Origin of the sequence: Dickeya sp. ws52 (assembly GCF_007210685.1) — a bacterium.
Taxonomy (GTDB): domain Bacteria; phylum Pseudomonadota; class Gammaproteobacteria; order Enterobacterales; family Enterobacteriaceae; genus Dickeya; species Dickeya chrysanthemi.
Window position 1 is genome coordinate 57,672 of the sequence record NZ_SZVX01000006.1, and the last position, 57,671, is coordinate 115,342.

General features: G+C 52.7%; 49 protein-coding genes and 1 pseudogene (1 of these 50 only partly in view). 34 read left to right on the top strand and 16 right to left on the bottom strand.

Features of this window, described 5'->3' with window-relative positions; all coding sequences use genetic code 11:
- Positions 1 to 364 precede the first annotated feature (364 nt).
- Positions 365 to 748: an autonomous glycyl radical cofactor GrcA gene (gene grcA, locus FDP13_RS07360; protein WP_012768808.1), complete on the top strand. Its 384-nt coding sequence runs from the start codon at positions 365 to 367 to the stop codon at positions 746 to 748.
- A 219-nt stretch (positions 749 to 967) separates the two neighbouring features.
- Here grcA and srmB read toward each other — a convergent pair whose 3' ends face one another.
- The gene (srmB, locus tag FDP13_RS07365; protein WP_033576835.1) at positions 968 to 2,320 is read right to left on the bottom strand and encodes an ATP-dependent RNA helicase SrmB; all 1,353 of its coding nucleotides are present in this window, start codon (positions 2,318 to 2,320) and stop codon (positions 968 to 970) included.
- Positions 2,321 to 2,455: 135 nt separating this feature from the next.
- On the opposite strand from srmB, the gene FDP13_RS07370 reads away from it, so the two are divergent.
- Positions 2,456 to 3,217: a tRNA1(Val) (adenine(37)-N6)-methyltransferase gene (locus tag FDP13_RS07370; protein WP_033576836.1), complete on the top strand. Its 762-nt coding sequence runs from the start codon at positions 2,456 to 2,458 to the stop codon at positions 3,215 to 3,217.
- Positions 3,218 to 3,311: 94 nt separating this feature from the next.
- Here FDP13_RS07370 and nadB read toward each other — a convergent pair whose 3' ends face one another.
- Positions 3,312 to 4,916, bottom strand: a complete 1,605-nt coding sequence (nadB, locus tag FDP13_RS07375) for an L-aspartate oxidase (RefSeq protein ID WP_012768811.1) — start codon at positions 4,914 to 4,916, stop codon at positions 3,312 to 3,314.
- Positions 4,917 to 5,268: 352 nt separating this feature from the next.
- Here nadB and rpoE point away from each other — a divergent pair, with 352 nt between their 5' ends.
- The 11 genes from rpoE (at position 5,269) to acpS (ending at position 14,714) form a co-directional block, all read left to right on the top strand.
- A complete protein-coding gene (rpoE, locus tag FDP13_RS07380) occupies positions 5,269 to 5,844 on the top strand; it encodes an RNA polymerase sigma factor RpoE (RefSeq protein WP_012768812.1) in 576 nt (191 codons plus the stop codon).
- A 49-nt stretch (positions 5,845 to 5,893) separates the two neighbouring features.
- Positions 5,894 to 6,559 carry an anti-sigma-E factor RseA gene (gene rseA, locus FDP13_RS07385; protein ID WP_012768813.1) on the top strand — a complete coding sequence of 222 codons (666 nt, stop codon included), beginning with the start codon at positions 5,894 to 5,896 and terminating at the stop codon, positions 6,557 to 6,559.
- Positions 6,559 to 7,509, top strand: coding sequence for a sigma-E factor regulatory protein RseB (rseB, locus tag FDP13_RS07390; protein WP_012768814.1), 951 nt, complete (start codon positions 6,559 to 6,561; stop codon positions 7,507 to 7,509). Before rseA ends, rseB begins: the two co-directional genes overlap by 1 nt.
- Entirely contained in the window at positions 7,506 to 7,976 is a 471-nt protein-coding gene (rseC, locus tag FDP13_RS07395; protein ID WP_143839122.1) for a SoxR-reducing system protein RseC, read from the top strand. Before rseB ends, rseC begins: the two co-directional genes overlap by 4 nt.
- Before the next feature lie 260 nt (positions 7,977 to 8,236).
- Positions 8,237 to 10,036, top strand: a complete 1,800-nt coding sequence (gene lepA, locus FDP13_RS07400; protein WP_012768816.1) for a translation elongation factor 4 — start codon at positions 8,237 to 8,239, stop codon at positions 10,034 to 10,036.
- A gap of 15 nt (positions 10,037 to 10,051) precedes the next feature.
- On the top strand, positions 10,052 to 11,020 hold the full coding sequence (gene lepB / locus FDP13_RS07405; protein ID WP_012768817.1) for a signal peptidase I: 969 nt from the start codon (positions 10,052 to 10,054) through the stop codon (positions 11,018 to 11,020).
- Positions 11,021 to 11,202: 182 nt separating this feature from the next.
- On the top strand, positions 11,203 to 11,883 hold the full coding sequence (rnc, locus tag FDP13_RS07410; protein WP_012768818.1) for a ribonuclease III: 681 nt from the start codon (positions 11,203 to 11,205) through the stop codon (positions 11,881 to 11,883).
- Positions 11,880 to 12,785 (top strand): GTPase Era, encoded by a 906-nt coding sequence (gene era / locus FDP13_RS07415; protein ID WP_027711277.1) that lies wholly within the window; start codon positions 11,880 to 11,882, stop codon positions 12,783 to 12,785. The genes rnc and era overlap by 4 nt, the downstream gene beginning before the upstream one ends.
- Before the next feature lie 11 nt (positions 12,786 to 12,796).
- Positions 12,797 to 13,531 carry a DNA repair protein RecO gene (gene recO, locus FDP13_RS07420; RefSeq protein ID WP_012768820.1) on the top strand — a complete coding sequence of 245 codons (735 nt, stop codon included), beginning with the start codon at positions 12,797 to 12,799 and terminating at the stop codon, positions 13,529 to 13,531.
- A 71-nt stretch (positions 13,532 to 13,602) separates the two neighbouring features.
- Entirely contained in the window at positions 13,603 to 14,334 is a 732-nt protein-coding gene (gene pdxJ / locus FDP13_RS07425) for a pyridoxine 5'-phosphate synthase (RefSeq protein WP_143839123.1), read from the top strand.
- Positions 14,334 to 14,714, top strand: coding sequence for a holo-ACP synthase (acpS, locus tag FDP13_RS07430; RefSeq protein ID WP_033576840.1), 381 nt, complete (start codon positions 14,334 to 14,336; stop codon positions 14,712 to 14,714). The genes pdxJ and acpS overlap by 1 nt, the downstream gene beginning before the upstream one ends.
- A 24-nt stretch (positions 14,715 to 14,738) precedes the next feature.
- Here acpS and FDP13_RS07435 read toward each other — a convergent pair whose 3' ends face one another.
- Entirely contained in the window at positions 14,739 to 15,002 is a 264-nt protein-coding gene (locus FDP13_RS07435; RefSeq protein WP_012768823.1) for a YfhL family 4Fe-4S dicluster ferredoxin, read from the bottom strand.
- Positions 15,003 to 15,347: 345 nt separating this feature from the next.
- Between FDP13_RS07435 and pdeH the strand changes: the two genes are divergently transcribed.
- The gene (gene pdeH, locus FDP13_RS07440) at positions 15,348 to 16,139 is read left to right on the top strand and encodes a cyclic-guanylate-specific phosphodiesterase (protein WP_071603136.1); all 792 of its coding nucleotides are present in this window, start codon (positions 15,348 to 15,350) and stop codon (positions 16,137 to 16,139) included.
- A gap of 779 nt (positions 16,140 to 16,918) precedes the next feature.
- Positions 16,919 to 18,436 carry a bifunctional diguanylate cyclase/phosphodiesterase gene (locus FDP13_RS07445; RefSeq protein WP_012768825.1) on the top strand — a complete coding sequence of 506 codons (1,518 nt, stop codon included), beginning with the start codon at positions 16,919 to 16,921 and terminating at the stop codon, positions 18,434 to 18,436.
- A gap of 18 nt (positions 18,437 to 18,454) precedes the next feature.
- Here FDP13_RS07445 and FDP13_RS07450 read toward each other — a convergent pair whose 3' ends face one another.
- The gene (locus FDP13_RS07450) at positions 18,455 to 19,279 is read right to left on the bottom strand and encodes an HlyD family efflux transporter periplasmic adaptor subunit (RefSeq protein WP_143839124.1); all 825 of its coding nucleotides are present in this window, start codon (positions 19,277 to 19,279) and stop codon (positions 18,455 to 18,457) included.
- Positions 19,266 to 21,446 carry a type I secretion system permease/ATPase gene (locus FDP13_RS07455; protein WP_033576842.1) on the bottom strand — a complete coding sequence of 727 codons (2,181 nt, stop codon included), beginning with the start codon at positions 21,444 to 21,446 and terminating at the stop codon, positions 19,266 to 19,268. The genes FDP13_RS07450 and FDP13_RS07455 overlap by 14 nt, the downstream gene beginning before the upstream one ends.
- Positions 21,447 to 22,025: 579 nt before the next feature.
- Between FDP13_RS07455 and FDP13_RS07460 the strand changes: the two genes are divergently transcribed.
- From FDP13_RS07460 to tadA, 3 genes are all read left to right on the top strand, one after another.
- Positions 22,026 to 22,367, top strand: a complete 342-nt coding sequence (locus tag FDP13_RS07460; RefSeq protein WP_027711284.1) for a hypothetical protein — start codon at positions 22,026 to 22,028, stop codon at positions 22,365 to 22,367.
- 149 nt (positions 22,368 to 22,516) lie between these two features.
- Entirely contained in the window at positions 22,517 to 23,434 is a 918-nt protein-coding gene (murQ, locus tag FDP13_RS07465) for an N-acetylmuramic acid 6-phosphate etherase (RefSeq protein WP_033576879.1), read from the top strand.
- Entirely contained in the window at positions 23,434 to 23,940 is a 507-nt protein-coding gene (gene tadA / locus FDP13_RS07470) for a tRNA adenosine(34) deaminase TadA (RefSeq protein ID WP_012768830.1), read from the top strand. Before murQ ends, tadA begins: the two co-directional genes overlap by 1 nt.
- A gap of 10 nt (positions 23,941 to 23,950) precedes the next feature.
- Here tadA and mltF read toward each other — a convergent pair whose 3' ends face one another.
- The gene (mltF, locus tag FDP13_RS07475) at positions 23,951 to 25,408 is read right to left on the bottom strand and encodes a membrane-bound lytic murein transglycosylase MltF (protein ID WP_012768831.1); all 1,458 of its coding nucleotides are present in this window, start codon (positions 25,406 to 25,408) and stop codon (positions 23,951 to 23,953) included.
- A 277-nt stretch (positions 25,409 to 25,685) separates the two neighbouring features.
- On the opposite strand from mltF, the gene purL reads away from it, so the two are divergent.
- The 5 genes from purL (at position 25,686) to glnB (ending at position 34,251) form a co-directional block, all read left to right on the top strand.
- Positions 25,686 to 29,570 (top strand): phosphoribosylformylglycinamidine synthase, encoded by a 3,885-nt coding sequence (gene purL, locus FDP13_RS07480; protein WP_143839182.1) that lies wholly within the window; start codon positions 25,686 to 25,688, stop codon positions 29,568 to 29,570.
- A gap of 701 nt (positions 29,571 to 30,271) precedes the next feature.
- A complete protein-coding gene (locus FDP13_RS07485) occupies positions 30,272 to 31,705 on the top strand; it encodes a HAMP domain-containing sensor histidine kinase (protein WP_012768833.1) in 1,434 nt (477 codons plus the stop codon).
- Between the two features lie 2 nt (positions 31,706 to 31,707).
- A complete protein-coding gene (qseG, locus tag FDP13_RS07490) occupies positions 31,708 to 32,493 on the top strand; it encodes a two-component system QseEF-associated lipoprotein QseG (RefSeq protein ID WP_027711289.1) in 786 nt (261 codons plus the stop codon).
- Complete coding sequence (gene glrR / locus FDP13_RS07495) at positions 32,490 to 33,827, top strand: two-component system response regulator GlrR (RefSeq protein WP_033576843.1); 1,338 nt, start codon at positions 32,490 to 32,492, stop codon at positions 33,825 to 33,827. Before qseG ends, glrR begins: the two co-directional genes overlap by 4 nt.
- Before the next feature lie 85 nt (positions 33,828 to 33,912).
- Positions 33,913 to 34,251 (top strand): nitrogen regulatory protein P-II, encoded by a 339-nt coding sequence (gene glnB, locus FDP13_RS07500; RefSeq protein WP_012768836.1) that lies wholly within the window; start codon positions 33,913 to 33,915, stop codon positions 34,249 to 34,251.
- A gap of 68 nt (positions 34,252 to 34,319) precedes the next feature.
- Here glnB and pemA read toward each other — a convergent pair whose 3' ends face one another.
- The 6 genes and pseudogenes from pemA to hmpA all read right to left on the bottom strand — a co-directional run bounded on the left by pemA (position 34,320) and on the right by hmpA (position 43,401).
- Positions 34,320 to 35,420 carry a pectinesterase PemA gene (gene pemA, locus FDP13_RS07505; RefSeq protein ID WP_012768837.1) on the bottom strand — a complete coding sequence of 367 codons (1,101 nt, stop codon included), beginning with the start codon at positions 35,418 to 35,420 and terminating at the stop codon, positions 34,320 to 34,322.
- A gap of 82 nt (positions 35,421 to 35,502) precedes the next feature.
- Positions 35,503 to 37,158: a pectin acetylesterase PaeY gene (gene paeY / locus FDP13_RS07510; RefSeq protein ID WP_033576844.1), complete on the bottom strand. Its 1,656-nt coding sequence runs from the start codon at positions 37,156 to 37,158 to the stop codon at positions 35,503 to 35,505.
- Positions 37,159 to 37,235: 77 nt separating this feature from the next.
- The gene (gene pelE1 / locus FDP13_RS07515; protein WP_012768839.1) at positions 37,236 to 38,393 is read right to left on the bottom strand and encodes a pectate lyase PelE1; all 1,158 of its coding nucleotides are present in this window, start codon (positions 38,391 to 38,393) and stop codon (positions 37,236 to 37,238) included.
- A gap of 475 nt (positions 38,394 to 38,868) precedes the next feature.
- Entirely contained in the window at positions 38,869 to 40,086 is a 1,218-nt protein-coding gene (pelE2, locus tag FDP13_RS07520; RefSeq protein ID WP_143839126.1) for a pectate lyase PelE2, read from the bottom strand.
- Positions 40,087 to 40,551: 465 nt separating this feature from the next.
- On the bottom strand, positions 40,552 to 41,730 hold the full coding sequence (gene pelA, locus FDP13_RS07525; RefSeq protein ID WP_304506130.1) for a pectate lyase PelA: 1,179 nt from the start codon (positions 41,728 to 41,730) through the stop codon (positions 40,552 to 40,554).
- 482 nt (positions 41,731 to 42,212) lie between these two features.
- A pseudogene (gene hmpA, locus FDP13_RS07530) lies at positions 42,213 to 43,401 on the bottom strand (NO-inducible flavohemoprotein).
- Between the two features lie 334 nt (positions 43,402 to 43,735).
- Here hmpA and glyA point away from each other — a divergent pair.
- The 5 genes from glyA (at position 43,736) to FDP13_RS07555 (ending at position 49,457) form a co-directional block, all read left to right on the top strand.
- Complete coding sequence (gene glyA, locus FDP13_RS07535) at positions 43,736 to 44,989, top strand: serine hydroxymethyltransferase (RefSeq protein WP_012768843.1); 1,254 nt, start codon at positions 43,736 to 43,738, stop codon at positions 44,987 to 44,989.
- 135 nt (positions 44,990 to 45,124) lie between these two features.
- Positions 45,125 to 46,318: a 3-phenylpropionate MFS transporter gene (locus tag FDP13_RS07540; RefSeq protein WP_033576849.1), complete on the top strand. Its 1,194-nt coding sequence runs from the start codon at positions 45,125 to 45,127 to the stop codon at positions 46,316 to 46,318.
- Positions 46,318 to 46,980 (top strand): DUF1007 family protein, encoded by a 663-nt coding sequence (locus FDP13_RS07545; protein WP_033576850.1) that lies wholly within the window; start codon positions 46,318 to 46,320, stop codon positions 46,978 to 46,980. The genes FDP13_RS07540 and FDP13_RS07545 overlap by 1 nt, the downstream gene beginning before the upstream one ends.
- Positions 46,971 to 48,008 (top strand): nickel/cobalt transporter, encoded by a 1,038-nt coding sequence (locus tag FDP13_RS07550; RefSeq protein ID WP_143839127.1) that lies wholly within the window; start codon positions 46,971 to 46,973, stop codon positions 48,006 to 48,008. The genes FDP13_RS07545 and FDP13_RS07550 overlap by 10 nt, the downstream gene beginning before the upstream one ends.
- Positions 48,009 to 48,335: 327 nt before the next feature.
- A complete protein-coding gene (locus FDP13_RS07555; RefSeq protein WP_012768847.1) occupies positions 48,336 to 49,457 on the top strand; it encodes an ABC transporter substrate-binding protein in 1,122 nt (373 codons plus the stop codon).
- Positions 49,458 to 49,566: 109 nt separating this feature from the next.
- On the opposite strand, the gene FDP13_RS07560 is transcribed toward FDP13_RS07555, so the two are convergent.
- The 4 genes from FDP13_RS07560 to suhB all read right to left on the bottom strand — a co-directional run bounded on the left by FDP13_RS07560 (position 49,567) and on the right by suhB (position 53,528).
- A complete protein-coding gene (locus FDP13_RS07560) occupies positions 49,567 to 50,358 on the bottom strand; it encodes an ABC transporter ATP-binding protein (RefSeq protein ID WP_143839128.1) in 792 nt (263 codons plus the stop codon).
- Positions 50,355 to 51,338, bottom strand: coding sequence for an iron ABC transporter permease (locus FDP13_RS07565; protein ID WP_226051536.1), 984 nt, complete (start codon positions 51,336 to 51,338; stop codon positions 50,355 to 50,357). Before FDP13_RS07565 ends, FDP13_RS07560 begins: the two co-directional genes overlap by 4 nt.
- Positions 51,339 to 51,440: 102 nt before the next feature.
- Positions 51,441 to 52,565, bottom strand: a complete 1,125-nt coding sequence (locus FDP13_RS07570) for an ABC transporter substrate-binding protein (RefSeq protein WP_143839129.1) — start codon at positions 52,563 to 52,565, stop codon at positions 51,441 to 51,443.
- Positions 52,566 to 52,724: 159 nt separating this feature from the next.
- The gene (suhB, locus tag FDP13_RS07575; protein WP_012768851.1) at positions 52,725 to 53,528 is read right to left on the bottom strand and encodes an inositol-1-monophosphatase; all 804 of its coding nucleotides are present in this window, start codon (positions 53,526 to 53,528) and stop codon (positions 52,725 to 52,727) included.
- 127 nt (positions 53,529 to 53,655) lie between these two features.
- Here suhB and trmJ point away from each other — a divergent pair, with 127 nt between their 5' ends.
- The 6 genes from trmJ to hscB all read left to right on the top strand — a co-directional run.
- Positions 53,656 to 54,405, top strand: a complete 750-nt coding sequence (gene trmJ / locus FDP13_RS07580; protein ID WP_012768852.1) for a tRNA (cytosine(32)/uridine(32)-2'-O)-methyltransferase TrmJ — start codon at positions 53,656 to 53,658, stop codon at positions 54,403 to 54,405.
- A 125-nt stretch (positions 54,406 to 54,530) separates the two neighbouring features.
- The gene (gene iscR, locus FDP13_RS07585) at positions 54,531 to 55,025 is read left to right on the top strand and encodes a Fe-S cluster assembly transcriptional regulator IscR (protein ID WP_012768853.1); all 495 of its coding nucleotides are present in this window, start codon (positions 54,531 to 54,533) and stop codon (positions 55,023 to 55,025) included.
- A gap of 58 nt (positions 55,026 to 55,083) precedes the next feature.
- Complete coding sequence (gene iscS, locus FDP13_RS07590; RefSeq protein WP_143839130.1) at positions 55,084 to 56,298, top strand: cysteine desulfurase; 1,215 nt, start codon at positions 55,084 to 55,086, stop codon at positions 56,296 to 56,298.
- Positions 56,299 to 56,322: 24 nt separating this feature from the next.
- Positions 56,323 to 56,709: a Fe-S cluster assembly scaffold IscU gene (iscU, locus tag FDP13_RS07595; RefSeq protein WP_012768855.1), complete on the top strand. Its 387-nt coding sequence runs from the start codon at positions 56,323 to 56,325 to the stop codon at positions 56,707 to 56,709.
- Positions 56,710 to 56,737: 28 nt separating this feature from the next.
- Complete coding sequence (gene iscA, locus FDP13_RS07600) at positions 56,738 to 57,061, top strand: iron-sulfur cluster assembly protein IscA (RefSeq protein WP_012768856.1); 324 nt, start codon at positions 56,738 to 56,740, stop codon at positions 57,059 to 57,061.
- 97 nt (positions 57,062 to 57,158) lie between these two features.
- Positions 57,159 to 57,671: the 5' portion of a co-chaperone HscB gene (hscB, locus tag FDP13_RS07605; RefSeq protein WP_012768857.1), read on the top strand. Its footprint extends 6 nt past the window's final position; the window shows 513 of its 519 coding nt (coding positions 1–513); its start codon is at positions 57,159 to 57,161; the stop codon falls past the right edge of the window.

Sequence of the window (57,671 nt, forward strand, 5' to 3'; positions counted from 1 at the left end):
GGAATCGAGTCTGGCCTGATTGATCAATGCTGAGGGCTAAGCTTACCGTCAAACGCGCCGGAGGGAAAACTTTTCGCCGTTTGCTGTTGCCTTTGGGAGATTTTTTGTTGGTTTTTTTTAAATTTTACAAAAAAAGTTTTATCACTGGGTTCGGTGTAAATTGATATAAAACAATTAATTATAAAATCCATGTCGGATTGTGCCTGATTTAAATTGATTTGAATCAAAGTATGCCCTGTGCGGGGCTGGTATACAGGTAGCCAGATTCGGTTGATTGGGTACTGGCGTTAATACTGCTGGCGACTTGTTATCAACCGTGGAATTTTGTATTCGGTTCAATAGACGCCGCTTTACGGAGGCAATAATGGTTACAGGTATTCAGATCACCAAAGCAAATAACAATGCCCTGGTTAACTCTTTCTGGTTGCTGGATGAAGAGAAATCTCAGGCGCGTTGTGTCTGTGCCAAATCGGATTTCAATGAAGATCAAATCGTTGCTATCAGCGAGCTGGGGCAATTCGAATATCGTGAAGTACCGCTGGAAATCAAACCGGAAGTACGTGTCGAAGGTGGCCAGCATCTGAATGTTAACGTATTGCGTCGTGAAACGCTGGAAGATGCGGTTAAAAATCCGGAAAAATATCCGCAGTTGACCATTCGTGTATCGGGTTATGCCGTGCGTTTCAACTCGCTGACGCCTGAACAGCAACGTGATGTGATCGCTCGTACATTTACCGAAAGCCTGTAAGTGCGCCGATAAAATAGCGATTTACTTGAGTCATGCCGGTCACGTAATGTGGCCGGCATTGTTTTTTGGGGCTACATGCCAGGCCCGTAAGTGTGCGTCAGATATACACAGACGTTGTCCAAATGCCGCTCCGTTGTCTCCCTCTGTTGTCCTGAAAAGCAACAGGGAGCCATGCGGCTCCCTGTCAGGCTTAGATCTAGATCTGCGCAACAGACTTTGTCAGCTGTTATCCACCGGCTTTTCTTTCGTCTGTTCAGCCGGGGTTTTGGCTTTGGGTTGACGGCGTTTGCCGATATTTTTGCTGTCGCGGTGACGCACTTTGACCTTTGCCTTCTGCTTTTCTTTCTCTTTTTCTTTCTGCTCTTTGCGCTTGGCCAGCACTTTTTTCGATGGCTTACCGTTAGATTTGGGACTTGGCGCGCGGGTACTCGGGCGTAATTCATCGATGACGCGCGCTTTCAACGGCTCGTTGAGATAACGGCCGACCTTTTCAAGCAGCAGATAGTCATGCGCTTCGACCAGCGAGATAGCGCAGCCTTTACGGCCCGCCCGCCCGGTGCGCCCGATGCGATGCAGATAAACGTCGGAAGTACGAGGTAAATCGAAGTTGAACACGTGGCTGACGTCCTGAATATCCAGCCCGCGTGCGGCGACATCTGTAGCAACCAGCACTTTCACCCGGCCTTCGCTCAACCGTTTGATGGCTTCGTTACGTTTAGCCTGCACCATTTCCCCTTCCAGATAACAGGATTCGATGCCGGCAGAGCGCAACCAGTCTACCAGTTCATGCACTCGCTCGCGTTTGCGCACGAACACGATCGAACGGGTGACGTCCGGCTGTTTAAGCAGGTGGCTGAGTAGCGCTGTCTTGTGCTGAATGTCGTCAGCGCGATAGTACCATTGCAGAATTTTTTTACGCTCACGCCGCGACGGCTCGGCTTCTACTGTGATCGGGTCATTCAACAGGCGCTCGGCAAAATCCTGAATAGCATCGCCTTCCAGCGTTGCGGAGAACAGCATGGTTTGCTTGCGCCAGCGGGTTTCACCGGCAATATGCTCGATGTCCTGAGCGAACCCCATGTCCAGCATACGGTCGGCTTCATCCAGAATCAGGGTTTCTACTGCGCGACAGTCAAAATTCTCTTCTTTGATGTATTGCAACAGACGGCCGGTAGTGGCGACGACCACATCCTGATTTTCACTAAATACTTCGGCGTGATTCATATAAGCTACGCCGCCGGTGATGGTCGCAATGTCCAGATGGGTATGCGCGGCCATCGCCCGAGCCTGATCCGCTACCTGCATCGCCAGTTCCCGGGTCGGTGTCAGAATCAGAATCCGCGGCGGACCGGATTTTTTACGTGGGAAATCCAGCAGGTGCTGTAAAACCGGCAGCAGATAGGCTGCGGTTTTACCGGTTCCGGTCGGTGCGGAGCCGAGTACATCTCGCCCTTCCATTGCCGGGGGAATGGCCTCGGCCTGAATAGCGGTCGGGCGGCTGAAGCCCATGTCGCGCAAGGCGTCAAGCAGGCTGTCATCAAGATCAAACTCGGAAAAATTGGTCGCAGTCATGGTCTACCTCTGTTCGGGGCGCTGATTATAGACGCATTGGCGGGGTTGTTCATCTGTTTAAGCGGTATTCGCTACTTTTCCCAGGGGAATGTTTCTCCTATGCTAACCGCAGTTTGGCAACGACACGGCATAGTAATGACCTTTCAGCAGCATACACCGGCTTTGCGTACCGGCGGATTTACTTTTAAACAGTTTTTTGTGGCGCATGACCGCTGCGCGATGAAAGTGGGCACCGACGGCGTGTTGCTGGGCGCATGGGCGCCGTTGCGTGAGGAAACGCGGATACTTGATATCGGTTGCGGTTCCGGTTTGTTGGGCTTGATGCTGGCGCAACGCAGCGGTGGGCGGTTTCCCATTGATGGTGTCGAACTGGACGCCGCCGCCAGCACTCAGGCGGCGGACAATGCGGCGGCGTCGCCCTGGGCTGACTGTATTCGGATCTATCCGGCGGATATTGTTGGTTATGCCCAGACCGCAACACGGCGTTACTCTCTTATCGTGAGTAATCCACCGTATTTTTCCCCTGGTGTTGATTGCGCTTCTGCGCAGCGCGCGCAGGCGCGTTACACCACGACCCTGACGCACGACGCGTTATTGGATTGCGCCGGTCGGTTACTTGAACCTGATGGGCGATTTTGCGTGGTATTGCCGGCGGTGTCGGCGGAGGATTTTTTGGCGCTGGCGCAACGGTCGGCATGGCGTGCTGATATCCGAGTCGATGTAGCGGACAGTGCGAGTCGGCCGGTCAATCGGGTGCTGCTGTCACTGCGGCGTGGAGGCGAATCGGAGATAAACGCGATAGCGCTGAGTCGAACGTCGTTAATCATCCGTGATGATGATCGACGATATTCGTCATCTTTTCAGGCGTTGACGCGGGATTTTTACTTGTCGATGTGAAAGGGGATGCAGGAAGGGAAACTTGATCCCGAGAAGCCCGTTTTTGCGCAGTAGGTGGGGTGTGGGGCTGCCGGGGGAAACCCGGCAGGCGTGCTCAGGGGTGAAGAATGGTGGGATGTGCGTTTTCCGAACGTTGTGGATAATCGAGCGTATAGTGCAGGCCGCGGCTTTCTTTACGTTCCAGCGCACAGCGTACAATCAGTTCCGCCACCTGTACCAGATTACGCAACTCCAGCAGATTGTTGGAGAGGCGGAAGTGGGCATAATACTCATGAATTTCCTGCTGAAGTAGCGTGATGCGCCGCAACGCGCGCTCCAGCCTTTTGGTGGTGCGCACAATGCCGACGTAATCCCACATAAATAGCCGCAACTCGTGCCAGTTATGCTGAATCACGACCCGTTCGTCTGAGTTTTCTACCTGGCTTTCATCCCAACGAGGCAGTGATTCGACCCGTGTTTTTTCAGGGAGATGTTGCAGAATGTCCTCGGCGGCGGACCAGCCATACACCAGACACTCCAGCAATGAGTTGGACGCCATGCGGTTTGCGCCGTGTAAGCCGGTGTAACTGACTTCACCAATCGCATACAGGCCATCAAGGTCGGTGCGCCCTTGCTGGTCAACCACCACGCCGCCGCAGGTGTAATGCGCCGCGGGAACGACGGGGATCGGTTCCCGGGTCAGGTCAATCCCCAGCGACAGCAGCTTCTCGTAAATCGTCGGGAAGTGCTGTGTAATAAAATCCGCCGGTTTATGGCTGATATCCAGATACATACAATCAACGCCCAACCGTTTCATTTCGTGATCGATAGCCCGGGCGACAATATCCCGCGGCGCCAGCTCCGCCCGTTTATCAAAGTCAGGCATGAAACGGCTGCCGTCCGGCCGCGTTAACCAGGCCCCTTCGCCGCGCAGCGCTTCCGTCAGCAAAAAATTGCGTGCCTGCGGATGATAAAGGCAAGTGGGATGGAACTGATTGAACTCCATATTGGCTACCCGGCAGCCTGCACGCCAGGCCATGGCGATGCCGTCACCGGAGGAAATGTCGGGGTTGGTGGTGTACTGGTAAACCTTGGCGGCGCCGCCGGTGGCGAGTACAACCGCTTTAGCGCTGCACGATTCGACATGTTCTTTTTCGCGGTTCCAGAGGTATGCGCCGACGACCCGTTTGTGGCCCGGTAAACCGAGCTTGCTGGAGGTGATCAAATCGACGGCGTTGCAGCGTTCCAGCAAAACAATGTTGGGGTGCTGTCTTGCCTGGCTGACCAGCGTGGTTTCCACTGCCTTGCCCGTGGCGTCTGCGGCATGAAGGATGCGACGATGACTGTGACCGCCTTCGCGCGTCAGATGGTAGCGAGGTTCGCCGTGCGGTGCGGTTTCGGTATCAAATAACACACCTTGATCGATCAGCCATTGCACGCAATGACGCGCGTTACGGGCAATAAACGATACCGCTTCCCTATCGCATAACCCATCGCCGGCAATCAGGGTATCGTTGATGTGGGCGTCGATGCTGTCGGTTTCATCGAATACGGCGGCGATGCCGCCCTGAGCGTAAAAGGTTGCGCTTTCAGCGAGCGGCCCTTTGCTCAGCACCATCACCCGGGCATGAGGAGCCAGGCGCAACGCCAGTGATAACCCGGCGGCGCCGCTGCCGATAATCAGCACATCGCAATCGTAGTCTGTAACGGAAGACATCATAGTCGTTGTTTAATTTATAAAACGGTATTTTTGAATCTAGCATATTATTTATCTTAAATGCATTTAAATGTTTAGTAAATTAAACTCCGCGACCGGTGAATGATGGTTCGGGGTGCCAGCGACGGGCTTTTGACGTATGATTTCTCCAGTAGTGAGGGTGCGTGGTGAGAATAAAACCCCACAGAGCGGCACGGCGACATGCAACGCGTATCCAAAAGATGCAAAAAGCGTCATGTAGCGGAACTTTATAACATAAAAAGACTCCAAGCCGGTGCTTGCTCGATTTCAAATATATGGCTGGCAGTACGTGACTTAGGCGTGGTGACACGGTTTTGGGGAGACATGATCTCGGATGAGCGAGCAGTTAGCGGATCAGGTGCTGGTTGAACGGGTCCAGAAAGGCGACAGAAAAGCGTTTAATTTACTGGTCGTTCGTTATCAGCATAAAGTGGCGAGTCTGGTATCGCGTTACGTTCCTGCCGGGGACGTACCCGATGTGGTGCAGGAGTCGTTTATCAAAGCCTATCGCGCGCTGGAATCGTTTCGTGGCGAGAGTGCCTTTTACACCTGGCTATATCGTATTGCCGTGAACACGGCGAAGAATTATCTGGTGGCTCAGGGGCGGCGTCCTCCTTCCAGTGATGTGGACGCCAATGACGCAGAAAATTACGAAAATGCCAGTGCGTTGAAAGAAATATCGAACCCTGAGAATTTAATGTTGTCTGAGGAGTTACGACGGATCGTTTTCCAGACTATCGAGTCATTGCCCGAAGATTTGCGACTGGCGATTACGCTGCGTGAACTGGACGGGCTGAGTTATGAGGAAATTGCCGACATCATGGATTGCCCGGTCGGTACTGTTCGCTCGCGCATATTCCGCGCACGGGAAGCGATTGATAATAAAGTGCAACCGCTTATTCAGCGTTAGCTTGTTCTTAACGTTACTCATGACGGGTTTGACAAGGTAAGGTGAAGTTATGCAGAAAGAAGAACTTTCCGCTTTAATGGACGGTGAAGCAGTAGACAATGCGTTGCTGAGCACCTTGTCCAAAGACGACAAGCTGCAGCAACGCTGGCAGCGTTACCATCTGGTACGTGACGCGCTGCGCGGCGACGTTAGCGAAACGTTGATGCATGTTGATGTCGCTGCACGCGTGGCAGCCGCTCTCGAACAGGAACCCGTGCAGTTCAAGGCGCAGTCGGTGCTGGAGTCTCAGCCACATCCTCGTTCCTGGCAGGCTTTGCCGTTCTGGCATAAAGTTCGTCCGCTCGCCAGCCATCTGACGCAAATTGGTGTGGCCGCGTGCGTTTCGCTGGCAGTGATTGTTGGTGTTCAGCACTACCAGCAAAGCAACGTTGTGAGCGACAATATGGCCGAAGCGACGCCGGCGCTGAGTACTTTGCCGGTGATGGGCGGTTCGGCGTCCCCGGTTAGCCTAAGTGTGCCGGCTGAGAACAGCGCAGCGCACACCGGGCAGCGTCAGATGCAGGCGCAGCATGAACGTATTAATGCGTTGCTGCAGGATTATGAATTGCAGCGCCGCGTGCATTCCGATCAGCTCCAGTTGCAGCCGCAAGGGAGCCAGCAGCAGGCCGCCGTACAGGTGCCCGGTACTCAGTCATTAGGAATTCAACCGCAGTAATGAAGCGCTCCTGGTTTGCCGCATGTGTATTGCTGGGCAGCCTGTCTTATTCCTCTCTCGCCCCGGCAAGCGATTCCGGGGCGTTGTTGCAGCAGATGAGCAGCGCCAGCCGGTCATTGAACTATGAAATTTACTACATCAGTGTTTCCCGGCAGGGCATTGAATCGTTACGTTACCGCCATACGGTGCAAAATGGCGAAACACGGGCTGAACTTATTCATCTGGACGGTCCGAAGCGTGAAGTCATTCAGCGCGGCGGTGATATCAGCTATTTCGAGGCTGATGCCGAACCGTTCACCTTGTCGGGTGATCACATTGTCGATTCGTTGCCTGCGCTGATTTTTGCCAATATCGAACGGCTTTCCTCTTATTACGATTTTATCCCTACCGGTCGTATCCGCCTGGCTGATCGTCAGGGTGATGTGGTGAGAATCGTTTCCCGGGATGGGACGCGTTTTAGCTATATCATTTGCCTTGATGCGGAGTCGCGCTTGCCGTTACGGGTTGATCTGCTCGATCAAAACGGCGAGTTATTGGAGCAGTTCCGGGCTATTTCCGTTACGGTAGATAAAAATGTGCAGTTGGACATGAAGCCGTTGGATAAAGGCAGCCAGCCGCCGTCGCTCAGTATTCCCTCGACTTCTCACGCCGATTTTAACTGGATGCCGGAATGGTTGCCTGTCGGCGTGCAAGAAGTCTCTCGTAGCCAGCGGCAACTGCCGGGAGTGACCGGCCTGGCGGAATCGCGGCTATATAGTGATGGATTGTTTAGTTTTTCCGTCAATATCAGCCCGGTGGGGGAAAATCACCCTGACCAGAATGCCTCGCTGGGTCGCAGGACTATTCATACCGAAGTACGGGATAACCGTGAAATCACCGTGATTGGCGAATTACCGTTGGCAACGGCCAAGCGTATCGCCGATAACGTGCTCTTCAAGGCGCAGCCATGATTAAAGAATGGGCGACGGTGGTATCGTGGCAGGCGGGCATCGCCGTGTTGCATTGCGAACAACGCTCCGGTTGTCAGAGTTGCCAGTCCCGCTCATCATGCGGAACCGGCCTGCTTAACCAAATTGGCGGTGCGGCGACGCATCAACTGACCGTTCCGTATGCGCAACCGCTACTCCCCGGCCAACGGGTGGAAGTCGGCCTGGCGGAATCGAGCCTGTTGCGTTCGGCGATGCTGGTTTACCTGTTGCCGTTACTGGGGCTGATGCTGGGAGCCGCCTTGATGCAATACTGGCTGAACAGCGAACCGGCAACCGTGGCGGGAGCATTTGCTGGTGTGGCGCTGAGTTTCGCCGTAGTGAAGCGTTTATCCGCAAAAATCGGTAATAATCAACGTTATCAGCTGGTCATTCTGCAGGTTTCGTTGCCGGAAAATCTGTTGCGAACCGATATGACGCCCGAGCGTTGAAAGGCAGCCAGCCAGCGGGGAGGCTGCCTGTTATCGGTTTGATTTTTTTCTTTTAATGACTTTTTACCTCTGCTTTCATCTTCTCATCCATAACCTTGCCATAATCAAAAAATTGATTCGATGCGCCATGACTAGGTTTTCCTCCGTATGGCATGTAGAATGCTGCGATTCAGGTATATGACAGTAGCTATGGCTGTCATCACATTGCGCATGCCGTTCGGCAAGAATTTCAGAAATACCAAGGTAGAAAAACTTTTATAATGAAGCATATACGAAATTTCTCCATTATTGCTCACATCGACCACGGTAAGTCGACGCTCTCTGATCGCATCATCCAAATTTGTGGTGGCTTGTCCGAACGTGAAATGGAGGCGCAAGTGCTGGACTCCATGGATCTGGAGCGTGAGCGTGGTATCACCATCAAGGCCCAGAGCGTGACGCTGGATTACAAGGCTTCCGACGGCCAGACTTACCAACTGAACTTTATCGATACCCCCGGACATGTCGACTTCTCCTATGAGGTTTCCCGCTCGCTGGCCGCCTGTGAAGGGGCATTGCTGGTAGTGGATGCCGGGCAAGGGGTTGAAGCGCAAACGCTGGCTAACTGCTACACCGCGCTCGAAATGGATCTGGAAGTAGTGCCGGTCCTGAACAAGATTGACCTGCCGGCTGCCGATCCTGATCGCGTTAGCCAGGAAATCGAAGACATCGTGGGTATTGATGCGACCGACGCCGTGCGCTGCTCCGCGAAAACCGGTGTCGGCGTACCGGATGTGCTGGAACGTCTGGTGCGCGATATTCCGCCGCCGGAAGGCGACCCGGAAGCGCCGTTGCAGGCGCTGATCATCGACTCCTGGTTTGATAACTATCTGGGCGTGGTGTCCTTGATCCGTATTAAAAACGGTACGTTGCGCAAAGGCGATAAAGTCAAAGTCATGAGCACCGGTCAGGTGTATAACGCTGAGCGCCTGGGTATTTTCACCCCCAAACAGGTGGACCGCGATGCATTGCAGTGCGGTGAGGTCGGCTGGTTAGTGTGTGCGATTAAAGATATTTTGGGCGCACCGGTAGGCGATACTCTGACGCTGGCGCGTAAGTCCGCCGAAACGCCGTTGCCGGGCTTTAAAAAGGTCAAACCGCAGGTCTATGCCGGCCTGTTCCCGATCAGCTCCGACGATTATGAAGCCTTCCGCGATGCACTGGGTAAACTCAGTCTGAATGACGCGTCTTTGTTCTACGAACCGGAAAGTTCTACCGCGCTGGGCTTTGGTTTCCGCTGTGGTTTCCTGGGGCTGTTGCACATGGAGATCATTCAGGAGCGTCTGGAGCGTGAATACGATCTTGATCTGATCACCACGGCGCCGACGGTCGTCTACGAGGTGAAAACCACCAGCAACGAAGTCATCTATGTCGACAGCCCGTCCAAACTGCCGCCTGTTAATAACATCGAAGAATTGCGTGAGCCGATTGCCGAATGTCACATGCTGTTGCCGCAGGAATATCTGGGTAATGTGATTACCTTGTGCGTGGAAAAACGCGGCGTGCAGACCAATATGGTTTATCACGGCAATCAGGTGGCGCTGACCTATGACATTCCGATGGCGGAAGTGGTGCTCGACTTCTTCGATCGCCTTAAATCCACCTCGCGCGGTTATGCCTCGTTGGATTACGGTTTCAAACGTTTCCAGGCATCGGACATGGTGCGTGTGGACGTGCTGATCAACGGTGAACGCGTGGATGCGCTGGCATTGATCACCCACCGGGACAACTCGATGTACCGCGGTCGCGAGCTGGTGGAAAAAATGAAAGATCTGATCCCGCGTCAGCAGTTCGATATCGCGATTCAGGCAGCGATCGGCAACCATATTATTGCCCGTTCCACCGTGAAGCAGTTGCGTAAGAACGTACTGGCGAAATGTTATGGCGGCGACGTCAGCCGTAAGAAGAAACTGCTGCAGAAACAGAAGGAAGGGAAGAAACGCATGAAGCAGGTAGGGAATGTCGAGCTGCCGCAGGAAGCGTTTTTGGCCATTCTGCATGTCGGAAAAGAAAGCAAATAACCCTGAGGAGTTGGCATGGCCAATATGTTTGCCCTGATTTTGGCATTGGCGACGCTGGTGACCGGTGTAGTCTGGTGCCTGGAGCGGTTTAAATGGGCGCCGGCGCGGCGTGCCAAGATTTCTGCGTTGAGCCAGCAGATTAATGGTGCTGTCGACGAGAAAATGCTGGCGAACAGCATCAAACAGCCGGGATGGATTGAAACGTTCGCGTCTGTTTTCCCGGTGCTGGCACTGGTGTTTGTCGTGCGTTCATTCATTTTTGAACCGTTTCAGATTCCTTCCGGTTCAATGATGCCGACGTTGCTGATCGGGGATTTCATTCTGGTCGAAAAGTTTGCTTACGGCATCAAAGATCCGATAACGCAAACGACGCTGATTGAAACAGGGCATCCAAAGCGTGGCGATATCGCGGTATTCAAGTACCCGGAGAATCCACGGCTGGATTACATCAAACGTGTTGTGGGGCTGCCGGGCGATCGTGTGAGTTATGACCCTATCGCTAAGCAGGTCACGATTCAGCCGGGGTGCGGCGACAAGCCGAGTTGCAATAGCGCTTTGCCGGTGACTTACAGCAATGTCGAGCCCAGCGATTTTGTGCAGACGTTCAGCGGGAGTGGCCGCGAGATGACCAGTGGTTTTTATCAGATTCCGGTTGGCCAGAAAAGCGAAGGTATTCGCATGGCGATCCGCAAGGAAACACTGGGTGACGTGACGCATAGCATTCTCGCAGTACCCGGTGCGCAGGATCAACTAGGGCTGTACTATCAGCAACCCCGTCAGTCGCTGGGAAGTTGGGTGGTGCCGGCCGGTCATTACTTCATGATGGGGGATAACCGCGATAACAGCGCCGACAGCCGTTATTGGGGATTCGTTCCGGAGCGGAATTTGGTAGGTAAGGCAACGGCCATCTGGATGAGTTTTGAAAAGCAGGAAGGTGAATGGCCTACCGGCGTGCGTTTAAGTCGCATTGGCGGTATTCATTAATCGAATGTAAATAAACTCGCAGCATATTTGCGACTTCCGTTGTAGAATATTTCTGAATAATAAATGCTGGCTCCCGGGCGGGAGCCACTGCAAACGAAACAGTTTTGACTTCATTCACTGGCAAGGCAGGGCTGTTCCGTATGCTGTTGTTTAAAAAGGCATTATAGATCTATTGGTAACACATGAACCCCATCCTGATAAATCGTTTACAAAAAAAGCTGGGCTATACTTTCCAACAATATGACCTTTTATTACAGGCGCTGACTCACCGGAGCGCCAGTAGTAAACATAACGAACGGCTGGAGTTCCTGGGGGATTCCATCTTAAGTTTCGTTATCGCCAATGCGTTGTATCATCGCTTTCCTCGAGTGGATGAGGGCGATATGAGCCGGATGCGTGCAACTCTGGTACGTGGCAATACGCTGGCGGAAATTGCCCGTGAGTTTGAATTGGGCGAATGCCTGCGCCTTGGTCCCGGCGAATTGAAAAGCGGCGGCTTTCGCCGAGAGTCGATTCTGGCGGATACCGTAGAAGCGTTAATCGGCGGTGTCTTTCTGGACAGTAACATCCAGACCGTCGAGCGGTTGATTCTGAGCTGGTATCAGACTCGTTTGGATGAGATAAGCCCAGGCGACAAACAAAAAGATCCGAAAACCCGCCTGCAAGAGTTCCTGCAGGGACGTCACTTACCACTGCCAACCTATCTGGTGGTGCAGGTACGTGGCGAGGCGCACGATCAGGAATTTACCATTCATTGCCAGGTCAGCGGGTTTAGCGAGCCGGTAGTGGGTACTGGGTCAAGTCGTCGCAAGGCCGAGCAGGCTGCGGCGGAGCAGGCCCTGAAAAAGCTGGAGCTTGAATGAGCGAAGAACAGACCTACTGCGGCTTTGTCGCTATTGTTGGCCGGCCAAACGTCGGTAAATCCACGTTGTTGAACCAGTTGCTGGGGCAGAAGATATCCATCACTTCTCGCAAGCCGCAAACAACGCGCCACCGCATTATGGGGATCCACACCGAAGGGCCTTATCAGGCTATTTATGTGGATACGCCTGGGTTGCATATTGAAGAAAAGCGCGCCATCAACCGCCTGATGAACCGTGCCGCCAGCAGTTCGATTGGCGACGTGGAGCTGATTATCTTCGTGGTGGAAGGTACTCACTGGACGGATGATGACGAAATGGTGGTGAACAAGCTACGCGAGCAGAAAGCGCCGGTGCTGTTGGCCATCAATAAAGTGGATAACGTGGCGGATAAGACAAAGTTGCTGCCGCATATTCAGATGCTGAGTGAAAAGATGAATTTTCTCGATGTGGTACCGATCTCTGCAGAGAAAGGCACTCATGTCGATACCATTGCGTCGATTGTGCGCAAGCATTTGCCGCAGGCCATTCACCATTTTCCTGAAGACTATATTACCGACCGTTCACAACGCTTCATGGCATCGGAAATCATTCGCGAAAAACTGATGCGTTTTCTGGGTGAAGAACTGCCGTATTCAGTCACAGTGGAGATTGAGCGTTTTGTGGCTAATGAACGCGGCGGCTATGACATCAACGGCTTGATTCTGGTGGAGCGCGAAGGGCAGAAAAAGATGGTGATCGGCAACAAAGGCGCCAAGATTAAAACCATCGGCATTGAAGCGCGTCAGGACATGGAGCAGATGTTTGAGGCTAAAGTTCATCTTGAATTGTGGGTGAAGGTTAAATCCGGCTGGGCAGACGATGAGCGTGCGCTGCGTAGCTTAGGTTATATTGACGACCTGTAAGGCATACGCCGATGGAAGGCTGGCAGCGCGCATTTGTCTTGCATGGGCGACCTTATAGCGAAACCAGCCTGCTGCTGGATCTATTTTCTGAAGATGAAGGCCGTGTCCGGGTGCTGGCGAAAGGTGCCCGGGCGCGGCGTTCAAGTCTAAAAGGCGCTCTCCAACCGTTTACGCCGTTGCTGGTAAGGTGGGGAGGGCGAGGTGAAGTTAAAACGTTGCGTAACGCAGAGCCCGTCTCTCTGGCGTTACCGCTGAGCGGTTCATTGTTATACAGTGGCTTGTATGTGAACGAGTTGCTGACTCGGGTTCTGGAACTGGAAACCAATTATTCCGCACTTTTCTTCGATTATCTCCACTGTTTACAGCAACTGGCTGCTGCCAATGGTTCACCGGAGCCGGCGTTACGTCGTTTCGAGCTGGCTTTGCTGGAGCATCTGGGTTATGGCGTCGATTTTCTGCATTGTGCCGGCAGTGGTGAACCGGTTGCCGACACCATGACGTATCGTTACCGTTCGGAAAAGGGTTTTATTGCCAGCCTGGTGGTGGATAATGTCAGCTTTACCGGACGTGAGTTGCAGGCGCTGGCGTCAAGGGAGTTTCCTGACATTGAGACTTTGCGGGCCGCCAAACGCTTCACCCGCATGGCGTTGAAACCCTACCTTGGCGGGAAACCATTGAAAAGTCGGGAGTTATTTCGGCAGTTTATACCCAAACCCTATAAGGTGCCTCCCGATGAAAAGATCTAGAACCGAGCAGGTATCGCCAGGTACGACTGGCGTGTACACTGCGGCGATGACTTATTGTTGAAGGATGGATCATGGCTGAGTTGTTGTTAGGTGTGAATATTGATCACATTGCCACCTTGCGTAATGCGCGTGGTACGGCGTATCCCGATCCGATACAAGCGGCGTTTGTGGCGGAACAGTCTGGAGCCGATGGTATTACGGTTCATTTGCGTGAAGATCGACGTCATATTACCGAGCGCGATGTCCGTTTGCTGCGTCAGACTATTCAGACTCGCATGAATCTGGAGATGGCGGTAACCGATGAAATGCTGGCGATTGCCTGTGAGTTGAAACCGCACTTTTGTTGTTTGGTGCCGGAGAAACGTCAGGAAGTGACGACGGAAGGCGGGTTGGATGTGGCGGGGCAGCTCTCTCGCATCACGGCGGCGGTGACGCAATTACGTGAAGCGGGGATTCAGGTATCGTTGTTTATTGATGCTGATCGCGCTCAGATTGACGCTGCAGTAGCCAGCGGCGCGCCTTATATTGAAATTCATACCGGTGCTTACGCTGATGCGGAAAACGACGTCGCCCGGCAACATGAATTTGAGCGTATCCGTGACGCAGCGACTTATGCCGCTTCTTGTGGCATCAAAGTGAACGCCGGTCATGGGTTGACATACCACAATGTTCTGCCGATCGCCGCATTGCCGGAAATGCATGAACTGAATATCGGTCACGCCATCATAGGGCGCGCAGTAATGAGCGGCCTGGCCTTGGCGGTGGCGGAGATGAAAAACCTGATGCGGGAAGCGCGCCGCTAATGGCGATTTTAGGTCTCGGCACGGATATTGTCGAAATCGCACGTATTGAGGCGATCGTTGGTCGTTCCGGCGATCGTCTTGCTCAGCGTGTGCTTAGCGAGCAGGAATGGAAGCAATATCAGGTCCATTCCCAGCCTATTCGTTTTCTGGCGAAGCGTTTTGCCGTGAAAGAGGCCGCAGCCAAGGCATTTGGAACCGGTATTCGAGACGGCCTGGCGTTTGCTCAGTTTGAAGTACTTAACGATTCACTGGGAAAACCCAGTCTACGTTTTCTGGCGCGCGCCGCCGAACTGGCACAGACCATGGGGGTCAGGCATGTTCATGTGTCACTGGCCGATGAGCGGCACTACGCTTGCGCCACCGTGATTATCGAAGGGTAAGCTGAGTAGCTATAGGCTGAGACGCTATGACAACTGATCGGCGTGGTGCAACAGGACAAATTTTTCCCACAGCTGATCATGGCTTTCGAGATGATTAGCGTCTTTGAGGATCGTGTTGTCGATGGGGCAGACCTTCTGGCAGGTCGGCGTCTCATAGTGACCGACGCATTCCGTACAGCGTAACGGATCAATTTCGTAGATTTCATCCCCCATTGATATCGCCTGATTGGGGCATTCCGGCTCACACATATCGCAGTTAATGCATTTCGCGGTAATCAGTAGCGCCATGTTTTCTTTCCTTTCATCATTCGGGCGCTGATTATACTCCTCTATGAGCCGGTTACACAGCACGGTTGCGGATAAACGTTGCAGATGGAGAAGGGATAAAAAAAAGAGTTTATTCGTTTGATTGATAGACTATACGACGAAGACATTAATCACTATTATGCGATTGTAGTGCATAATTTCTCATAGCATTTTGATATAAAAAAACAAAAAGTCCTATGCAATGTGTCCGTCATATTCGCTTTGTACTGTACTTGCATTACAGTCGGTCTGGGTAAAGATTGTCGAGGCGAATTCGATAAACTCATGTATGCATATGATATACTTTATTCGTAAGCATCTCCTTCAATGGCGGAACATATAGTGCAGCAAAACAGTCACTTTAATCAGCCCGGTTCTGAAGCCTCCATTTCCGGGGAGGTGCAGTTTGCAGATGCTGATTACTGTCATAGCTGCCACAGGCGATACAGATTTCAACCCATCTACCGTACCTCTGGTCGTTTGATGGGAATTGAGTTACTGACAGCTGTTTTTCACCCATCCATGCCGCAGAAGTTCTTATCTCCCGAACACTACTTTGCCCGCCTCAACGTTGCTGAACGCCTGAATATCGTTATCGAGCAGCTACAGCTGCTTAACCAGTGGCATGGGCGCTTTGTTCGGGATGGGTTACGCGCCTCCGTCAACATTGATGGATTGACCTTGCTGGCTTTGCAGGAAAATAAGCAGGCTAAAAAACTACTGACGACAATGCCGTGGTTGCGTTTCGAACTGGTTGAAAGTCTTGCTGTTTTACCGCACGATATGTTGGCCGCGTTGCCTGAAGCCAGCCAGCTCTGGCTGGATGATTTCGGTTGCGGCATGGCTAACTTCTCCTCGCTGTCGTTGGTAAAATATGATTGCATCAAGATTGCCCGCGAGCTTTTCATCATGTTGCTTAAAAGCGAAGAGGGCAGAAAGCTGTTTCCATCACTGGTTACGCTGATGGCCACTTACTGCAATGATGTGGTGATTGAAGGGGTTGAAACTGAAGAGGAGTGGAACATTGTCAAACAATCAAACGCTTCCGCAGCGCAAGGGTATTTCTTGTCTCGCCCTCAACCTTTTGAAAATATGGAAGATCTTCGTTATGAATTGTAATTCTTCCTTCCTGGCTTGGCTGAAGATTACTCGTTAGCCGGTTACCGCAATACCTTCACATCCTTCCAAGATCTCGTTTTTGCTCCAATTAATCTCTTGAGGTTAAAAGAAAAATTCATCTTCCAGAAAGATACGGTATAAAATAAATGATTAGATTGCTAGTCATGCTTTTTTCATTTTTTATGCCTTGTTTTTTATATAAATATAGTGTTTTATGTGGCTAATATTCTGTTTTATAAATGGGCAAACTGTGATGTTAGTCTAAAAAAACATCAGCCATAAGAGAAAGAACTGGTTAATTTTTATCAATATAATTGATTGATTTATAAAGACAAAAAAATAAATGTTTGCTACCAACGATCAAAAAGCATCTGGTGATAGTTATTTTTGATTAAAATGGTGCAACTTATCGGTATAATTGATTTGCTTACGAAAAATTGATAGTCAAAATACTGCGCTACGAAATCTGTAAAGAGCTGTATAAAAATATTAGCCAGGCTTATGTCTCTAACTATCATTAATATAACGGATTAAGCTGCTTCTCTTGATTTTATTATTTAGGTCTGCACACGGCGATATAATGGAGGCTTTATGCTGTCGTTTTTATGGCTATGAACCTGTCCTGCAGAGCTGGATAGTTTTTTCATTCATCCTTTCTACTCTCCGGAAATGTGCCAACCCTGAAAATTCATACAAGGGGAGTTATTACCGGGATTTTTCGTCTTCTGTGATGCGATTTGTTCGATCAGGACCGTTCCGGGCCTGAGGAGAGTGTTATTGTGTATGAAATTATAATAACCCTATTAATAGTACTCTTGGGGATTTCTTCGGCAAGAAGCCGTAAATTTCAGGAAAAAGCCAACGCAGAACAAAAAAAGCAGGACTTCCTGAACATGGTGTTCTTCGCTGCTGAATACAGCCCATCATCCATTATGATCGCTAATGAAAGCTGTGAGATTGTGTACGTAAACCGTCAGTTTACCGTTATGTCGGGTTACGAAGCGGAAGAAGTGATCGGTCGCAAGACGAATATATTGAGCTCAGGCATGACCAATGCCAGTGTGTATGAAGAACTCTGGTCCACCTTGAATAAAGGCGAGATCTGGAACGGCGAGTTCGTCAACCGTAAGAAAAACGGTCAGTTGTATTGGGAAAAGGCCAGCATCGTTAAGATATATAATAAAGCCAGCGATGCGGTTCAGTATGTCAGCATAAAAATGGATATCACTGAGCGTAAGACTCAGGAACACCATGACAACTCCTACAACCGTGCGCTGGAGTTGTTGTCGAGCGGTGCGCCATTGAAGGATATTCTGGATGCGATCATCTTCAGCGTTGAGGAGAAAAATCCCGGTCGAATTGTCTGTTCTGTCCTGCTGGTGGATAAAGAAAAGAAATGCCTGACGCTTGGCTCCGCTCCCAGCCTGCCGGGTTTTTACAAGAATGCTATCCACAATGTGAAGATAGCCGATGGCGCTGCGTCGTTTGGTTCGGCGGCTTATTCTGGCAAACGCGTTATTGCCGAGGACATTTCCACACATCCCCATTGGGCGCTGTATAAAGGCCTGGCATTGTATGCCGGCTTGCGTTCTTGTTGGTCTGAACCTATTTTTGGGCAGAACAAAGAGATCCTGGGGGTACTGAGTGTTTATCATCGTAAAGTGTATTCCCCAACAGAGGATGAAATCGCCTCTATTGAGAAATCGGCGCAATTGGTAGCCGTCGCTATCGAGCGCTATCGGGCGATTGATATGTTGCGTCGTAGTGAAGAGCATTATCGGCAATTGGCCCATTATGATTCTCTGACCTCATTGGCTAATGGCCTGACGTTCGCCGAGCAGATGGAACAGGCGATCCAGTTATCCCGTCAGACAAACCGGAAGATTGCGCTGATGTTTCTCGATCTGGATAAGTTTAAGCAGATTAATGACACCTTCGGTCATGCAACCGGGGATCTTCTGTTAAAAGAGGCGGCGGCGCGTATGCGGGGAGCGGTACGCGAGACTGATACGGTTTATCGCCGCAGCGGAGACGAATTTATCATCTTGTTGCAGGGCATTAAGGAGGTTGAAAATACCTTGTATGTTGCGGACAAGATTCACCATGCGCTTAATGAGCCTTTCTATATTGAAGGGAAGAAGTTAGATATTTCATGTAGCATCGGGATAGCGCTGTACCCTGAGCACGGAACGGATTCATTAACGTTGGCAATCAATGCCGACGCTGCAATGTATCAGGCGAAAGCATTGGGACGCAGCCAGACTCAGATCTATCATGACCTGAACACCCATCAATAAGGTTGAGTCGACAGGCTGTTATCTCTCACGCAGGGCTTCCGCTCTGGCTTGCCGTATTGGTTTTAGCAGGTAGCTCAACAACGTTTTTCTGCCGGTAATAATATCCACGCGGGCTGGCATACCAGAGAGTATGAGCAACGGCTTGTCGATGGTCCCCAGATAATTTTTCTCCGTGCGTAACTGAACAAGGTAGAAACTGTTACCCGTCTGATCCGTCACCATATCCTGACCAATTTGTTCGATATACCCTTTTAACCTGCCGAATATAGTGTAGTCGTAAGTTGTAAAAGCCATCATCGCTTCCTGCCCAGGGCGTAAAAACGCGATATCCTGTAGCCTGACTTGCGCTTCAATCAGTAAGGTGTCGTCCAGCGGCGTGATTTCCATTAGCGTACGGCCGGGACGAATTTGCTCACTGTTGGTATCAACCAGAATGTGCTTGATGATGCCGCGTATGGGAGAGACGATCAGCGAGAGCTGACTGGCTGTCTGGTCTGATGCATTATTTTGTTGCATATTCTCCAGTTGCATCAGTGGCGTGCCGATGTTGACGAGTTGGCCTTCATGGACGTACAGGTCGCTGAGTTCACCCGCTTGTGTTGCCTGTACCCGATATCGGGGTGACTGACTGAGGGTTTTTCCGGTTGCAAAGACGACTTCATCCATTTTAGCAACCGCCGCCCAGCCAATAAGAAACAGCATAAAAGCCAGCATAGTCCAGATTGATAGCCGAATGAGCCGGGGTGTATTTTCCTCATAGGCCTGACCGGCGGTGGGTGACGCCTGCGGATGATGGTTGAAGACATAGGTATTGAGGTAATGAACGAATTTAGCGAGACGCATTGATCTGCCCCTTCTTTAATGCATCCAGCACAATAGCTTTAGGACCATCGGCAATAATGCGTCCTTTGTCCACGATAATGAGTCGATCCACCAGCGTCAGCATGGATACCCGGTGCGTCACCAATAATAACGTTTTGTTGGCGAGATAAAGCTGCAGAGCCTGTTTAAAGCGGTCTTCACTGCTGTTGTCCATCGCGCTGGTCGGCTCATCCAGTACCAGAATGGGTGGGTCAAGCAGTAATGCGCGGGCAATGGCTACCGCTTGTTTTTGACCGCCCGACAGGCACATTCCACGTTCGCCGACTTGTAGATTGTAGCCATCCGGGTGCAACCGGGCGAAATCGTTGACGCCGGCGATATCGGCGACTCGCAACATGGCGTCATCCTCAACGTAGCGAGCGCCGCAAATCAGGTTGTCACGCAACGTACCGCTGAAGAGTTGAATATCCTGCGGTACGTAGCCGATGTGATGGCGCAGGTCGGCAATATCGAGTTGGCGTGCATCAATACCGTCGATCAATAGGTTGCCATGGGTCGGTTGATAAAGGCTGACGACCAATTTCTCCAGCGAGCTTTTCCCTGAGCCGGTACGGCCTATGATGCCGACTTTTTCACCCGGCCGAATTGACAGATTAATATCGATCAGCGCGCGGTTTTTTTGCTCGGGATAGCTGAATGTGACATCGCGGAACTCAACGCTACCCTGAGTATTCTCGCGTTTCAGCGGCGCGTGTTGCTCTCCTCTTTCTTGCGGTAATGCCATTAATTCCTGGGTTTCTTGCAGCGTTAATCGAGTTTGTTGGTAGCGAAGACATAACTCGGATAAAGGGCCCAGTGCCGTCAATGCATAGCTGTTGAGCAGGTAACAGGCAAACAGAGCGCCCAGCGTTAACTGCGCATCTTGAAACAAGTAAACACCTGCGACGATAACTATGACGCCGGCCAGATGTCGGCATGATTGCGTCAAATGAAAGGCAAGGGATGAGAGATTTTTTACCCTCAAATCCAACCGGCTAATATCGCTGCTGATGTGTTCCCACTGGCGTTGACGTTCACCTTCTGCATTATTGATCTTGATGGCACTGAGTCCGCTCAGCGTTTCAGTCAATAGCGCCTGCCGTTCGTCGGTGAGTTGACGTGAATGCTTCACTGCCGCCAGGGTCGGGTAATACAGCAGCCTATTGATCAACAGAACCAGCGGGATGGTCAGCAACGGCACCCATATCAGTTGCCCACCTAATATACCGAGTAAAATCAGCATGATCAGTGCGAATGGCACATCGAGCAGAGTGCTCAGCGACAGCGATGATAGCTCATTGCACAGCGCCTGAAACTCCTTCACGCGATGCGCCACGGAGCCGATCCGCGTCGGGAAGGCCGACAGCATCGAGCCGATAAGGCGCTCGAATAATGTAGCGGAAAGGATGAGATCGATTTTTTTCCCGGCAATATTCAGACAAATACTGCGTAATATCCGTAAGATAAGGTCAAACAGCAATGCAATGCCAAGACCGGAAGCGAGCACCCATAACGTCGTCGTCGTTTGATTAGGAATCACCCGGTCATAGACCTGCATAACAAACAGTGGAACGAACAGCGCGATAATATTAATGAGCAGACTGGCGGCAATGGCATCCAGATACAATGCGCGGGATCGTTTTAGGGTGTCGCGGAACCAGGTTTTGCTGCGCGGTAATATCGTTGTCGGCGATATATCGAAGCGATGGGCCGGCTGTGCGAACATGACCAATCCCAGATAGTTTTGTTGCAACGTATTGTGGCCGACCTCAATTTCGCCGCCTTCGGTTTCACCTGTCATCAGACGGGCATTACCGTCTTCCGTCCAGCCTAGCAGAATGGCGGCGCGACCTTCGCGCAGTAATAACATCGCGGGCAGTGACATAGCCGGAATAGCATTTAACGAGCGCTTAAGTATCCGGGCGCGCAAACCGGCTCGTGCAGCGGCGCGAGGCAGCAGGCTGACGGGTAAACGCAGTTCTTCCAGCGGTAATCCTGCCGTCAAGGTGGTGCGGCTGGTCGGTTTCCCCTGTAAGCGACACAGTACCAGCAGGCAATCAAGCAAAGGGTCGTCATGGCGGATGCGAGGGTCCTGATTTTGCTGGAGATATTCCTCGCCGCCGGATAGCTGCTCATAGTGTGTATTCATGTCGCTGTGCGTTCCTTAGCCATAGTGACCGTTTGCAGACAAGCCGTTCACAGATAAAAAATAGACAAAAGTGAGCAATATGGCCTGATTTTGTTGTTTTTTCAGGTTTTGACTGGCAAGTATTATTCATGGCGAACCTTATCAGACGCAACCTTTCATTTTTGAGGAACCCGCCGGCACTGTGCGGTGGAAAAGCCTGTGGCGTCTTTCTGTATCGGCTGGGAATTGCGAGTGACGGTCAATATAACTGACATTCAGGCACGACATAATATGTTCGTTAACTTATTAATTCGTGAGTTAACTGATGTGTCAGCCGCCGTTTGTGGCCGTATCACGTTACCGCTAAAACGTGAGTAACCGACAGAGAATGGTGCGGGATAGCTTGCCCGTCGATGGTGAAAATGCCATGCTGGTGGATGGCCTGGCATGATGTGCCAATGAGGGAACGTGGAGCGTAGTCAGGCTTCGCCGCGGTGAGGTTCGCCTCGCGGCGGGACTGATTTCATCTCATCCTAATCAGGTACAGCGAGTCGTCCTGTCGTTGGGTCTCTATATATTGCTAATAAAAAAGGGCTTGGTATGTTTTACATTTTGCGTGACAGCAACGGTCATCTTATCAGGGTAGAAGAATCGCCGTTTCCTGAAATGAATGGCGAGCTGCCGGATGATTCTGTTGAGGCAATAGCATGGCTAAATAATCAGCAGGCTATTCTGGCTAAAATTGAGCGCTTGCGCAGCAGCGATCTGGAAATGGTGCGGGTTCTGGAGGATCTGATTCAGGTATTGATCACCAAAGGGCAGATCAACATCACCGATTTTCCGGCCGCTGCACAGCTGAAACTCATCAATCGGGCGCGAGCGCGTGAAGAACTGGGTAATCTGGAATCACTGATCCGTGAGGATGAGGACGAGATTTTCTAATGTTGAGAAGTGCTGACAAAACGGCTTGCCAGTTAACTTGCAAGCCGTTTTTTATTGTTAAGCCGCCGGCCCCGATGGGCATCGGCGGGTAATAGGCAGGACACATTGATGAACAAGGTAGCGGAATGGCGCTAAAAGACGACAGCAGTATGGATTTCGGTGCATTGGTATCAGAGACACGTAACCCGGCATCCATGAATCTGGACCAATTGTCCACGTTAGAAATGGTGTCTTTGTTCAATCAGGAAGATCATCGGGTACCTGAGGCTATTCGTGAGGTTCTGCCGGCGATAGCGCAGGCAGTAGATGCGGCGGCCGGGTGTCTGAAGAGCGGTGGGCGTATTATCTATCTGGGTGCCGGTACCAGCGGCCGTCTTGGCGTCCTTGATGCTTCGGAATGCCCGCCTACTTTCGGCGTACCGCATGGCGTCGTCATAGGGTTAATTGCCGGGGGGCCGGGGGCTTTGCTTAAAGCGGTTGAGGGGGCGGAAGATAACCCGGCGTTAGGCGAAGCCGATTTGACCGCACTGACGCTAACACCTGTGGATATGGTTATCGGCCTTGCGGCATCGGGGAGAACGCCGTATGTGATTGGCGGTTTGCACTATGCGCGAACAATGGGATGTCGTACCGCCGCGATTTCCTGCAATCCGCACTCGCCGATTGCTCAGGCTGCCGAGATCGCCATTTCTCCGCTGGTCGGGCCGGAAGTGTTGACGGGGTCCACCCGGCTGAAATCCGGTACGGCGCAAAAGTTAGTGTTGAACATGATTTCCACCGGTGCCATGGTGCGGTTGGGCAAGGTATACCAGAATCTGATGGTGGATGTGAAAGCCACCAACGTCAAACTCGTGGATCGCGCCTGCCGTATTCTGATGGAAGCTACCGGCGTTGATCGTGAAACGGCGCAACAATGTCTGGCGCAGACCGATTATGACGTCAAACCCGCCATCGTCATGGTTGTGACAGGCTGTAATGTACAACAGGCCAGAGAACGGTTAGTGGAAAACGACGGTTATCTGCGTGATGCGTTGTATACGGACAAAGCGAAAAGCCAAGAGGAATGATGAGTAGTCCAATGGATGATGAATTCTGGATGCGCCATGCGCTATCGTTGGCGCAACGGGCCTGGGACGAAGGCGAAGTACCGGTTGGCGCTGTATTGGTGCAAGGGGGAAACGTTATTGGCGAGGGTTGGAATCGGCCGATAGGTCGTCATGACCCTACTGCACATGCGGAGATTATGGCGTTACAACAGGGCGGGCAGACGTTACAAAACTATCGTTTGTTAGACACCACCTTGTATATCACGCTGGAACCCTGCGTGATGTGTGCCGGCGCCATGATTCACAGCCGCATCAGTCGGCTGGTGTATGGCGCAGCTGATGCCAAAACCGGTGCCGCCGGTTCGCTGGTGGATATTCTGCGCCATCCTGGGATAAATCATCACATCATGATAACGGACGGCGTGCTGGCCGATGAGTGTGCTGAGCTGCTGAGCCGGTTTTTTCGTATGCGTCGTCAGCAGCAGCGTGACGCGCGTGCCGGGCGCGACGTCGCCGATCCCGGCTGAATTACCGCAGTCAATGAGGCTGGGTAGCCGTCAGTTGCTCCGGTGGTACGGCGGGGTAGGCGCTGGCGGCCAGTTGCTGTTGTAATGCCCGGCTTTCCTTCTCAGAAAGATATCCCACCAGGCTGACCATGTAGCGCCGGATATTTTCCACATAATTGTACGCTTCCTGACCACGGGCATAACCGTTGGCGGTCTGGCTGTAATAGCGTTTCTGGCTGAGCATCGGCAGGCGTATTTTGACATCGGCCCAACTGTCCGGATTACCTTGCTGTTTTTCCGTCAGCTTGCGGGCATCCATCATGTGCGCGTAACCCATGTTATAGGCCGCCAGCGCAAACCAGATCCGCTCATCTGCCGGAATGGTGGCAGGCACCTGCTGCATCATTTGGCTTAGGTATCTGGCACCGCCGCGGATGCTTTCCTCTGGATTGAGTCGATTCACCACATCCAGACTTTCGGCGGTATTGCGTGTCAGCATCATCAAGCCGCGTACCCCGGTTGGCGAGGTTGCCAGTGGGTTCCAGTGCGATTCCTGATAGGAGATCGCGGCCAGCAGCTTCCAGTCTATCTCTTTGGCATGTTTTTCGAACAGCGGGCGCAGCCCCGGCAGGGTATTGTCGATGGCGCTGAGGAAGGTGGTGGTATCCACATAATCGAATTCGCCGACGTGCCCCAGATATTTCTCTTCCAAACGAGCGAGAGTGCCGTCTTCCATCACCTGACTGAAGAAGTCGAGCAGGGCGGCAGAAAGACTATCGTCACGATTTTGCCGCATATACCAGGTAACCGGCTCTTCGTCGCTGAGGTCGAACGAGACGGCCAATTGAGGGTGAATGCGTTGCATCAAGCCGATATTGATTGAATCGGCGATGGTGTAATCCAGTTTCCCGTCCGCTACCTGCTTCAGGAGGTCCAGTTCGGATACATCAGTGGCGACTTCCCAACTCAGTTGCGGATATTTTTCGGTTTTGAGGTCACGCAGCGTAGCGGCGTGCGCTGAGCCGGACAGCACGGTCAGTTTGCCTTGCAACTTATCCAGCGACGCGGGGCGAGCGCTCCCCATACGGTAGACCAGTTGCTGTGACACCGAATAATAGGAGGGGCCGGCTTGGAAACGGTTCAGGCGCTCCTGATTATAGATAAGGCCCGCCGCCAGCAGGTCGGCATTGTCGTTATCCAGATCGCTGAATAAATCATCAACGTTTTGGCGCACCGAAACCACCAGCCGCACGCCGAGATAGTCGGCGAATCGCTTAGCCAGTTCATAGTCCAGCCCGGATGGGGAACCGTTGCTGAGGGTATAGGTCAGCGGAGAAGTCACGGTGCTGATGCGTAGCTCGCCACGTGAAAGAATTTGCCTTAGCTGGACATCCTGATGACTGCGCCAGGGAATATTTGGCCACAGTGCCAGCGTCAACAGCAAAGCGATTACCCCGATGAAAACATAATTTATCGTTAAACGCTTCAATGAGTTGTCTCTCGGCGGCCGGTTGGCCTGTCTGTCTGTAACGGCAGTTTCTTATTAAGTCTGTCCCAGAGTCGGGGGCATTTTGCTTAACAAACCGCCAGTGTGCAACTGTTATTCGTTTGCTTACAGTTTAGCCATCCTGCCCCTTCAATGTTTAACAATCGCTACGCAAACGGTTTCGTCAGGCGTCACTATTCTCTATAATAGCGTGCGTTTCCCCCCTGTAGCGCCCTGACGCACTGTCTCCGGTGCCTCGAAGACGAGAGAAATTTAGATGATGGAAATACTGCGTGGTTCACCCGCCTTATCGGCTTTTCGTATCAATAAACTGTTGGCCCGGTGCAAGGAGTATCACCTGCCCGTCAGCGACATTTATGCCGAATACGTCCACTTCGCCGATGTGAACGCTCCGCTAAACCATGAAGAACAGTCACGACTGAGCCGCCTGCTGAAGTACGGGCCTTCTCTCGCTGAGCATGAGCCTACCGGGCGGCTGATTCTGGTGACCCCGCGTCCGGGCACCATTTCTCCCTGGTCTTCCAAGGCTACCGATATCGCGCACAATTGCGGCCTGCAGAAAATTCGCCGTCTGGAGCGTGGCTTGGCGTTTTACATCCACGCGCCGACATTAAGTAATGCCCAGTGGAAAGAGCTGGCCGCGCTGCTCCACGACCGTATGATGGAGAGCGTGTTTGACGACCTGCAACAGGCCAATCTGTTGTTCTCTCAGCATCAGCCTGCTGCGCTGAAGCGGGTGGAAATTCTGTTGCAGGGCCGCCCTGCGCTGGAAGAGGCCAACCTGCGCCTGGGGCTGGCGCTGGCCGACGACGAAATGGATTATCTGCTGGATGCTTTTACCCGGCTGGGGCGCAATCCAACCGATATCGAACTCTATATGTTTGCTCAGGCGAATTCCGAGCACTGTCGCCACAAAATTTTCAATGCCGACTGGGTCATCAATGGTGAAGCGCAGCCGAAGTCGCTGTTCAAGATGATCAAAAATACCTTCGAGCACACGCCGGACCACGTACTGTCTGCCTATAAGGATAACGCGGCGGTAATGGAAGGCTCGGCTGTGGGCCGTTTCTTCCCGGATCCGCAGGGCGCTTATGCTTACCATCAGGAAGACGCACATATCCTGATGAAAGTGGAAACCCATAACCACCCGACCGCCATTTCGCCGTGGCCGGGTGCCGCGACCGGCTCAGGCGGTGAAATCCGCGATGAAGGCGCCACCGGACGCGGAGCGAAACCGAAAGCCGGTTTGGTCGGGTTCTCGGTATCTAACCTGCGTATTCCCGGCTTTATTCAGCCTTGGGAGCAGGATTTCGGCAAACCGGACCGTATCGTCAGCGCGCTGGATATCATGACCGATGGCCCGCTGGGTGGCGCGGCCTTTAATAACGAATTCGGCCGACCGGCGCTGACCGGTTATTTCCGTACCTATGAAGAAGCGGTAGATAGCCATAACGGCGTCGAAGTGCGCGGTTATCACAAGCCGATCATGCTGGCGGGCGGTATCGGCAACATCCGTGCGGAACATGTGAAGAAAGGCGAAATTAGCATTGGTGCCAAGCTGATCGTGCTGGGTGGGCCGGCGATGAATATCGGACTAGGCGGCGGTGCCGCATCGTCTATGGCATCGGGCCAGTCTGACGCGGATCTGGATTTTGCTTCGGTACAACGTGATAACCCGGAAATGGAGCGTCGTTGTCAGGAGGTTATCGATCGCTGCTGGCAGCTCGGCGAACAAAACCCGATTCTGTTTATTCATGACGTTGGTGCCGGCGGCCTGTCCAACGCGATGCCGGAGCTGGTGAGCGATGGCGGGCGCGGCGGGCGTTTTGAGCTGCGCGATATCCTGAACGATGAGCCGGGTATGAGCCCGCTGGAAGTCTGGTGTAATGAATCGCAGGAGCGCTATGTGCTGGCGGTCGCACCGGAACAACTGGCGCTGTTTGATGAGATCTGTCGTCGTGAACGTGCGCCTTACGCGGTGATTGGCGAAGCGACGGAGGAACAGCACCTGACGCTCAACGATCGTCATTTCAACAACAAGCCGATCGATATGCCGCTGGACGTACTGCTGGGCAAAACGCCGAAAATGCTACGTGATGTCGAGCGTAAGAATGTGGAAGGCACACCGCTGAACCGTGAAGGTATTTATCTGGCGGAAGCGGTTGAGCGTGTGTTGCATTTACCTGCGGTCGCTGAGAAAACCTTCCTGATCACCATTGGCGACCGTACGGTCACCGGGATGGTGGCGCGTGATCAGATGGTCGGCCCCTGGCAGGTGCCGGTGGCGGACTGTGCCGTCACGACTGCCAGTCTGGATAGTTATTACGGTGAAGCGATGTCCATCGGCGAGCGTGCGCCGGTGGCGTTGCGTAACTTTGCCGCATCGGCGCGTTTGGCCGTGGGTGAGGCGCTGACCAACATCGCCGCGACCCATATTGGCGACCTGAAACGGGTGAAACTGTCCGCCAACTGGATGGCGGCTGCCGGGCATCCCGGTGAAGATGCCGGTTTGTATGACGCTGTAAGGGCCGTCGGCGAAGAGCTGTGTCCGGCGCTGGGGCTGACCATTCCGGTGGGTAAAGACTCCATGTCGATGAAAACCCGCTGGCAGGAAAACGGCGAAGACAAGTCGGTAACGGCGCCGCTGTCGCTGGTGATTTCCGCGTTTGCCCGCGTGGAAGATGTGCGTCATACCGTCACGCCGCAGTTGCGTACCGACAAGGACAACGTGCTGTTGATGGTAGATTTAGGTGCCGGGCATCATGCGTTGGGCGCGACGGCGCTGGCGCAGGTCTATCGCCAACTGGGGCGTAAAACGGCGGATGTGCGTAATCCGGCGCAACTGGCCGGCTTCTTTAATGCGATGCAGACATTGGTTGCTAACAAAGCACTGTTGGCCTATCACGACCGTTCAGACGGCGGTTTGCTGGTTACGCTGGCTGAGATGGCGTTTGCCGGGCATTGCGGCGTCAAAGCCGACATCCGCTCCATGGGCGAAGACGCGCTGGCGGTACTGTTCAACGAAGAATTAGGGGCGGTTATCCAGATAGAAGCCTCTCGTCGTTCCGAGGTAGAACAGGTTCTGGCTGAGCAGGGGTTGGCAGATTGCGTGCATTATCTGGGGCAGGCGGAAGCGGGTAATCACTTTATTATTCACAGTGGCGCCGATGTGGTATACCACGAAAGCCGTACTACGCTGCGCAACTGGTGGGCTGAGACCACCTGGCAGATGCAGCGCCTGCGTGATAATCCGCAATGCGCGGATCAGGAACACCACGCCAAATCTGATGATAATGATCCAGGGTTGAACGTCGAGTTGACGTTTGATCTGCGTGAAGATATTGCCGCACCATTCATCAGCCGTCAGGTTCGTCCGAAAGTGGCGGTATTACGTGAGCAGGGCGTTAATTCGCATGTAGAAATGGCGGCGGCGTTCCACCGTGCCGGGTTTGATGCTATTGATATTCACATGAGCGATCTGCTCGCTGGTCGCCGTGATCTGCAAGACTTCCAGGCGCTGGTCGCTTGTGGCGGCTTCTCTTACGGTGACGTATTAGGTGCAGGTGAAGGCTGGGCTAAATCCATTTTGTTCAACGATAGGGTACGTGACGAATTTGCCGCATTCTTCTTGCGTCCGCAAACACTGGCGCTGGGGGTATGTAACGGTTGTCAGATGATGTCGAATCTGCGTGAACTGATTCCCGGCGCCGAGCATTGGCCGCGTTTCGTTCGCAATAAATCCGATCGTTTTGAAGCCCGTTTTAGTCTGGTAGAAGTGACTAATAGTCCATCTTTGTTCCTGCAGGATATGGCGGGCTCCCGTATGCCGATCGCTGTTTCCCACGGGGAAGGACGCGTAGAAGTACGTGATGATAACCATCTGGCGGCTTTGGAACAGCACCAGTTGGTGGCGCTTCGCTACGTGAATAATTACGGCCAGGCTACGGAAGATTATCCGGTTAACCCTAACGGATCGCCGAATGGCATCACTGCGGTAACCAGCAGCAGTGGTCGTGCTACGGTAATGATGCCGCATCCGGAGCGTGTATTCCGTACTGTGAGTAACTCCTGGCATCCGGAAAACTGGGGTGAAGATAGCCCCTGGATGCGCATGTTCCGTAACGCACGTCGCCAGTTGGGTTAATGCGATAAGCTAATATATTGATAATAAAGGGACTTCGGTCCCTTTATTTTTTTGTCTCAAATCAGCGACATTATGATGTAAGATTGTCTCCAAAAGGTGACACTTATTTATTTGATTTTAAATGGTTATTTAAAAATAGTGTCAGGGTGTCTTTTTTTAGCGACAAAAAACCGATATTTCACCGGACTAGCAGGATTGAGAGAGCGGTATTGTGAAGAATCACGATGCTTATTTTTTAATTTTCATTAAATTTCATGTATTTATATATTTAATTTGATTGTTGGCATGAGGTGTGCATAATGATGTCGCTGCTCATTCAACTGGTTATGATGCACAGGTAGTTTTAATGCTCATAACACCCGGAATGATGCCACAAGATAAGGTGCCTATCGTCCAACATCATTGATAACTGCCTGCGGGCTTTATCGCACATCGGGCGACACGTTGAGTGAGGCACCGCCTATTCAGAGACCCGGTCAGACAATTATTGTGTGACCGGGTTTTGCTTTTTGGGCGCGGTATCTTTTCGTTCCCGGTATTATCGTGCGGGCCTGCTCGTATCGTGCTGCAACGCTTTGCATAACAACACGGATGGATTGCGAATCATTGCCCGGATTCCGACGGCAGGCTTTTGAGGTAGCGGCGATAACGCGTAGAATGGCGAGCGATGTCTCTGGCGGAGTGTTATTGCAGGTAACGATATGATTTCGTTGAATCGTTGGCGTTTTTTTCCACGCTCCTTACGGCAACTGGTTGTTATGGCATTCCTGTTGGTCTTATTGCCGCTGTTGGTATTGGCTTATCAGGCTTATGAGAGTTTGGATCACCTCAGCGAGCAGGCTGCCGGAATTAATAACACCACGCTGGCTGATGCAAGACGCAGCGAGGCAATGACCAGCACTGCTATCAGCATGGAACGTAGTTACCGTCAGTTTTGCGTACTGGGAGATCAAACACTCTCACAGTTGTATCAGAATCAACGGAAGCAGTATTCCCAGATGCTGGACGCACATGCGCCGATCTTGCCGGACCCTTCCTATTATCAAACCCTACGGCAGTACCTGACTGAGCTGACCGATATTCGATGCCAGAACAACGGCCCGGCCGCCGCACCCATCGCCGTACTGGACAACTTCTCCCGCATGAATGCCCAGATGGTGCAGGCAACCCGTGAGGTGATCTTTTCGCGTGGGCAACAATTGCAGCGAGATATTGCTGAACGAGGCCGTTTCTTCGGCTGGCAAGCGCTGGTGCTGTTCCTGGTTAGTGTGCTGTTGGTAATGTTGTTCACCCGGATGATTATCGGGCCGGTAAAAGGCGTTGAGAGAATGATCAATCGGCTGGGCGAAGGCCGTCCGTTAGGCCGAATCGGCAGCTTCAGGGGGCCGACGGAGATTCGGTCTTTAGCGCAGCGGATCATCTGGTTAAGCGAGCGTCTTTCCTGGCTGGAGGCGCAACGCCACGAGTTTTTGCGCCATTTGTCTCATGAGTTAAAAACACCATTGGCAAGTTTGCGTGAAGGGGCGGCATTACTGGCTGATGAAGTGGTTGGCTCGCTGACGGACGACCAGAAAGAGGTGGTGGCGATTTTGGATAACAGTAGCCGCCACTTACAGCAACTGATTGAACAATTGCTCGACTATAACCGAAAACTGGCGGATGCGCCGACAGGGCTGGAGCACGTTGACATCAGCGATATTGTCAACATGGTTGTAGCCGCACATAGCCTTCCTGCCCGCAGTAAATTGATGCAAACACATGTTGAACTGAATGCGCAGGGCTGCCGTGCGGAAACGACATTACTGATGCGGGTGATGGATAATCTCTATTCCAATGCGGTGCACTATGGCCGGGAATCCGGTAACATTTGGATCCGCAGTCGGCAGATTGATAACCGGGTTCAGATTGACGTCGCCAACAGTGGCACGCCTATTCCTGAATCGGACAAAAGTTTGATCTTCGAGCCTTTTTATCAAGGATCTCACCAGCGTAAAGGGGCGGTTAAAGGGAGTGGTCTGGGATTGAGCATTGCACAGGATTGCATCCGCCGTATGCAAGGTGAGTTGAATCTGGTCTCGGTGGACTATGCCGATGTCTGCTTCCGTATTGAATTACCATTAAACGCTGAGAATTAACCATGATTGCACGGTCGTTAAGCCTCTTGTGGTTACGAGGTCCGGTAGTGTCGTTGTCCGGCCTGGAGGCTGTTGCCGCGCTGAAAAAGCTGCTGATTTGCCTGCCATTACTGTTTTTGCTTGCAGGTTGTGCTCAGGATAGCGACAGGCCGCCAGTCGGGCGAAGAGACGCGGAACTCGTCAGCCTGCCTAAAGAGCAGGTCGCTGATTATCGCACCATGTCGTGTGGGCGGTTGTGGCAGCTCCATAATACTGACGCGATGAATAATGCCTTGTATTGGCTGCGGGTGATGGATTGCGCTGCACGTATGACGCCGACACAGGCGCGGCAACAGACGTTGCTGGTAGGCGAAAATGACTGGAGCGGTTTGTTCCGTCAGGCCATCTTGCTGGATAATGCTGAAACCACCGAGCAAGAGCGACGCCAGATTATTGAACAACTGAACCGTCATCGACTGAATGTGCCGCTGACGTTATTGCCGCTTTTCCAGGTCTGGTTGGATAAACAGAATCTGATGTTAACACTGTCTGATGAACGTCAGCGTTTCCAGCGTACGTTGGAAAACAGCGATAAACAGCTGGAAGTCATGCGTGAGCAGCAGAATCAATTACAGTCTCAGTTGGAATCCACAACACGTAAACTGGAAAATTTGACCGATATCGAACGCCAGCTCTCATCGCGCAAGACAGTGCAGGGCGATTTGCCTGATGGCGAAGGCCGCCGGGGGAAAACCGGTGAGAACGAAACACCGCCCGCCGTGGTGAAAAAAGGAATGAAAAGCGAATGACCGCCAGAAAATCCGCCAGTCTGCTGTTAGTTGACGATGATCCCAGTCTGTTGAAGTTACTGGGGATGCGTCTGACCAGCGAGGGGTTTACCGTCACCACAGCAACCAATGGTCAGGATGCGTTGCGATTGTTGCAGCGGGAAAAGATTGATCTGGTGATCAGCGATTTGCGCATGGATGAAATGGATGGACTGGCTCTGTTTGCTGAAATCCAGAAAAATCAGCCGGGGATGCCGGTGATTATCCTGACCGCACATGGCTCTATTCCCGAAGCGGTCGCCGCAACGCAACAGGGCGTATTCAGTTTTTTGACGAAGCCGGTTGATCGCGATGCATTGTATAAAGCGATCGATGACGCGCTAAAGCTCTCACCGCCGGCGAGCGATGAAAGTTGGCGTGCCGCCGTAGTGACGCGCAGCCCGATTATGCAACGTCTGCTCGAACAGGCAAAAATGGTGGCGCAGTCGGACGTTAGCGTACTGATTAACGGTCAGAGCGGTACGGGGAAGGAAGTACTGGCGCAGGCGATTCATGCGGCCAGCCCTCGTGCCGGTATGCCGTTTATCGCCATAAACTGCGGTGCATTACCCGAGCCCTTGCTGGAGTCCGAGCTATTCGGTCATGCGAAAGGCGCATTTACCGGTGCCGTCAGTCAACGTGAAGGGTTATTTCAGGCGGCGGAAGGGGGAACCCTGTTTCTGGATGAAATCGGAGACATGCCGCTAGCGCTGCAAGTGAAGTTGTTGCGTGTGTTGCAAGAGCGTAAAGTCAGGCCGCTGGGAAGTAATCGGGATAGGGATATCAATGTGCGAATTATCTCCGCCACCCACCGGGATTTACCTAAGGCGATGGAAAAAGGCGAGTTTCGTGAAGACCTTTACTATCGTCTCAATGTGGTGAATCTCAAGCTGCCGGCATTGCATGAGCGTGCTGAGGATATTCCGTTGCTGGCGAACCATTTACTGCGTGAAGCGGCAGCGCGGCATAAACCCTTTGTTCGCAGTTTTTCGACCGATGCCATGAAGCGCCTGATGGCGGCCAGTTGGCCAGGAAACGTACGCCAACTGGTGAATGTGATTGAACAGTGTGTTGCGCTGACCAGTGTACCGGTTATTGGTGATGCGCTGGTTGAGCAGGCACTGGAAGGTGAGAATACGGCGCTGCCGACGTTTGCCGAAGCGCGTAACCAATTTGAGCTCAACTATTTGCGAAAATTACTGCAAATCGCTAAGGGCAATGTGACGCAGGCTGCACGTATGGCCGGGCGTAACCGTACGGAATTTTATAAATTGCTGGCGCGACACGAACTGGACGCCAACGATTTTAAAGAATAGTGTTAAGTTATTGTGAATTGCATGGCCGACTGTGATTTCGCCGTGCTGGCTCTGGCCGCTACATAGTGATGATTAGGATTTCACCATGAAAAAAATTGATGCGATTATTAAACCGTTCAAACTGGATGATGTACGTGAGGCGCTGGCTGAGGTCGGTATCACGGGGATGACCGTCACAGAGGTAAAAGGATTCGGGCGCCAGAAGGGCCATACCGAGCTGTATCGCGGCGCGGAATATATGGTGGACTTCCTGCCGAAAGTGAAAATTGAGATCGTCGTGTCTGACGATATTGTTGATACCTGTGTGGAAACGATTATGAATACCGCACAGACCGGCAAGATTGGCGACGGTAAGATTTTTGTCTTTGATGTGGCTCGAGTTATTCGTATCCGCACCGGTGAAGAAGACGAAACAGCTATCTGACGGCAGTTGTTTGAACTGCGGAATATCAACAGCCAGCCGATATCGGCTGGCTGTTTTGCATGAACAAATCAGGGTAAGGTCGGCGTCCAGTCCCCCAGTATTTTGCTTTGGGTGTACTCTGCCGCTTGTGCGTCGGTGAGTTGTCGGCGATCAGAGCTTTTTGCTGCGCCGGCGCCGTAAGACTTGTACTCGAAGAAACGGGAGTCTGCCGGATAGAACCAAATGGTGTTGCCGTCTTTGTCTTTACCCGACATCTTATCCCAGCCATAAATGTGATTATCCATGCTGGTGTTCAGGAATACGGTCTGGCCGATAGCGTTCGGGTCTGCGTAGCGTCCGTCAGAGAAGGTCGTTGTCGGATGCCAGGGGCGCCCCAGTCCATAGCTCTTGGCCGGGACGGAGTCACTTTCCCGAATGACGCGGCTGTTGGTGATCACCAGGCCATATTTCTGTTTGATGTTGGTACTGGGGGCCGTCAGATAACCGGAGACGTTGCCACTCTTCACGTCGGCGCGGTAGCGAGATACCAGATCGCAGTTGTCGAATAATGCCGTGCCGTCGCCAAAGATGAAGTCAACGGTGCCGCTGATCCGGCAGTCAGAGAAAAAGCTGCGGCCGCCGGAAACATACAGCGTGTCCTGATAGCCTACCAGGCTGACATCTTTGAAGTAGGCGCGGTCACCGCTTTTGGTTACATAAAGCGCTACTGCCTGAGTGTCCTTGATTTTTGTGCTATCGCTATCGCTTTTGGCCTGATTAGCCGGGAAATCAAAGTCATTGCGAATAGTCAGTGACTGGGCGCTGAAATCCTTGGCGCTGATGGTCACCGTGCTGCTGCCGGCCGTTCCCCATTTGCTGCCGTCTGATTTCAGCGTACCGGCTGCGGTGGTGGCGGCGATCACTGTGCCGCTACGGCTTTCGCCTTTGAGATGCAGGTTACTGCGGGTAATCGTCAGGCGTTCGTTGTAAACGCCGTTCTTGACCAGAATGACAAACGGCGTACTCCCGGCCGGTGCGCTGGCGATGGCGTCGGCAATGGTTTTGAAGGTCTTGCCGTCGCTGGCGGCTTTTGACACCACCGCGTTATAAGTTGTGGCTGCCTGCGCCTGATGTACGCTGGCGGCGATAATCAGCGACAGCGCAAGGGTTCCAGAGATCGTCTTTAACATACACATATTCCTTTAGTGGTGAGTGACAGAGGTCCAGGTGCTTCATGCACGGGTAACGTCCTATAAACCTTGTTTTTTAGTATTACTGCGTGGTTGCTTGCAGCTTGCCTGCCAATTCCCGCAAAGAGGGGGTCGCCTTGATCTGGTCAGCGACTATCGCGGCGACCGCTTGAGCGCCTTTCTGCTGGAAGTGGGTGGTATCAGGTTGAGTCAGGCTGCCGGCCTGATCGCGGTAATAAGGGTAAAGTTCCGGATCAACCGCCAGCCAGTATTGCTGCCATTGTTGTCCGTCCCCCTGATTGGCCAGTGCCAACGTTGCCGTTTCCACATCCAGTAACGGCACCTTATTTTTGCTGGCCGTATCACGAATGGTCTGGGTGTAATCGCCGATAAACGCATAACCGCCGGCTTTGTTTTGCTTCGTCAGATGGCTGTGGACTGCCGGTGTTCCGTTCTTTCCTTCTGCATTTTTGACGCGTGCAGTCGGGGTCAATAATACGGGGATCATCCGATGTGCCCGGGCGTAACGAATATAGCGTTCCAGTGAGATCTGGAAAGACATATCCGGTTTGCCCTGGGGGTATTGCGGCTTACCGTCAGCGCTATTGGGGTAGGTGCAAAGGTTGGCGACATCCGCCGCACCGCGAACCGCTTTCTGGCTATCGCAGTTTTGATCATTGTGCCCCATACCGATAAACAAGTAATCGCCCGGACGCATAAACGGCTCCATTTGGCGGAACCAACCTTCGTAGTAGAAATCCCGCGAGCTTCTCCCCGAACGGGCGCCGTTAACGACAGCAATATGGCTGTCCGGGCGGAGCTGTTGTGCAAATACTTGCCCCCAGCCCATGCGCGGAAAACGTGCTGTTTCATAGGTCGCCGCGGTTGAGTCGCTGACGATGAAAATACGGGTACGCGCTTGCTCCAGCGCTTTACGCTGTTGGCTGGCGCTGGTCAGATCCAGAGGCTCGTAACTGCCGGAGGCATTCAACCCTACAATCGGGCGAAATGCGATGTCCGTCAGTACCGTATGGCCGGCCTGGCCGCTGTCATTGTGGTAATTGCGGGCGTGGTTAATGACCTGAAGCATCTGTGTAACGGCAGGCGTCAGTACATCAGGATAAGTAAGCGGATCGAACTGCGAAGGGGCGGCAATACCAGCCTGCTTTAAGGCATCGTCAAAGCCGGCATGGAATTCACGGTAAGCGGTTTCCCAGGCTGCCGTCGATAAAGATGGCAGCGTCGTGGCGTCGATCAGTTGCTGTGGGCCAATATAACCGGCCGATGCAGCGACATCGGATAAAATACGATCGGTCAACGGGTTGATGTTAATACGATTTTCATGACCATCACGTAATTGGGGAACCAGTGCACTCAGGCACACCGCACGCAGCTGATTGCTGGCAAGGCAGTTTTGCCCGCCGGCTTCAACGGCTGACAGGCGCAGTGGTGCGACCATTGAAGAGACATCTGCATAAAATCGTCCCTGGATATCGGTTTTTACACTGTGTTCGACGCCGCGTTGATCCTTGATGAGCAACGTGGCGGGAAAACGTATATCACGATACGCTACCCGGCCGCTAATCAGGGTGTTTGGTCCCAGCGTTGTGACATTTAGTATCGGCTGTGAAGAGGACGCGGGGGATTCTGGCGCAGTGTTTGCGGCCTGTGCGAAGGATATCGGCAGACACAGTAGGGAACCGAGAAAAAGCGTGCGTTTCCAGGTGGTTATTTTCATGATGATGACCTTTTCTTCCTGCGATTGATGCAAAAAACGGCCGCTTTTTCAAGCGGCCGCTGTTGTCGACAGGGGTATTACAGTTTGCCGTAGCCTGCGTTGTTGTTGATGCTGGTAGCCAGGCTGCTTGTCATGGCTTGAGGCTTGTCTTTATACGGCAGAGTCGGTTTGTACGCCGTCAGACCACAGGTATCCAGCTTGGTGGTAGTTGAGCCGTTAACCAGTGAGCCTTTATCGGAGAACACCTTGCTGTTGAATTGCTTCACGATGCTACATTCTGGGTTTTTACCATCAATGCTCTTCAGGTTGGAGAGCGTGAAGGAGTTGGACTCAGACAGGATGCTGCCGCTGGTGCCCAGGCCGAAGCTGTACAGGTACGGATAAACGCTGTGTTTCACGTCGCCCAGATAAACGTTGTTGTAAGCATGGATGCTACCAAAACGTACGCGCGGGGCACGTTCAGTCACGCGGTCGAACACGTTGTTGTGGAAGGTGACGCGCAGTTTGCCGGAATCCTGAGAGCCGTTGCTGTCGCTGTGGCCGATCAGGATGGTTTTGTCGTGCAGTTCGAAGCGGCTGTAAGAAATAGTGACGTAGTCAGACCCTTTCTTGATATCCAGTGCGCCGTCGTGCTGAACGTATTTTTCACCATCTTTGGTGGTGTATTTGTCGTCGGTGAAGCTACCGTCGCTGATGGTGACGTGGTCAACCCAGACGTTGGTAGAGTTGTCGATAACAGCTGCATCCCACTCGGCGTTCCAGCCATCTCCACTTTCATAATGCGGTGCTACGTCTACCGGCGTTTCGATATACAGGTTACGCAGGATAACGTTGCTTACGCCTTTGATCACCAGAGAACCGTTGGTGAATTTACCATTGCTGCCAACACCGATAATGGTGGTATTGGACGGAATACTGATCTGGCTACGCGCTTTCTGATCATCGAAACTGGTGTAGGCTTTGCCGCCACTGATGTCAATCGGTCCTGTTACTTTGATGATTTTGGGTGATGAGTCGGTTCCATTCAGGGCTTTTTTAAAGTCGCTAATGTTTTTTACTTCAACTGCTTTTGCTGCCTTCGCGCCACCGGTAGTGCCGCCGTTTTGCGTTGCCCAGCCAGTTGTTGCGGCATCAGTTTCTACTGCCGCATAAGCAGAGGTAGCCATCAGTGCTGCTGTTACAACGGCAGCCAGTAAACTTTTGGTTCCGATAGAACGTACACGCGTGTTTTTCATAGACCGTTTCCTTGCGCTGTAGGCGCTAATCCAAATGCATTGTTAAGAATTCAAAAAGCCGTTTGTGAAAAAATGAAATGCCATTTTGTCCTTCGGCAAGGTGGATTTTTAAGCATTTCGGGGGAGATGTTTTGCGATCAAAATCTCGTTTTCTTATGGTGGCTGTTAATTTTGTCTAAACTGTGATCGAGACCGGTAACTTTTGCTAATGGATGTTGAATTGAATTTTCTTTTAAATTCAGTCATATAATTCAGAATTTTTGTCTGACATAAATAAAACTGTTAACAAATAATTCGAATTTTATTAAATATAATTTTATTAATTTAAGTACCTTATTAATGCGAGCGACCCCTATTTGCCGTGATAGACGCTGTTTTTTCCCCGCTGACACGGTTGTTACAAAATTTGAGATCATGGTGACTTGGCGAGGAGATAAGGCCGCCGTTTCCGGCGGCCTTCGCAAGTGAATACAAATTACAGTTTGCCGTACCCCGCATTGCTGCTGATGCTGCTTGCCAGGTTGGTGGTGATGGGTTGCGCTGAATATTTGTATGGGATCTTGGCGGAATAGGTGTTGAAGCCAAAGCCGCACCCGTTCAGGTTGTACGAGGCGCCGTTGATGATTGATCCTTTATCGGAGAAGATCTTGCCGTTAAACGCTTTGACGACGCTACATTCCTTATCGCGGCCGTTGATCTTCTTGAGGTTATCAATGGTAAATGCATTGTACTCAGACAGCAGGCTGCCGCTGGTGCCGATGCCGAAGCTGTACTGATAGCGGTAAGCTTTATGATTGACGTCGCTGGTGTAGACGTTGTTGTAGGCATGAACGTTACCGAAGCGTACGCGCGGAGTACGTTCACCGACACGGTCGAACAGGTTGTTGTGGAAAGTGACGCGCAGTTTACCGGCATCCTGCGAACCGTTGTTGTCGCTGTGGCCGATCAGGATGGTTTTGTCATGCAGCTCGAAGCGGCTGTTAGAGATGGTGACGTAATCTGAACCGCGCTTGATATCCAGCGCACCGTCATGCTGGACATATTTTTCGCCATTTTTGGTGGTGTATTTGTCATCCGTAAAGCTACCGTCGCTGATGGTCACGTGATCAACCCATACATGATCGGTACTGTCGATCACCACGGCGTCCCATTCAGCATTCCAGCCGTCCCCATCTTCATAATGCGGCGCCACGTCTACCGGCGTTTCGATGTACAGGTTACGCAGGATAACGTTGCTGACGCCTTTCACAACCAGCGAACCGTTGGTGAATTTTCCTTTGTTGCCGATGCCGATGATGGTGGTATTGGCGGGAATACTGATCTGGCTGCGGGCTTTCTGGTCGTCAAAGCTGGTGTAGGCTTTGCCGCCGCTGATATCAATCGCCGCCGTCACCTGAATAATTTTAGGTGATGAATCTGTTCCATTGAGTGCCGCCTTAAATTCGCTAATGTTTTTTACGGCGTAGATTTTAGATGATGACGCTTTAGCACCGCCCGTTGTTCCGCCGCTTTCCGTTGCCCAACCGGTGGAGGCGCCTTCCGTCGCTTTGGTGGTTTGCAGACTGGCGGCAGAAGCGACGGATACCATCATCGTCGTAGCGATAAGGGCGGCCAGGACGTTTTTGGTGGTTCCCTGGGCAGAACATCCGGCTGTTTTCTGTATTGAAACGGAAGACATGAGTAAGTTGTTCATAACGCTTTTCCTTAGTGCTTTGTTTGCTCCGTGGAGGATCCCAATGTGTCTATGGATGACTCGAGTGTCATAAAACGAAATACCATTTCGTCTTTTGTTTTGGCGAACACTCATGTGTTTTGGGTGCTTATTTTGTGAGCGGTTTCACGTCGGTGGTAATCTGATCTATTAATTTTATTTATATTGTTGATTGTTTTTGTAACTTTGTGTTACGCGCGCGTTTTGTTTAATTGTTTAAAATCAATTGATTAGTTTTTTATGCATTTTTTTGGTGCGTTTCGTCGTTAAGGCAATGGCTGGTTAACATCGGCGTGAATACCTGAGAGGTATGAATGGAGATCGGCTATGAATGGACGAAAATGAGAGAACAGGGACAACGAATGGAAAACGCGGGCGAGTAAAAACGGAGAGTAAAAACGGATAGTAAAAACGGCTGCCTGCTGGGCAGCCGTTGAATACGCGAAATTACAGTTTGCCTGAGCCGGCGTTGTCCGTAATGGACTGAGCCAGTACGGTCGTCATCGGCTGAACATCGTAAATGTAAGGGATCTTGCTGGTGTAGGCGCTGAAACCGCAAGACAGATCGACGGCGCTGCCGTTCAGGACGGAACCGTTGTCAGAGAAAATGGAGCCGTTGAATTTCTTCACAACTTTACATGCTTTGCTGGCGCTCAGGTTCGCAATCGTGAAGCTGTTGCCCTCGGACAACACGCTGCCGCTGGTACCGATACCAAAGCTGTATTGGTAACGGTATACCGGATCTTTCGCATCACCTTTGAAAACGTTGTTGAAGCTGTGGATGCTGCCGTAACGTACGCGAGGCGCGCGTTCGGTTACGCGGTTGAATACGTTGTTGAACAGCGTGACGTGCAGCTTGCCTTTGTCCTGGGCGGAGTTCGTGTCGCTGTGGCCGATCAGCATGGTTTTGTCGTGCTGGTCGATCAGGCTGTTTGAGATGGTTACGTAGTCGGAACCGCGCTTGATATCCAGAGCGCCGTCATGCTGCACGTAGGTTTCACCGTCTTTGGTGGTGTACATGTCGTCGGTGAAGTTGCCGTCACTGATGGTGACATGATCGATCCACACATGATGTGCGCCATTGGTGATATTCATGGCGTCCCACTCGGCGTTCCAGCCATCACCTTTTTCGTAGTGCGGCTCTACGTCAATCGGCGTCTGGATATAGACGTTACGGATGATGACGTTGTTGGTGCCGTCCGTACCGTCAATAATCAGAGAGCCGTTGATGAATTTGGCGTCGGTGCCAAGCCCGATAACCGTGGTATTGGCTGGAATGTTAATCTGGCTGCGGGCTTTTTGATCCGCGAAATCGGTGTAAGGCGTACCGCCGCTGATATCGATCGTCCCTTTAATTTGAATGATCTTTGCCACTGCACCGGCGCTAAGGGCACTGGTGAATTCGCTGATATTCGTGACGATGTAGATATTGTCGCTGGTTGCAGCGGCGCCGCCGGTCGTGAAACCATTCTGCGACGCCCAGCCGGCGGCGGGGGCAGATTCCAACGCTTTATTGCTAACCAACTCGGCAGCGGAAACACCAGAGGCCATCATACCGGCGATCAAGGTAGCCAGCAGATATTTTGAAGAGCGGGTAAAAGAACGTCCTGAAGCTTTGTTCATCATATTTTTCCTTAGTTGACTCTTATCTTAAGTGTTAAAAATAATTTCCATATATATCTATGGGTTATTTTTATTTATTGACCTCAAGGAATACCATGCAGTGAACTTCATGATGTGTTAATCCTATTTCATTAACAATAATGAAGATTTGTCGTTGGTATCGCATAAGGGCTGCCAATGAATACAGTCTATTTATTTGTTTTTCAATGACAGACAATAATGAAACGCTGTTTTAAATGTAACATTGTGTTTTTTATTTCTTATTTATATAGAATGTCTTAACTCTCTTTGTGTTCGGGAATAAGACGCGGAAGGGGTCGGTGGCAGTTGTTTTTCCTATAACGTATTTATTTTTCAACATAAAATAATAAGAGATGAAACATTCATCAGAGCGTGGTGGAAATAAGGCGTGACGGCATTTATTGGTGGGAAATAAAACAGGCCATGACCGGCCTGTTGACATAAATGAAAGTAATTTCTGTCGGCTATATCACTTTATGTGGACCAAAACATTCATAATGAATCTGCGATTCGGTCATCCCCAATTCCAATAGTTGGCGCGCGATAAATTGCATAAAGGCGACCGGTCCGCACAAATAGCATTGTAAGTCCGCCACCGGCAGTGGTGCCGGAAGGTTCTTCAGCGTCATTAAACCGTGAAAAACAGAGAGGTGGTTCGCGGCTTGCAGCGATGTTTCCCGATACCAGACGTAGGAGTGGAATTGCGGCAATGCGGCACCGACGTTGGCGATTTCATCCGCGAAGGCGTGTACCTCCGCGTTTTCAGCCGCGTGTAACCAGAATACCTCGCCCTGATGTTGCTGTTGTTTCAGACTATGCAACATGCTGAGCATCGGGGTTTGGCCGACACCGGCGGAAATCAGCGCCACCGGCGTTGATGCCGGCGTATCCAGAAAGAAATCACCGTGCGGCGCCGCCAGTTCAATCACATCGCCTTCCTGGGCAATATCATGCAGATAGCCCGAAACGCTGCCCTGAGCTTCACGCTTAACTGCGATGCGGTAATAGCGTCCGTTCGGTTCATTAGTGAGTGAGTACTGACGAATCTCCTGGTATTCGAAGCGCTTATCGCGGATGTAAACCGCCAGATACTGACCGGGGCGAAACGCCGCAACCGGGCCGCCGTCGACGGGCTCCAGCGTAAAGCTTATGATCAGGCTGCTTTGCGGCTGTTTCGCCACGATACGAAACGGCCGTGTGCCATGCCACCCACCGCTTTGTTCGGCGCTTTGCTGATAAATGTCGCTTTCCCGCTTGATAAAGACGTCTGCCAGTACGTTGTAGGCTTTGCCCCAGGCATCCAGCACCGCCTGACCGGGCTGGAACATTTCTTCCAGCGTTGCCAGCAGGTGAGTGCCCACTATCTGATACTGCTCCGGCCGGATGTTGAAGCTGGTATGTTTCTGGGCGATTCGCTCGACGGCAGGCAACAGCGCCGGCAGGTTCTCAATGTGTGTGGCATAGGCGCAAATGGCATTGAACAGCGCTTCACGCTGATCGCCATTACGCTGATTACTCATATTGAAGATGTCTTTTCAGTTCCGGATTATGGTGGAACATCCGCTGATAGAAGTGAGCGGTCAGCGCCGGGCCTGTTTCGGCCAGCAAGGGAATCGTGGATTTGATGGTGGCGATGGTTTGTTGATCCAGCATGGTGAACCTCTATATTGTTGTCTTTAAGTTGTATTTAAAATGCATCTTATTGAAAAGAGGGTGGCCTGTAAAGACCTCGTGATGTTCTGGGAAACGGTGTGGGGAAACAGAATCGCGTGCATGAAAAAATTGCAGGTGGAGAATGAGAAAAAGTCAGCCAGAACGATAAATCCCGGCAAGACGAGAAGCCTTGTGTAGCCTGTAGCTAATCGTTTGCGTAAAAACCTCTGTCAAGCTCTATCATCGCCAGTCCAAAACGGTTTACACTATGTACCCACGGCCCTCTGGGGTGATTTTTAATAAAGAAGCAAGTTAGCTGAGTCAGGAGATGCGGATGTTAAAGCGTGAAATGAACATTGCCGATTACGATGCCGAGCTATGGCAAGCAATGCAGCAAGAAGTGGTGCGTCAGGAAGAGCACATTGAACTGATTGCGTCAGAAAACTATACCAGTCCACGCGTCATGCAGGCCCAGGGGTCTCAGCTGACCAACAAATACGCCGAAGGGTATCCGGGCAAACGCTACTACGGCGGTTGCGAATACGTCGACGTGGTTGAACAGCTGGCTATCGATCGCGCTAAAGAACTGTTCGGCGCCGATTATGCCAACGTTCAGCCGCACTCCGGTTCTCAAGCTAACTTCGCCGTCTATACTGCATTGCTGCAGCCGGGCGACACCATTCTGGGTATGAATCTGGCGCACGGCGGCCACTTGACTCACGGCTCTCCGGTTAACCTGTCCGGTAAGCTGTATAACGTCGTGCCTTACGGCATTGATGAGAGCGGCAAAATCAACTACGACGAAATGGCCGAACTGGCGCGCACTCACAAGCCGAAAATGATCGTGGGCGGCTTCTCTGCGTATTCCGGCATCGTTGACTGGGCGAAGATGCGTGAAATCGCCGACAGCATCGGCGCTTATTTGTTCGTCGACATGGCGCACGTCGCCGGTCTGATCGCTGCCGGCGTTTACCCTAACCCGGTTCCGCACGCACACATCGTGACCACCACTACCCACAAAACGCTGGCCGGTCCGCGTGGCGGCTTGATCCTGGCCAAAGGCGGCGACGAAGAACTGTACAAGAAACTGAATTCCGCCGTATTCCCGGGCGGTCAGGGCGGCCCGCTGATGCACGTTATCGCGGGTAAAGCGGTAGCGCTGAAAGAAGCGATGGAGCCGGAATTCAAAACTTACCAGCAGCAGGTAGCGAAAAACGCCAAGGCGATGGTGGAAGTGTTCCTGTCCCGCGGTTTCAACGTGGTGTCCGGCGGTACTGAAAACCACCTGTTCCTGCTGGATCTGGTCAGCAAGAACTTAACCGGTAAAGAAGCTGACGCCGCGCTGGGCCGTGCCAATATCACCGTAAACAAAAACAGCGTGCCGAACGATCCGAAGAGCCCGTTCGTGACCTCCGGCATCCGTATCGGTACGCCGGCGGCCACCCGCCGCGGCTTCAAAGAAGCGGAAGTCCGTGAACTGGCCGGCTGGATTTGCGATGTGCTGGACAACATCAATGACGAAGCCGTTATCGAGCGCGTCAAACAGCAAGTGCTGGATATCTGCGCCCGTTTCCCGGTTTACGCCTGATAACCTGCCTGATGGCGTCCGACTGGCTCGGATGCCCTGCCAACGCCAGCCTTCGGGCTGGCGTTTGTTTTTCCGCTTCCCGTTGCGTCTGCTCCGGCTCTCTGCCAGAGTAACCGACCGTAGAGGGGAGACGACATGGTTTTGCAATCCACATCCTGGCTGGCGCTCGGCTATTTCACCTATTTCTTCAGTTATGGCATTTTCCTGCCTTTTTGGGGCGGCTGGCTCAAAGGCGAAGGGTTATCCGCCGAGGCGATCGGCATTCTGCTTGGCGCCGGGCTGGTGGCGCGATTTGTCGGTAGCCTGTTCATTACACCGCTGGTGAAAGACCCCGCCCGATTGATTACCGTACTGAGGGGATTGGCGTTGTTATCGCTGTTGGCTTTCATCGGCTTCTGGCTGGGCAGCGCCTGGTTATGGTTGATGCTGGTGATGGTCGGTTTCAACCTGTTCTTTGCCCCGTTGATTCCGCTTACCGATGCGCTGGCGGCGACCTGGCAAAAACAGATGCCTCTGGATTACGGTCGGGTGCGGGTGTGGGGCTCGGTGGCGTTTGTGATTGGCTCCGCCGTCACCGGGCAACTGGTGGTGGTCTGGGGGCATCAGGCGATTCTGGTCACTCTGGCGGCGGGGCTGTTATCGATGCTGCTGGGGATGGCGCTGCGGCCGCATGTGATGCCGGCTTCCGTCAAGCGCCACCAGACGCAAACAACCGCCACGCCGTGGCGTGTGCTGCTGCGCGAGTCGGCGATTTGGCGTTTTTTACTCTGTGTGTCGTTGTTGCAGGGGGCTCATGCCGCCTATTACGGCTTTAGCGTGATTTACTGGCAACAAGCGGGGTATTCGGCGGCGGTTATCGGTTATCTGTGGTCGCTTGGCGTGGTGGCGGAAATTGTCATTTTTGCGTTCAGTCATCGTCTGTTCCGGCATTGGAGTGCGTCCGGCTTGTTGGTCTTGTCTGCGGTGTGCAGTGTGGTGCGCTGGAGCCTGATGGGGGCCACGGTGTCGTTGCCGTGGTTGATCGTGATGCAGATTTTGCATTGCGGCACGTTCACGGTTTGCCATCTGGCCGCAATGCGGTTTATCGCGTCACGCCACGATGCCGACGTACTGCGTTTACAGGCTGCCTATTCGGCGTTGGGGACTGGCGGCGCCGTCGCTGTGATGACGGTGGTATCCGGTTTTCTGTTTGAGTATCTGCAGGGGGGAACCTTCTGGGTCATGGCTCTGCTGGTATTGCCGGTCTTTATGTTGTGTACGCAGGTGAGTGCTCGCTCGCGCTGGGGACGCCGGCCTGCCGATAATGGCGAAAATGGTCAGGATAAATAATGTTACATTATAACAGTTCAGGCTTTTCATGCCGTTGGGTAAGCTGCCTGCTATTGATGATAATGGCGGTTTCCGGTCCGGCGCTGGCCCATCCACACAGTTTTATCGATATGACAACCACCGTGGAAGGGAAAGACGACCAGATCACCGGGCTGCGCATGAACTGGACCATGGATCCTATCACTTCTGCGGATTTGCTTTACGATGCTGGCAACGCCGCTAAAGACTCTGAAGTATGGAAGAAACTGGCAGCGGAAGTGATGGCGAATGTGCTGGGGCAGCATTACTTTACTGATATCTATCGGAATGGAAAGCCTGTGAAATACCAGTCGTTACCAACGGAATATCACCTTTCCCGTTCGGGCAATAAAGCGGTGCTGGAATTCGTGTTGCCGCTGGCTCATCCACAGCCGCTGGCGGGGGCTCCGCTGCTGATTTCCACGTATGACCCGACTTACTTTGTTGATATGTCGTATAAAGACGACAAAGCGATTCAGATTGGCGCTGCGCTGGCTGCTCGCTGTAAAGCGACGTTGATGACGCCTAAACCGGATGCATCACTCCAGTCCTATGCGTTGTCGTTGGATAAAAATGCCAAACCGTCCAAAGATGTAGAATTGGGAAAACAGTTTGCTCAGCAGGTTACGCTGCAATGCCAGTAAATCGCCTGCGCATTCTCCGACGTTATTTACGCTGGTGGCCGCCGGCGCTGTTTTTACTGCTGATGGGCGTGGCCGCATGGCAGGCACTGGTCTGGTGGCCATCGATTCTGCTGCAAAGCATTGAATGGCAGCGGTCGCTGCATCAGCAGATGTCGGATTTGATGGAGCAGGTGCAGGCGCGGCCCCATCAGGCCGGCTGGACGCTGGTGATGTTCAGTCTGGTGTACGGTGTGTTGCACGCTGTTGGCCCGGGTCATGGCAAAGTGGTGATCGCGACCTATCTGGCGACCCATCCGTCCCGGCTGAAAAGCAGTTTGCAGTTGACCCTGGCTTCCGCCTTGCTGCAAGGACTGGTGGCCGTAGTGTTGGTCACCCTAGTGCTGGCGGTATTGCAACTTTCCAGCAAAGCATTGCACATCGGCAGTTTCTGGATGGAAAAAAGTAGTTTTGTGCTGGTGATCGTTCTGGGCGGCTGGCTGTGCTTACGCGCATTGCGGCGCTTGTCGGCAACGCTATTCCCTCGTGCCAGACCTCGCCTTCATGCCCTAACGCCGATTGCGGCGCCGACGGCGGCAGAACGATTGGCGCCGCCAGCCAGACGCCATCGACATGATGAACACTGTGGGTGCGGCCACCAGCATGTGCCGGCGGCAGATGCACTCAACCATAGCGATGGTTGGCGTTCTCGCCTGATGGTCGTGTTGGCTATGGGGCTGCGCCCGTGTTCCGGCGCGATACTGGTGCTGCTGTTCGCCAAAGTACTGGGAGTGTTTTTCTGGGGGGTGATCTCAGCCCTGACCATGGCGCTGGGAACGGCGCTTACCGTTTCGCTGCTGGGGATGGCCGTATTGTTTTGTCGCCGTCAGTTGGAACGCCTGAGTCGTAACGGTACAGCTTCACGCTGGCAGCCTCTGTTTTGGTCCGCCTTGTCGCTGGCGGGGGGAATCATGCTGACTTTTGCCGGTATTGTGCTGTATCTCACCACGCAACCTGAAGTGGCGGGAGGCATTCGCCCGTTGATAGGGTAAGTGCGACGCTGTGTAAATGTCTCTGGTTCACTGTCTTCGCGTGGTCGTTGTATTTCGTTTTTTGCCAGCCTTCCTGCCGTGTATACCCAAAATAATTCGAGTTGCAGGAAGACGGCAAGAGAGAGAATCCCGATGAGCTTACTCAGGTAAGTGATTCGGGTGAACGAACGCAGCCAACGCACCTGCAACTTGAAGTATGACGGGTATATCAAACAAATATCCTCTCTTTTTCATGTGAAACATATTGCCCGAATACAACTGCAACTTTATTATTTACATTGAATGATAATGAATCTCATTACTTGTAAATAGTCAGGGAATAATAGAATGCAAAAGTGGTTGTGTGCCGTTGGCATGGTGTTGGGGTTAGTTTCGGCAGTCAACGCCGCTCCGATCGTAGTGGAAGACGTAAGCGGCAGAAAAGTTGAGATTAAGTCTGATGTTAAGCGTGTGATTCTGGGGGAAGGGCGACAGATTTATCTGTTGGCGGCGTTTGATACCGAGGCGCCGTTCCAGCGCGTGGTCGGCTGGCGAGATGATTTGCCGAAGGCCGACTATGACGGCTATCTGGCGTATGAGCATAAATACCCGCAGATTAAACAATTACCCACTTTTGGCGGCGCCAAAGACGGTACTTTCAACGTTGAGCAGGCGGTGAATCTGAAGCCGGATCTGGTGCTGATGAATCTGGAAGCGAAAGCCGCTACCGATGAAGCCAAGCTGATTGAAAAACTCAGCGGCTTGGGCATTCCGGTAGTGTTTATCGACTTTCGTGAAAAGCCGTTTGAAAACGCCGAGAAAAGCATCCGCATCATGGGCCAACTGCTGGGTAAGCCGGCACGCGCCGAAGAGATCGTGCAGTTCCGTCGCCAGCAGATTGAGCTTGTGACCGAGCGCCTGAAGAACTATCAGGGACCGCGTCCAAAAGTGATGATCGACCGCGCCGGTGGTTATGACGAAGAGTGCTGTATGTCATTCGGCAATGAAAACTTCGGGAAAATGGTGGAGGCCGCCGGCGGCATCAATATCGCCAAGGGAATTATTCCCGGTACTTTCGGCACCCTGAATCCGGAGCAGATTATCAGTGCGCGCCCGGACGTGGTGATCGTCACCGGTGCCAACTGGAAAAACTACAATACCGCCAATGGTTGGGTGGGCGTCGGGCCGGGAGCCGACAAACAGCAAGCGTTGCAGCGCCTGCAGAAACTGATGGAGCGTTCGGCATTCAAAACCTTACCCGTGGCTACCAACGGCAAGGCCCATGCTATCTGGCATCAATTTTATGACAGCCCATATCAGTTTGTGGCGATTCAGGTAATGGCGAAATGGCTGCATCCGGATTTATTCAAAGACATCGATCCTGATGCGACTTTCCGTACTTTCCATGAGAAATTTTTGCCGCTGCCGTATCAGCCGGGTTATTGGGTGACGCTGCCGGCGAAATCCTGACCGTTCGTCGCCGCCGGCTGGGCGGTGACGGTAACCCATAAAAAAACGCCCGAACATTGGTATGAACGGGCGTTTTTTGTTGTGACCGGCCGGGTGACAAGGCTGATGTTTACAGCGTCGGTGCAGTCACCAGTCCATCGATCATCACTTGCGGGATCCCCTGGGAACAACGCTCTATACGGCCGCGTACACCGTATACCTGCGCCAGACTGTCTTCACTGATGACTTCGGCCGGCTCGCCGTTGGCAATCAGTTTGCCGTCTTTCAGCATCAGCACGTGGTCGCCATGGCGCAGCGCGATATTGATGTCGTGCACCACCACCACCGTCACGATATTGCGCTTGCGCGTTTCCTGACGCACCAGGTCCATCACGTGGAATTGGTAGTTGAGGTCAAGCGCGCTGAGCGGTTCATCCAGCAAGAGTAATGACGGCTGACGGATCAGCGACTGCGCCAACCCGACCAACTGTTTCTGACCGCCGGAAAGCTGGTCCAGATAGCTCATCGCCAGATGCGAAATACCCAGTTGCCTGAGCAGCGTCAGCACCTCGTCTTCGTTGCTGTCGTAGTGCAGCTCACCGGAGGCACGTTGGGCGACGATGATCGACTCCAGCACGTGAAGATGCACGCCGGCAGGCAACGATTGCGGCAAATACACCACTTTTTCCGCCCGTTTGGCGAACGGCAACTGCATCAGGTTAACGTCATCCAACAGCAGGTCGCCTTGGGCTTGTCCCAAACCCGCCAGCGCACGCAGCAGCGTTGATTTACCGCTGCCGTTTGGCCCCAGCAGCACCGTTATCTTACCGCGCGGCAACAGCGGCACCGAGAGATCGTTAATAATGCTTCGCTTCGGATAACCCGCGGAAAAATGAGAAATCGACAGTCCGTTGTGGCTCATACATTCCCCCGGTTACGCAGAATAATACTGAGGAAGAAAGGAACCCCTACCAGCGAGGTGACAATCCCTACCGGAATAATGACCCCCGGCAGCAGGTTTTTAGAGGCGACGGAGGCCAGCGACAACACCAGTGCGCCGGTCAGGGCGCTGGCTGGTAGATAAAAGCGGTGATCCTCGCCAAAAATCATACGGGCAATATGCGGCGCAACCAGACCAATAAAACCAATCGGCCCGACGAACGCGACCGACAGCGCCGACAGGAAGCTAATGCGCAGCAGTGTCGCCAGACGCAAACGGCGTACGTTGATGCCGAAGCTGATGGCGCGATCTTCGCCTAAACGCAACGCGGTCAGCTTCCACGAACTCATCATTGACAGCGGCATCACTACGGCTAGCACCGCCAGCAGAATGCCGAGTTTTTCCCAGGATGAGCGTGCCAGGCTACCCATGGTCCAGAACACCAGTCCTTGCAGCGTATCTTCGTTGGCGATGAACTGCAGAATGGATACCAGCGCGTTAAAGGTGAATACCAGAGCAATCCCGAACAATACCACGCCGGAAGTCGCCACCTTGGTCCAACGGGTAATCCCGTCCAACAGCAGCGCCGCCAGCAGTGCGAACAGGAAGGCATTGGCCGAAATGAACCATTGCGCCGGAACACCCGGTATACCGATCCCCAATACGATAGCCAGCGCCGCGCCGAATGCCGCCGCAGAGGACACACCCAACGTGAATGGACTGGCCAGCGGGTTATTCAGGATGGTTTGCATCTCCGCCCCCGCCAGCCCCAGCGCCAGACCAACCACCACCGCCATCAGCGCATACGGCAGGCGGATATCCCAGACGATAACGCGGCTGCCGGCATCCGCATTGGCCGGGTCGGTCAGCGTTTGCCACAACACATCCAGCGGCAAGCCGGAAGGGCCGAGCACAAAGTCCAGCAGCAAAGACGCGACAATCGCCACGGCCAGCACTGCCATTAGCGCCAACCTGTGACGGATGATATTCCGGTAGTGGGTTATCGCGCTGTTTTCAGCCGTGTCGACACGGCTGATGGAGGATTCGGTGGTTACACTCATGGATTACTCGGCCAGTTTACGGGCAAACACAAAGTTGTTGTCAGGCAGGGTAGTAAAATGGCGAACGATGTAATGATAGGTATCGTCCGGGTTCAGCGAACCGAACTGCTTCGGATACACCGCTTTAGCCAGATACTCCATGCCGACAATGTTATACGGGTGGTTATAGAAATGGTGGTAAACCCCATAGACCTGGCCGGCTTTAATCGCCGGGATCTGATCAATGCCGGTGCGGTTCAGCAGAGCTTTGGCTTTGTCCTGAATATCGCTGTCGCTGGCGCTATAACCAAACGGCAGGATTTTACTGGTGCCGTTGCCGCGTTTGGAGCCGGTCATGATGTAGGTATCGGGTTTTTCGCTGATCACTTTTTCCAATGAGACAAAGCCTGATGCGCCCGGCAGCAGTCCGGAACCGATATTTTTCGCGCCGATGGCTTCCAGCAGGCCGCCCCAGCCGTTGTGACCATGGGTAAAGCAGCAGGCATCGGTGTTGCCGGCGATCGGTTCAATAAACACATTGGGTTGGGGGGTGATGCCGGTCGTGACTTTTTGGATATCGGCAAAATGCTGGCGATAAAAATCAGTATAGGCTTTGGCGTTTTCTTCGCGGTTCAGCACTTTGCCGAGCAAATCAACACTGGGTGCGGTGTTTTGCGCCGGGTTGATTTCATAATCCACGAACACCAGCGGAATGTGCAACGCGTTCAGCTTACCGATGACGCCATTTTCCATTAAAGCCGGCTTCGCACGCAGTTGGGCAATCATCAGATCCGGTTTTTTAGCCAGAATGCTTTCCAGTTCCACTTCGCCTTTGTCGCTAAAGCCCATGTCCAGAATGCCTTCGGACTGCGGCCATTTGCTTTTCAGTACATCCCAGGTGGCGGAGTCTTGTTTTTTGGGCAAGTTATTCCAGGCAACAAGACGGTGGAACGGATTATCGCGGTCAAGCAGCGCCAGCGCCATGATATCGCGGCCGTCTTGTAACACAACGCGCTGCGGTTCCTGTTGGATAGTGACGCTTTGTCCGTCGATATCAGTCAACGTGAGGGGATACTGGGTGGCGAGGCCGGCAAAAGAAGTTGTCAGTGTGGTTGCCAGCAAAATGTGACGCCATGATTTCTTTAACATAATGAATCCTGTCATTAACCGCTGTGTGATGGTCAATTAAAGCAAATGAATGAGTTTAATAATTATTATCATATAAACTTAAACTTTTACTCAACAGGGCTGAGTTGTAAAGAAAAATAACAGCGTGGGCATGTCCGACGGACATGCCCACAGGGAGGATTAACGCTTCAGCGCATCACTCAGTTGGTCGCGGATGGTGGACAACAGCGATTTCACCACGCGTGGGTTACCGGCAACGATATTGCCGGAAGTGAGGTAGTTATGGCCGCCGACGAAGTCGGTCACGATGCCGCCGGCTTCACGCACCAGCAGTTCGCCGCCGGCGAAGTCCCAAGGTTTGAGGCCAATCTCAAAGAAGCCATCCACGCGGCCGGCAGCCACATAGGCCAGATCAAGCGCTGCGGAGCCGGTGCGGCGGAAGTCGGCGCATTGGCTGAACAGCGCTTCCAGTACGCGCAGGTAGCTGGCGCTGTGTTGCTTTTGTTTGAACGGGAAACCGGTCGCAAGAATAGTGCCGTCCAGATCGCGGGCATTGCTGCCACGCAAACGGTAGCCATTCAACTGCGTACCCTGACCACGGGTAGCGGTGAACAGTTCGTTGCGCATGGGATCGTAAACGACGGCCACTTCAGTACGGCCTTTAACGCGAACAGCGATGGAAACGGCAAAATGGGGAAGACGTTTGATAAAGTTGGTGGTGCCATCCAGGGGATCGATAATCCATTGAACGTCCTGATCTTCGCCAACCAGTTCGCCACACTCTTCACCGATAATGGTGTGCTGCGGGTAAGACTTACGAATAACTTCAATAATCAGGCGTTCTGCATCACGATCAACGTTAGTGACAAAATCGTTACTGCCTTTCTGGCTGGCCTCGACGGCGTCGGGCGTTTCATAGTTTTTAGCGATCAAGTTGCCGCCTTTGCGCGCTGCGCGCACGGCGATGTTAAGCATCGGATGCATGGTATCGTCCACAAGAATGTTAAAGAACAGAAAACGGCGCGGAGTATAGCAGATAGCAGGAGAAAGAGAAAACAGAGAAGTTTGTGTTAATATACGCCGGTTTTCCGTTTCGTATGACAGAGTCCGCATGTTACAGAATATACGCATTGTGCTGGTGGAAACTTCACATACCGGCAATATGGGGTCAACGGCCAGAGCAATGAAAACCATGGGCCTGACCAATCTTTGGCTGGTTAATCCGCTGGTCAAACCCGATTCGCAGGCGATTTCGTTGTCTGCCGGCGCCAGTGATGTCATTGGCAACGCCACTATCGTCGATACCCTCGATCAAGCGCTGGAAGGATGTGGCCTGGTGGTCGGCACCAGCGCCCGCTCCCGCACGTTGCCCTGGCCGATGCTGGAGCCGCGTGAATGCGGCGTACGCAGCATTCAGGAAGCGCAACGCGCACCGGTAGCGATTGTGTTCGGCCGTGAGCGCGTGGGGCTGACGAATGAGGAACTGCAAAAATGTCACTACCATGTGGCGATCCCCGCCAATCCTGAGTACAGCTCGCTCAATTTGGCGATGGCGGTGCAGATCCTGTCTTATGAGGTCCGCGTCGCCTGGTTGGACAGCCAACAGCAAGGTGAGCCGGCGCATGAGGAGAGTCCTTATCCGCTGGCGGATGATCTGGAACGTTTTTATCAACATCTGGAAGAGACGTTGCTGCACACCGGTTTCATCCGTCAGGCGCATCAGGGGCAGGTGATGAACAAGCTGCGCCGGTTGTTTACCCGCGCCCGTCCTGAAAACCAGGAGCTCAATATCCTGCGTGGCATTCTGAGCGCGATCACCAAGACCGCCTCGTCGACAGACAAGCCGCAGGACAATAGTTGAGTTATTTACTCGGTTAAATAGTTGACTGAAACACTCGGGAATGTCAGACTCATGACTGTGCTATGTATGCTTGACTCATAATACTTGTCTTAATAATACATGTTTATCTTACGGATACCACTAACATGAGACTGACATCTAAAGGCCGCTACGCCGTTACCGCCATGCTCGATGTGGCGCTGCATTCAAAAGAAGGCCCGGTTCCGCTGGCGGATATCTCCGAGCGTCAGGGTATTTCGCTTTCTTATCTGGAACAGCTGTTCTCTCGCCTTCGCAAGCATGGTCTGGTTGCCAGCGTGCGTGGCCCGGGCGGCGGCTATCTGTTGGGGAAAGACTCCGCCGAAATCGCTGTCGGCTCAGTCATCTCTGCGGTGGATGAATCCGTGGACGCTACCCGTTGCCAGGGGAAAGAAGGGTGTCAGGGCGGCGATCGTTGCCTGACCCATACGCTGTGGCGCGATCTGAGCGACCGAATCAGCGGGTTCCTCAACAACATCACCCTGGATGAACTGGTTAATAATAAAGAGATTCTGGACGTCGCGGATCGTCAGGATGCTGACGTGCGTCGTACCGCCAACGGACGCATACAAGAAACTATTAACGTCAACTTGCGTGCCTGAAAGAAAAAAGAACGAAACGCCTTGAACGTTTTGAAGTGATGTACGGAGTTTAAGAGCAATGAAGTTACCGATTTATCTGGATTATTCCGCCACCACGCCGGTCGATCCGCGTGTGGCTGAAAAAATGATGCAGTTTCTGACCCTGGACGGTACGTTTGGCAACCCGGCCTCACGTTCCCACCGTTTCGGCTGGCAGGCGGAAGAAGCGGTGGATATCGCCCGTAATCAGATCGCTGAACTGGTCGGCGCAGACCCGCGTGAGATCGTCTTTACTTCCGGCGCGACCGAGTCCGACAACCTGGCTATCAAAGGTGCGGCGAATTTCTACCAGAAGAAGGGCAAGCACATCATTACCAGCAAGACGGAACACAAAGCCGTGCTGGATACCTGCCGTCAACTGGAGCGCGAAGGGTTTGACGTGACGTACCTGGCGCCGCAGCGCAACGGTATTATCGATCTGAAAGAGCTGGAAGCCGCTATGCGTGACGACACCATCGTGGTGTCCATTATGCATGTGAATAACGAAATCGGCGTGGTGCAGGATATCGCCACCATCGGCGACATGTGCCGTAGCCGCGGCATCATTTTCCATGTTGATGCCACCCAGAGCGTAGGCAAATTGCCGATTGACCTCAGCCAACTGAAAGTCGACCTGATGTCTTTCTCCGGCCACAAGATTTACGGCCCGAAAGGGATTGGCGCGCTGTATGTGCGTCGCAAGCCGCGCGTGCGCATCGAAGCGCAGATGCATGGTGGCGGCCATGAACGCGGTATGCGTTCCGGCACCCTGCCGGTGCACCAGATTGTGGGGATGGGTGAAGCTTACCGCATCGCCAAAGAAGAGATGGCCGAAGAAGCGGTACGTCTGCGCAACCTGCGCAATCGCCTGTGGAACGGTATCAACGATATCGAAGAAGTGTACCTGAACGGCGACCTGGAGCAGGGCGCGCCGAATATCCTGAACGTGAGTTTCAACTACGTGGAAGGTGAGTCGCTGATCATGGCGCTGAAGGATCTGGCGGTGTCTTCCGGTTCGGCCTGTACATCCGCCAGCCTGGAGCCTTCCTATGTGTTGCGCGCGCTGGGGATGAGCGATGAACTGGCGCACAGTTCCATCCGTTTCTCACTGGGTCGCTTCACCACTGAAGAAGAAATTGACTACACCATCGATCTGGTTCGTAAATCCATCGGCCGTCTGCGTGATCTGTCTCCATTGTGGGAAATGTTCAAGCAGGGCGTGGATATCAACAGCATCGAATGGGCGCATCATTAATTCGCAGGAATCAGGACGCATATTATGGCTTACAGCGAAAAAGTAATTGATCACTATGAAAACCCGCGCAACGTCGGCTCGTTTGATTCGTCGGATCCGAGCATCGGCAGCGGTATGGTGGGCGCACCTGCCTGCGGCGACGTGATGAAACTGCAAATCAAGGTGAATGAGCAGGGGATTATCGAAGACGCCCGCTTTAAAACCTACGGTTGTGGTTCCGCCATCGCCTCCAGCTCGCTGGTCACCGAGTGGGTGAAAGGCAAGAGCCTGAACGAAGCCGAATCGATTAAAAACACCCAGATCGCCGAAGAACTGGAGTTGCCGCCGGTGAAAATTCACTGCTCTATTCTGGCTGAAGACGCTATCAAAGCCGCCATCGCCGATTACAAGAGCAAACGTGGCGACAAATAACGGGCAGATGAATTAGAGGTTTTTGCTTATGTCGATTTCCCTGAGCGACAGCGCTGCGCAACGCGTTAATGCCTTTATGGCCAATCGTGGCAAAGGCGTCGGTTTGCGTCTGGGCGTGAGAACGTCCGGCTGTTCCGGTATGGCGTATGTGCTGGAATTTGTTGATGAATTGAACACCGACGATGTGGTGTTTGAAGACAAGGGCGTGAAGGTCATTATTGATGGCAAAAGTTTGGTCTATCTTGACGGCACCGAGTTGGATTTTGTCAAGGAAGGGCTGAACGAAGGCTTTAAGTTCAATAACCCTAACGTTTCCAGCGAGTGCGGTTGCGGCGAAAGCTTTAATGTCTGACCGCCGGCCGGTCTGTTGACTGGTTTCCGCCGCGTTGTGTGCTCCGGCATGTAACGCGGCGGGCGTGCATGAATTGTCTGCGAACTCAGAGCACACTATGGATTACTTTGCTTTATTCGGGCTGCCGATTCGCTATAACGTGGATGGCAGCCTGCTTGCTTCCCGGTTTCAGGAACTGCAGCGCCAGTTTCACCCTGACCGTTTTGCCGCCAGTCCGGAACGTGAACGCATGATGGCGTTACAACAGGCGGCGACCATCAATAATGCCTATCAGGCGCTGAAACACCCGCTGAAACGCGCGGAGTATATGCTATCTTTGCACGGTTTCGATTTGAGCAACGAGCAGCATACGCTCCATGACACTGCATTCCTGATGGAGCAGATGGAACTGCGTGAAGAACTGGACGAGATTGAACGTCGCCCGGATGCGGAAAGTGCGCTGGCAACATTTGCACAGCGCCTGCAAGGGATGACCCGCCAGCGCAGCGAGCAGATGACGCGCGAGCTGGATGAGGAATCCTGGTCGGATGCAGCGGATACGGTACGTAAACTGCGTTTTTTTGATCGGCTCCGGCAGCAAGTCGAACAACTCGAAGAACAATTGCTGGAA

Excerpts from the sequence above, each read along its gene's own strand:
- grcA (WP_012768808.1), top strand. The coding sequence starts at position 365 with ATGGTTACAGGTATTCAGATCACCAAAGCAAATAACAATGCCCTGGTT.
- srmB (WP_033576835.1), bottom strand. The coding sequence starts at position 2,320 with ATGACTGCGACCAATTTTTCCGAGTTTGATCTTGATGACAGCCTGCTT.
- FDP13_RS07370 (WP_033576836.1), top strand. The coding sequence starts at position 2,456 with ATGACCTTTCAGCAGCATACACCGGCTTTGCGTACCGGCGGATTTACT.
- nadB (WP_012768811.1), bottom strand. The coding sequence starts at position 4,916 with ATGATGTCTTCCGTTACAGACTACGATTGCGATGTGCTGATTATCGGC.
- rpoE (WP_012768812.1), top strand. The coding sequence starts at position 5,269 with ATGAGCGAGCAGTTAGCGGATCAGGTGCTGGTTGAACGGGTCCAGAAA.
- rseA (WP_012768813.1), top strand. The coding sequence starts at position 5,894 with ATGCAGAAAGAAGAACTTTCCGCTTTAATGGACGGTGAAGCAGTAGAC.
- rseB (WP_012768814.1), top strand. The coding sequence starts at position 6,559 with ATGAAGCGCTCCTGGTTTGCCGCATGTGTATTGCTGGGCAGCCTGTCT.
- rseC (WP_143839122.1), top strand. The coding sequence starts at position 7,506 with ATGATTAAAGAATGGGCGACGGTGGTATCGTGGCAGGCGGGCATCGCC.
- lepA (WP_012768816.1), top strand. The coding sequence starts at position 8,237 with ATGAAGCATATACGAAATTTCTCCATTATTGCTCACATCGACCACGGT.
- lepB (WP_012768817.1), top strand. The coding sequence starts at position 10,052 with ATGGCCAATATGTTTGCCCTGATTTTGGCATTGGCGACGCTGGTGACC.
- rnc (WP_012768818.1), top strand. The coding sequence starts at position 11,203 with ATGAACCCCATCCTGATAAATCGTTTACAAAAAAAGCTGGGCTATACT.
- era (WP_027711277.1), top strand. The coding sequence starts at position 11,880 with ATGAGCGAAGAACAGACCTACTGCGGCTTTGTCGCTATTGTTGGCCGG.
- recO (WP_012768820.1), top strand. The coding sequence starts at position 12,797 with ATGGAAGGCTGGCAGCGCGCATTTGTCTTGCATGGGCGACCTTATAGC.
- pdxJ (WP_143839123.1), top strand. The coding sequence starts at position 13,603 with ATGGCTGAGTTGTTGTTAGGTGTGAATATTGATCACATTGCCACCTTG.
- acpS (WP_033576840.1), top strand. The coding sequence starts at position 14,334 with ATGGCGATTTTAGGTCTCGGCACGGATATTGTCGAAATCGCACGTATT.
- FDP13_RS07435 (WP_012768823.1), bottom strand. The coding sequence starts at position 15,002 with ATGGCGCTACTGATTACCGCGAAATGCATTAACTGCGATATGTGTGAG.
- pdeH (WP_071603136.1), top strand. The coding sequence starts at position 15,348 with ATGGCGGAACATATAGTGCAGCAAAACAGTCACTTTAATCAGCCCGGT.
- FDP13_RS07450 (WP_143839124.1), bottom strand. The coding sequence starts at position 19,279 with ATGCGTCTCGCTAAATTCGTTCATTACCTCAATACCTATGTCTTCAAC.
- FDP13_RS07455 (WP_033576842.1), bottom strand. The coding sequence starts at position 21,446 with ATGAATACACACTATGAGCAGCTATCCGGCGGCGAGGAATATCTCCAG.
- FDP13_RS07460 (WP_027711284.1), top strand. The coding sequence starts at position 22,026 with ATGTTTTACATTTTGCGTGACAGCAACGGTCATCTTATCAGGGTAGAA.
- murQ (WP_033576879.1), top strand. The coding sequence starts at position 22,517 with ATGGATTTCGGTGCATTGGTATCAGAGACACGTAACCCGGCATCCATG.
- tadA (WP_012768830.1), top strand. The coding sequence starts at position 23,434 with ATGAGTAGTCCAATGGATGATGAATTCTGGATGCGCCATGCGCTATCG.
- purL (WP_143839182.1), top strand. The coding sequence starts at position 25,686 with ATGGAAATACTGCGTGGTTCACCCGCCTTATCGGCTTTTCGTATCAAT.
- FDP13_RS07485 (WP_012768833.1), top strand. The coding sequence starts at position 30,272 with ATGATTTCGTTGAATCGTTGGCGTTTTTTTCCACGCTCCTTACGGCAA.
- qseG (WP_027711289.1), top strand. The coding sequence starts at position 31,708 with ATGATTGCACGGTCGTTAAGCCTCTTGTGGTTACGAGGTCCGGTAGTG.
- glrR (WP_033576843.1), top strand. The coding sequence starts at position 32,490 with ATGACCGCCAGAAAATCCGCCAGTCTGCTGTTAGTTGACGATGATCCC.
- glnB (WP_012768836.1), top strand. The coding sequence starts at position 33,913 with ATGAAAAAAATTGATGCGATTATTAAACCGTTCAAACTGGATGATGTA.
- pemA (WP_012768837.1), bottom strand. The coding sequence starts at position 35,420 with ATGTTAAAGACGATCTCTGGAACCCTTGCGCTGTCGCTGATTATCGCC.
- paeY (WP_033576844.1), bottom strand. The coding sequence starts at position 37,158 with ATGAAAATAACCACCTGGAAACGCACGCTTTTTCTCGGTTCCCTACTG.
- pelE1 (WP_012768839.1), bottom strand. The coding sequence starts at position 38,393 with ATGAAAAACACGCGTGTACGTTCTATCGGAACCAAAAGTTTACTGGCT.
- pelE2 (WP_143839126.1), bottom strand. The coding sequence starts at position 40,086 with ATGAACAACTTACTCATGTCTTCCGTTTCAATACAGAAAACAGCCGGA.
- pelA (WP_304506130.1), bottom strand. The coding sequence starts at position 41,730 with ATGATGAACAAAGCTTCAGGACGTTCTTTTACCCGCTCTTCAAAATAT.
- glyA (WP_012768843.1), top strand. The coding sequence starts at position 43,736 with ATGTTAAAGCGTGAAATGAACATTGCCGATTACGATGCCGAGCTATGG.
- FDP13_RS07540 (WP_033576849.1), top strand. The coding sequence starts at position 45,125 with ATGGTTTTGCAATCCACATCCTGGCTGGCGCTCGGCTATTTCACCTAT.
- FDP13_RS07545 (WP_033576850.1), top strand. The coding sequence starts at position 46,318 with ATGTTACATTATAACAGTTCAGGCTTTTCATGCCGTTGGGTAAGCTGC.
- FDP13_RS07550 (WP_143839127.1), top strand. The coding sequence starts at position 46,971 with ATGCCAGTAAATCGCCTGCGCATTCTCCGACGTTATTTACGCTGGTGG.
- FDP13_RS07555 (WP_012768847.1), top strand. The coding sequence starts at position 48,336 with ATGCAAAAGTGGTTGTGTGCCGTTGGCATGGTGTTGGGGTTAGTTTCG.
- FDP13_RS07560 (WP_143839128.1), bottom strand. The coding sequence starts at position 50,358 with ATGAGCCACAACGGACTGTCGATTTCTCATTTTTCCGCGGGTTATCCG.
- FDP13_RS07565 (WP_226051536.1), bottom strand. The coding sequence starts at position 51,338 with ATGGCAGTGCTGGCCGTGGCGATTGTCGCGTCTTTGCTGCTGGACTTT.
- FDP13_RS07570 (WP_143839129.1), bottom strand. The coding sequence starts at position 52,565 with ATGTTAAAGAAATCATGGCGTCACATTTTGCTGGCAACCACACTGACA.
- suhB (WP_012768851.1), bottom strand. The coding sequence starts at position 53,528 with ATGCATCCGATGCTTAACATCGCCGTGCGCGCAGCGCGCAAAGGCGGC.
- trmJ (WP_012768852.1), top strand. The coding sequence starts at position 53,656 with ATGTTACAGAATATACGCATTGTGCTGGTGGAAACTTCACATACCGGC.
- iscR (WP_012768853.1), top strand. The coding sequence starts at position 54,531 with ATGAGACTGACATCTAAAGGCCGCTACGCCGTTACCGCCATGCTCGAT.
- iscS (WP_143839130.1), top strand. The coding sequence starts at position 55,084 with ATGAAGTTACCGATTTATCTGGATTATTCCGCCACCACGCCGGTCGAT.
- iscU (WP_012768855.1), top strand. The coding sequence starts at position 56,323 with ATGGCTTACAGCGAAAAAGTAATTGATCACTATGAAAACCCGCGCAAC.
- iscA (WP_012768856.1), top strand. The coding sequence starts at position 56,738 with ATGTCGATTTCCCTGAGCGACAGCGCTGCGCAACGCGTTAATGCCTTT.